Annotated in this window: 43 protein-coding genes (1 of these 43 only partly in view); 21 read left to right on the forward strand and 22 right to left on the reverse strand. The window is 69.4% G+C overall.

Annotated elements, in window-relative coordinates; genetic code table 11:
- The 6 genes from tkt to I9P22_RS02195 all read left to right on the forward strand — a co-directional run.
- On the forward strand, positions 1–1,537 hold the 3' portion of the coding sequence (gene tkt / locus I9P22_RS02170) for a transketolase (RefSeq protein ID WP_199257765.1). 467 nt of this gene lie to the left of the window's left edge; only the last 1,537 of its 2,004 coding nucleotides appear in the window; its start codon lies beyond the left edge, outside the window; the stop codon is at positions 1,535–1,537.
- A complete protein-coding gene (fba, locus tag I9P22_RS02175) occupies positions 1,537–2,616 on the forward strand; it encodes a class II fructose-bisphosphate aldolase (RefSeq protein ID WP_199257766.1) in 1,080 nt (359 codons plus the stop codon). The genes tkt and fba overlap by 1 nt, the downstream gene beginning before the upstream one ends.
- Positions 2,617–2,630: 14 nt before the next feature.
- Complete coding sequence (locus tag I9P22_RS02180) at positions 2,631–4,094, forward strand: form I ribulose bisphosphate carboxylase large subunit (RefSeq protein WP_199257767.1); 1,464 nt, start codon at positions 2,631–2,633, stop codon at positions 4,092–4,094.
- Between the two features lie 11 nt (positions 4,095–4,105).
- Positions 4,106–4,495 carry a ribulose bisphosphate carboxylase small subunit gene (locus I9P22_RS02185; RefSeq protein WP_199257768.1) on the forward strand — a complete coding sequence of 130 codons (390 nt, stop codon included), beginning with the start codon at positions 4,106–4,108 and terminating at the stop codon, positions 4,493–4,495.
- Between the two features lie 70 nt (positions 4,496–4,565).
- The gene (gene cbbX, locus I9P22_RS02190) at positions 4,566–5,480 is read left to right on the forward strand and encodes a CbbX protein (RefSeq protein WP_199257769.1); all 915 of its coding nucleotides are present in this window, start codon (positions 4,566–4,568) and stop codon (positions 5,478–5,480) included.
- 63 nt (positions 5,481–5,543) lie between these two features.
- Positions 5,544–6,662: an NAD(P)/FAD-dependent oxidoreductase gene (locus I9P22_RS02195; RefSeq protein ID WP_199257770.1), complete on the forward strand. Its 1,119-nt coding sequence runs from the start codon at positions 5,544–5,546 to the stop codon at positions 6,660–6,662.
- 3 nt (positions 6,663–6,665) lie between these two features.
- Here the strand turns inward: I9P22_RS02195 and I9P22_RS02200 are convergent, their stop codons facing one another.
- Positions 6,666–7,970, reverse strand: coding sequence for an NAD(P)/FAD-dependent oxidoreductase (locus I9P22_RS02200; RefSeq protein WP_199257771.1), 1,305 nt, complete (start codon positions 7,968–7,970; stop codon positions 6,666–6,668).
- Positions 7,970–9,319, reverse strand: coding sequence for a glutamine synthetase family protein (locus I9P22_RS02205; RefSeq protein WP_199257772.1), 1,350 nt, complete (start codon positions 9,317–9,319; stop codon positions 7,970–7,972). Before I9P22_RS02205 ends, I9P22_RS02200 begins: the two co-directional genes overlap by 1 nt.
- A 154-nt stretch (positions 9,320–9,473) precedes the next feature.
- On the opposite strand from I9P22_RS02205, the gene I9P22_RS02210 reads away from it, so the two are divergent.
- Both I9P22_RS02210 and I9P22_RS02215 read left to right on the forward strand, forming a co-directional pair.
- A complete protein-coding gene (locus I9P22_RS02210) occupies positions 9,474–10,163 on the forward strand; it encodes a GntR family transcriptional regulator (protein ID WP_199257773.1) in 690 nt (229 codons plus the stop codon).
- 122 nt (positions 10,164–10,285) lie between these two features.
- Complete coding sequence (locus I9P22_RS02215; protein WP_199257774.1) at positions 10,286–10,717, forward strand: hypothetical protein; 432 nt, start codon at positions 10,286–10,288, stop codon at positions 10,715–10,717.
- A 42-nt stretch (positions 10,718–10,759) separates the two neighbouring features.
- Here the strand turns inward: I9P22_RS02215 and I9P22_RS02220 are convergent, their stop codons facing one another.
- A complete protein-coding gene (locus I9P22_RS02220) occupies positions 10,760–11,692 on the reverse strand; it encodes a Hint domain-containing protein (protein WP_199257775.1) in 933 nt (310 codons plus the stop codon).
- A gap of 193 nt (positions 11,693–11,885) precedes the next feature.
- Positions 11,886–12,983, reverse strand: coding sequence for a redox-regulated ATPase YchF (gene ychF, locus I9P22_RS02225; protein ID WP_199257776.1), 1,098 nt, complete (start codon positions 12,981–12,983; stop codon positions 11,886–11,888).
- Positions 12,984–13,108: 125 nt separating this feature from the next.
- On the opposite strand from ychF, the gene trpA reads away from it, so the two are divergent.
- From trpA to I9P22_RS02245, 4 genes are all read left to right on the forward strand, one after another.
- The gene (gene trpA, locus I9P22_RS02230) at positions 13,109–13,906 is read left to right on the forward strand and encodes a tryptophan synthase subunit alpha (protein WP_199257777.1); all 798 of its coding nucleotides are present in this window, start codon (positions 13,109–13,111) and stop codon (positions 13,904–13,906) included.
- 113 nt (positions 13,907–14,019) lie between these two features.
- Entirely contained in the window at positions 14,020–14,637 is a 618-nt protein-coding gene (locus tag I9P22_RS02235; protein WP_199257778.1) for a glutathione S-transferase family protein, read from the forward strand.
- A 12-nt stretch (positions 14,638–14,649) separates the two neighbouring features.
- Positions 14,650–16,179: a VOC family protein gene (locus tag I9P22_RS02240; protein WP_199257779.1), complete on the forward strand. Its 1,530-nt coding sequence runs from the start codon at positions 14,650–14,652 to the stop codon at positions 16,177–16,179.
- A 242-nt stretch (positions 16,180–16,421) separates the two neighbouring features.
- Positions 16,422–17,015 (forward strand): NADPH-dependent FMN reductase, encoded by a 594-nt coding sequence (locus I9P22_RS02245; RefSeq protein ID WP_199257780.1) that lies wholly within the window; start codon positions 16,422–16,424, stop codon positions 17,013–17,015.
- A 132-nt stretch (positions 17,016–17,147) separates the two neighbouring features.
- Here I9P22_RS02245 and I9P22_RS02250 read toward each other — a convergent pair whose 3' ends face one another.
- Positions 17,148–18,092, reverse strand: coding sequence for a ring-cleaving dioxygenase (locus I9P22_RS02250; RefSeq protein ID WP_199257781.1), 945 nt, complete (start codon positions 18,090–18,092; stop codon positions 17,148–17,150).
- 120 nt (positions 18,093–18,212) lie between these two features.
- On the opposite strand from I9P22_RS02250, the gene I9P22_RS02255 reads away from it, so the two are divergent.
- The 3 genes from I9P22_RS02255 (at position 18,213) to I9P22_RS02265 (ending at position 22,080) form a co-directional block, all read left to right on the forward strand.
- Positions 18,213–19,187 carry a LysR family transcriptional regulator gene (locus I9P22_RS02255; RefSeq protein WP_199257782.1) on the forward strand — a complete coding sequence of 325 codons (975 nt, stop codon included), beginning with the start codon at positions 18,213–18,215 and terminating at the stop codon, positions 19,185–19,187.
- An 11-nt stretch (positions 19,188–19,198) separates the two neighbouring features.
- On the forward strand, positions 19,199–20,218 hold the full coding sequence (locus I9P22_RS02260; protein WP_199257808.1) for an LLM class flavin-dependent oxidoreductase: 1,020 nt from the start codon (positions 19,199–19,201) through the stop codon (positions 20,216–20,218).
- 77 nt (positions 20,219–20,295) lie between these two features.
- Complete coding sequence (locus I9P22_RS02265) at positions 20,296–22,080, forward strand: monovalent cation:proton antiporter-2 (CPA2) family protein (RefSeq protein ID WP_199257783.1); 1,785 nt, start codon at positions 20,296–20,298, stop codon at positions 22,078–22,080.
- Here I9P22_RS02265 and I9P22_RS02270 read toward each other — a convergent pair.
- From I9P22_RS02270 to I9P22_RS02280, 3 genes are read right to left on the reverse strand one after another with little or no spacing between them, the layout of a single operon-like run.
- The gene (locus I9P22_RS02270; RefSeq protein WP_199257784.1) at positions 22,077–22,652 is read right to left on the reverse strand and encodes a HutD/Ves family protein; all 576 of its coding nucleotides are present in this window, start codon (positions 22,650–22,652) and stop codon (positions 22,077–22,079) included. The two genes, I9P22_RS02265 and I9P22_RS02270, sit on opposite strands and share 4 nt — an antisense overlap.
- On the reverse strand, positions 22,649–23,353 hold the full coding sequence (locus I9P22_RS02275; protein ID WP_199257785.1) for a response regulator: 705 nt from the start codon (positions 23,351–23,353) through the stop codon (positions 22,649–22,651). The genes I9P22_RS02270 and I9P22_RS02275 overlap by 4 nt, the downstream gene beginning before the upstream one ends.
- Positions 23,350–24,954: a DUF4118 domain-containing protein gene (locus tag I9P22_RS02280; protein WP_233253148.1), complete on the reverse strand. Its 1,605-nt coding sequence runs from the start codon at positions 24,952–24,954 to the stop codon at positions 23,350–23,352. The genes I9P22_RS02275 and I9P22_RS02280 overlap by 4 nt, the downstream gene beginning before the upstream one ends.
- A 113-nt stretch (positions 24,955–25,067) precedes the next feature.
- Between I9P22_RS02280 and I9P22_RS02285 the strand changes: the two genes are divergently transcribed.
- Positions 25,068–26,969, forward strand: a complete 1,902-nt coding sequence (locus I9P22_RS02285; protein ID WP_233253149.1) for a potassium transporter Kup — start codon at positions 25,068–25,070, stop codon at positions 26,967–26,969.
- Positions 26,970–27,000: 31 nt separating this feature from the next.
- Here the strand turns inward: I9P22_RS02285 and I9P22_RS02290 are convergent, their stop codons facing one another.
- From I9P22_RS02290 to I9P22_RS02310, 5 genes are read right to left on the reverse strand one after another with little or no spacing between them, the layout of a single operon-like run.
- Positions 27,001–28,770 carry an acetyl/propionyl/methylcrotonyl-CoA carboxylase subunit alpha gene (locus I9P22_RS02290; RefSeq protein WP_233253150.1) on the reverse strand — a complete coding sequence of 590 codons (1,770 nt, stop codon included), beginning with the start codon at positions 28,768–28,770 and terminating at the stop codon, positions 27,001–27,003.
- Entirely contained in the window at positions 28,767–30,320 is a 1,554-nt protein-coding gene (locus I9P22_RS02295) for a 5-oxoprolinase subunit B/C family protein (RefSeq protein WP_199257786.1), read from the reverse strand. Before I9P22_RS02295 ends, I9P22_RS02290 begins: the two co-directional genes overlap by 4 nt.
- A gap of 2 nt (positions 30,321–30,322) precedes the next feature.
- Complete coding sequence (locus tag I9P22_RS02300; protein WP_199257787.1) at positions 30,323–31,114, reverse strand: putative hydro-lyase; 792 nt, start codon at positions 31,112–31,114, stop codon at positions 30,323–30,325.
- A complete protein-coding gene (locus I9P22_RS02305; protein WP_199257788.1) occupies positions 31,111–31,884 on the reverse strand; it encodes a LamB/YcsF family protein in 774 nt (257 codons plus the stop codon). Before I9P22_RS02305 ends, I9P22_RS02300 begins: the two co-directional genes overlap by 4 nt.
- A gap of 57 nt (positions 31,885–31,941) precedes the next feature.
- Positions 31,942–33,177 (reverse strand): NRAMP family divalent metal transporter, encoded by a 1,236-nt coding sequence (locus tag I9P22_RS02310; protein WP_199257789.1) that lies wholly within the window; start codon positions 33,175–33,177, stop codon positions 31,942–31,944.
- A 324-nt stretch (positions 33,178–33,501) separates the two neighbouring features.
- On the opposite strand from I9P22_RS02310, the gene I9P22_RS02315 reads away from it, so the two are divergent.
- From I9P22_RS02315 to I9P22_RS02330, 4 genes are all read left to right on the forward strand, one after another.
- The gene (locus tag I9P22_RS02315) at positions 33,502–34,170 is read left to right on the forward strand and encodes a GntR family transcriptional regulator (RefSeq protein WP_199257790.1); all 669 of its coding nucleotides are present in this window, start codon (positions 33,502–33,504) and stop codon (positions 34,168–34,170) included.
- 105 nt (positions 34,171–34,275) lie between these two features.
- Positions 34,276–35,460, forward strand: coding sequence for an HPP family protein (locus tag I9P22_RS02320; RefSeq protein ID WP_199257791.1), 1,185 nt, complete (start codon positions 34,276–34,278; stop codon positions 35,458–35,460).
- An 87-nt stretch (positions 35,461–35,547) separates the two neighbouring features.
- Positions 35,548–36,510 carry a glycosyltransferase family 2 protein gene (locus I9P22_RS02325; RefSeq protein WP_199257792.1) on the forward strand — a complete coding sequence of 321 codons (963 nt, stop codon included), beginning with the start codon at positions 35,548–35,550 and terminating at the stop codon, positions 36,508–36,510.
- A 9-nt stretch (positions 36,511–36,519) separates the two neighbouring features.
- On the forward strand, positions 36,520–38,604 hold the full coding sequence (locus tag I9P22_RS02330) for an NAD-dependent epimerase/dehydratase family protein (RefSeq protein ID WP_199257793.1): 2,085 nt from the start codon (positions 36,520–36,522) through the stop codon (positions 38,602–38,604).
- Here I9P22_RS02330 and I9P22_RS02335 read toward each other — a convergent pair whose 3' ends face one another.
- The 3 genes from I9P22_RS02335 to I9P22_RS02345 form a co-directional block, all read right to left on the reverse strand.
- Positions 38,605–39,117 (reverse strand): AmiS/UreI family transporter, encoded by a 513-nt coding sequence (locus I9P22_RS02335; RefSeq protein WP_199257794.1) that lies wholly within the window; start codon positions 39,115–39,117, stop codon positions 38,605–38,607.
- A 144-nt stretch (positions 39,118–39,261) separates the two neighbouring features.
- Complete coding sequence (locus I9P22_RS02340; RefSeq protein ID WP_199257795.1) at positions 39,262–40,203, reverse strand: cupin domain-containing protein; 942 nt, start codon at positions 40,201–40,203, stop codon at positions 39,262–39,264.
- A 116-nt stretch (positions 40,204–40,319) separates the two neighbouring features.
- Entirely contained in the window at positions 40,320–41,417 is a 1,098-nt protein-coding gene (locus tag I9P22_RS02345; RefSeq protein WP_199257796.1) for a DUF475 domain-containing protein, read from the reverse strand.
- A 276-nt stretch (positions 41,418–41,693) separates the two neighbouring features.
- Between I9P22_RS02345 and I9P22_RS02350 the strand changes: the two genes are divergently transcribed.
- Positions 41,694–42,710 carry a glycosyltransferase gene (locus tag I9P22_RS02350; protein ID WP_199257797.1) on the forward strand — a complete coding sequence of 339 codons (1,017 nt, stop codon included), beginning with the start codon at positions 41,694–41,696 and terminating at the stop codon, positions 42,708–42,710.
- 30 nt (positions 42,711–42,740) lie between these two features.
- Here the strand turns inward: I9P22_RS02350 and I9P22_RS02355 are convergent, their stop codons facing one another.
- The 6 genes from I9P22_RS02355 to I9P22_RS02380 all read right to left on the reverse strand — a co-directional run.
- Positions 42,741–43,628: an alpha/beta hydrolase gene (locus tag I9P22_RS02355; protein ID WP_199257798.1), complete on the reverse strand. Its 888-nt coding sequence runs from the start codon at positions 43,626–43,628 to the stop codon at positions 42,741–42,743.
- Positions 43,625–45,226, reverse strand: coding sequence for an ABC transporter ATP-binding protein (locus I9P22_RS02360; protein ID WP_199257799.1), 1,602 nt, complete (start codon positions 45,224–45,226; stop codon positions 43,625–43,627). Before I9P22_RS02360 ends, I9P22_RS02355 begins: the two co-directional genes overlap by 4 nt.
- Positions 45,227–45,229: 3 nt before the next feature.
- Complete coding sequence (locus I9P22_RS02365; protein WP_199257800.1) at positions 45,230–46,048, reverse strand: ABC transporter permease; 819 nt, start codon at positions 46,046–46,048, stop codon at positions 45,230–45,232.
- A gap of 4 nt (positions 46,049–46,052) precedes the next feature.
- Positions 46,053–47,030 (reverse strand): ABC transporter permease, encoded by a 978-nt coding sequence (locus I9P22_RS02370; protein WP_199257801.1) that lies wholly within the window; start codon positions 47,028–47,030, stop codon positions 46,053–46,055.
- The gene (locus I9P22_RS02375) at positions 47,027–48,481 is read right to left on the reverse strand and encodes a carnitine 3-dehydrogenase (RefSeq protein ID WP_199257802.1); all 1,455 of its coding nucleotides are present in this window, start codon (positions 48,479–48,481) and stop codon (positions 47,027–47,029) included. Before I9P22_RS02375 ends, I9P22_RS02370 begins: the two co-directional genes overlap by 4 nt.
- Positions 48,478–49,987 (reverse strand): ABC transporter substrate-binding protein (locus tag I9P22_RS02380; RefSeq protein WP_233253151.1); only part of this gene is annotated, 1,510 nt, incomplete at its 5' end. The genes I9P22_RS02375 and I9P22_RS02380, both read right to left, overlap by 4 nt.

The following is a 49,987-nucleotide window of genomic DNA, read 5'->3' on the forward strand; positions in this document are numbered from 1 at the left end:
TGTCATCTGCGGCGACGGCTGCCTGATGGAGGGCATCAGCCACGAGGCCATCGACTTCGCCGGCCACCAGCGGCTGGGCCGGCTGATCGTCATGTGGGACGACAACGGCATCACCATCGACGGCCATACCGACCTTTCGACCTCGATCGACCAGCCGGCACGCCTTGCCGCCGCCGGCTGGCATGTGCAGGCGGTGGACGGCCATGACCGCGAGGCGGTGGCCGCCGCCATCGCCGCCGCGCGCGCCGACGAGCGGCCGTCGCTGATCGCCTGCAGGACGGTGATCGGCTATGGCGCTCCGAACAAGCAGGGCAGCCATGACGTGCATGGCGCGCCGCTGGGCGCCGAGGAAATCGCCGCCGCCCGCGCGCATCTGGGCTGGCCGCACGACCCTTTCGACATCCCGCAAGACATCCTGGACTCCTGGCGCGCGGTCTCGGCGCGAGGAGCGGCGGCGCGGTCGGCCTGGCAGGAACGGCTTGATCTGTCCCCTCTCAAGCCGGCTTTCTCGGCCATGCTGGCCGCGCCCGATGCCGTGGCGCTACGCCATGCCATCCGCGACCATGTCGCGAAACTGGCCGTGGACCGGCCGAAGGTGGCGACCCGCAAGGCGTCGGAAATGGCGCTGGAGGTGGTGAACGCCACGCTGCCGAACACGCTGGGCGGCTCGGCCGACCTGACCGGCTCGAACAACACCCGCAGCAAGGGCATGGCGGCGGTGACGCCCGCCGACCGCGGCGGCCGCTATGTGCATTACGGCATCCGCGAACACGGCATGGCGGCGATCATGAACGGCATCGCCCTGCATGGCGGCTTCCTGCCCTACGGCGGCACCTTCCTGGCCTTTTCCGACTATTCCCGCCCCGCCATCCGGCTGGGCGCGCTGATGGGGGTGCCGGTCGTGCATGTCATGACCCATGACAGCATCGGGCTGGGCGAGGACGGCCCGACCCACCAGCCGGTCGAGCATGTCGCGGCGCTGCGGGCAATCCCGAACCTGCTGGTGTTCCGCCCCGCCGATGCGGTCGAGACCGCCGAGGCCTGGGAGATCGCGCTGACCGCGCCGACCACGCCCTCGGTCCTGTGTCTGTCGCGCCAGAACCTGCCCGCCCTGCGGCTGGAAGCCGGCGACGAGAACCTGACCCGCCAGGGCGCCTATGTCCTGCGCCAGACCGGGGGCGCGCGCGACGTGACGCTGATCGCCACCGGCTCCGAGGTCGAGATCGCGCTGGATGCGGCGGACCTGCTGGCCGCGCAGGGCGTGCGCGCCGCCGTCGTCTCGGCCCCTTGCTTCGAGCTGTTCGCCGAGCGCCCGCAGGCCGAGCGCGAAAGCGTGCTGGGCCGCGCCCCGCGCATCGGCATCGAGGCGCTGATCCGGCAGGGCTGGGACGGGCTGATCCTGCGGCCCGGCGACGGCTTCATCGGCATGGCGGGCTTTGGCGCCTCGGCCCCTGCCCCCGCGCTCTACCGGCATTTCGGCATCACCGCCGAACGCGCCGCCGACCTTGCCAACCAGCTTATCCAGGGAGGAAAGTGATGGCCCTCATCACGCTGCGACAGCTTCTGGACCACGCCGCCGAGCATGGCTATGGCGTGCCCGCCTTCAACATCAACAACATGGAACAGGGCCTCGCCATCCTGAAGGCGGCGGCCGAGGTCGATGCGCCGGTGATCCTGCAGGCCAGCCGCGGCGCCCGCTCCTATGCCGGCGACATCATGCTGCGCCGCATGGTCGAGGCCTTGGCCGAGATGAATCCGGGGATCCCGATCTGCCTGCACCAGGACCATGGCAACAACCTGGCGACCTGCATGTCGGCGATCCGCCACGGCTTCACCAGCGTGATGATGGACGGTTCTCTGCTCGAGGACATGAAGACGCCCGCCGATTACGACTACAATGTCGCGGTGACCGCCAAGGTATCCGAGGCCGCCCATGCCGTCGGCGCCTCGGTCGAGGGCGAGCTGGGCGTGCTGGGCTCGCTGGAAACCGGCGAGGCGGCGGCCGAGGACGGCTCGGGCGCCGAGGGCAAGCTGGATCACAGCCAGCTTCTGACCGACCCCGACCAGGCGGTGGATTTCGTCGCCCGCACCCGCTGCGACGCGCTGGCCATCGCCTGCGGCACCAGCCATGGTGCCTACAAGTTCAGCCGCAAGCCCGATGGCGATATCCTGGCGATGTCGGTGATCGAGGCGATCCACGAGCGCCTGCCCGGCACGCATCTGGTCATGCACGGCTCCAGTTCGGTGCCGCAATACCTGCAAGATCTCATCAACGAGGCGGGCGGCGAGATGCCGCAGACCTACGGCGTCCCGGTCGAGGAGATCGAGCGCGGCATCCGCCACGGCGTGCGCAAGGTCAACATCGACACCGATTGCCGCATGGCGATGACCGGGCAGTTCCGCAAGGTCGCCCGCGAGCGCCCCGAGGAATTCGACCCGCGGAAATTCCTGATCCCGGCGATGCAGGAACTGACCGCGCTCTGCCGCGACCGTTTCGAGCGTTTCGGCACCGCCGGCCATGCCGGCAAGATCAGGGTCATCCCGATGGACGAGATGGCCAAACGCTATGCGTCGGGGGCGCTGGACCCGGCGATCACCGGCGCGAAAGCCGCCTGAGAGGAGGAAGCCTGATGAACGAGCTGAGCAAGTCCGAGATCACCGACAAGAAGAAGCGCTATGCCGCCGGCGTGCTGAAATACGCCCAGATGGGCTATTGGGATGGCGACTACCAGCCCAAGGATACCGACATCCTGGCGCTGTTCCGCATCACCCCGCAGGACGGTGTGGACCCCGTCGAGGCGGCGGCGGCGGTAGCCGGCGAAAGCTCGACCGCGACCTGGACCGTGGTCTGGACCGACCGGCTGACCGCCTGCGACCAGTATCGCGCCAAGGCCTACAAGGTCGAGCCGGTGCCGGGCCAGCCGGGACAGTATTTCTGCTATGTCGCCTATGACCTGATCCTGTTCGAGGAAGGCTCGATCGCCAATGTTACCGCCTCGATCATCGGCAACGTGTTCAGCTTCAAGCCGCTGCTGGCCGCCCGGCTGGAGGACATGCGCTTTCCGGTCGCCTACATGAAGACCTTTGGCGGCCCGCCCACCGGCATCGTGGTCGAGCGCGAGCGGCTGGACAAGTTCGGCCGCCCGCTTCTGGGCGCCACCACCAAGCCCAAGCTGGGCCTTAGCGGCAAGAACTACGGCCGCGTGGTCTACGAGGGGCTGAAGGGCGGGCTCGACTTCATGAAGGACGACGAGAACATCAACTCACAGCCCTTCATGCATTGGCGCGACCGTTTCCTCTACTGCATGGAGGCGGTCAACAAGGCCACCGCCGCCACCGGCGAGGTCAAGGGCCATTACCTCAACATCACCGCCGGCACGATGGAGGAGATGTATCGCCGCGCCGAACTGGCCAAGGAGCTGGGTTCGGTCATTGTCATGGTGGACCTGATCGTCGGCTGGACCGCGATCCAGTCGATTTCGAACTGGTGCCGCCAGAACGACATGATCCTGCACATGCACCGCGCCGGCCACGGCACCTATACCCGGCAGAAGAATCACGGCATCAGCTTCCGCGTCATCGCCAAATGGCTGCGCATGGCGGGCGTCGATCACCTGCATTGCGGCACCGCGGTCGGCAAGCTGGAAGGCGATCCGCTGACCGTGCAGGGCTATTACAACGTCTGCCGCGAGATGGTGAACGAAGTGGACCTGCCGCGCGGCATCTTCTTCGAGCAGGACTGGGGCAACCTGAAGAAGGTGATGCCCGTCGCCTCGGGCGGCATCCATGCCGGGCAGATGCACCAGCTGCTGGACCTGTTCGGCGACGACGTGGTCCTGCAATTCGGCGGCGGCACCATCGGCCACCCGATGGGCATCCAGGCCGGCGCCACCGCGAACCGCGTGGCGCTGGAGGCCATGGTCCTGGCCCGCAACGAGGGCGTGGACATCGCAACCGAAGGCCCGGAAGTCCTGCGCCGCGCCGCCAAATGGTGCAAGCCGCTGGAGGCGGCGCTGGATACCTGGGGCAACATCACCTTCAACTATACCTCGACCGACACCTCGGACTTCGTTCCGACCGCGTCCGTCAGCTAAGGGAGGATCACATGCGTATCACTCAGGGCTGTTTTTCCTTTCTGCCCGACCTCACGGACGAGCAGATCCGCGACCAGGTCGAATATATCCTGTCGAAGGACTGGGCGGTCGGGATCGAGTTCACCGACGAGCCGCATCCCCGCAACACCTATTGGGAGATGTGGGGCAATCCGATGTTCGACCTCCGGGACGCCAAGGGCGTGATGATGGAGCTGGACGACTGCCGCAAGGCGCATGGCGACAGCTATATCCGCATCAACGCCTTCGACAGCACCCGGGGATGGGAGACGGTGATGATGTCCTTCATCGTCAACCGGCCCAAGTCGGAGCCGAGCTTCCGGACCTGGCGGATGGAGGCCGACGGCCGGCATATCCGCTATACGCATGAGCTCATCGGCTGATGGCACGGCCGCGACCGGGGGCTGTCTGCCCCCGGACCCCCGAGAGTATTTGGAAAACGGAGAAAGCCCGATGGATGGCGATGTGAGCGAGAAAACCGCCACGGTCGATCTGAAGGCCGAGTATGAATCCTCGGGCGTGCGCGAGATCCTGGACGAGCTGGACCGCGAACTGATCGGGCTGGCGCCGGTCAAGCAGAGGATCCGCGAGACCGCGGCGCTGCTGCTGGTGGACCGGGCGCGGCGCGAGCTGGGGCTGGCCTACGAGGTGCCGACCCTGCACATGAGCTTCACCGGCAATCCCGGCACCGGCAAGACGACGGTAGCCTTGAAGATGGCCGGGTTGCTGCACCGGCTGGGCTATGTGCGCAAGGGCCATCTGGTCAGCGTCACCCGCGACGACCTGGTCGGGCAATATATCGGCCATACCGCTCCCAAGACCAAGGAGGTGCTGAAGAAGGCCATGGGGGGCGTGCTGTTCATCGACGAGGCCTATTACCTCTACAAGCCCGACAACGAGCGCGACTATGGCCAGGAGGCCATCGAGATCCTGCTGCAGGTGATGGAGAACAACCGCGACGACCTGGTGGTGATCATGGCCGGCTATGCCGACCGGATGGACCGCTTTTTCTCGGCCAATCCGGGTTTCCGGTCGCGCATCGCCCATCACATCGAGTTTCCCGACTATACCGACGCGGAACTGGCGCGGATCTCGGCCTCGATGCTCGAGGGCCAGGGCTATGCCTTCGACGCCTCGGGTCGCGAGGCGATGGCGGACTATATCCGCCTGCGCCGCGAGCAGCCGCATTTCGCCAATGCGCGCTCGATCCGCAACGCCCTGGACCGGGCCCGGCTGCGGCAGGCGAACCGGCTGTTTTCCGGCGACGCCCCGGTCGATGCGCAGGCGCTTTCCACCATCACCGGCGCCGATCTGCGGGCGAGCCGGGTGTTCTCGGGCGGGCTGGACGTCGACGGCCTGCGCGGCTGAGGCGCTGGAGGCCCGCGCCGGAACCCGCTATGCCTGTCGGGCAGCGATGCGAGGGGGGCGCGGGTGGAACAGGTGGAATGCGTCGTCGCCGGGGCCGGGGTGGTCGGCCTGGCCATCGCCCGCGCCCTGGCGCTGCGCGGCATCGAGGTGCTGATCCTGGAAGCCGAGGCGGCCTTCGGCACCGCAACCTCGTCGCGCAATTCCGAGGTCATCCATGCCGGCATCCATTACCCGCCCGGCAGTCTGAAGGCCCGGCTGTGCCTGCGCGGCCGCGACCTGCTTTATGCCTATTGCGCGGAACATGCCGTGCCGCATCGGCGCTGCGGCAAGCTGATCGTCGCTACCACCCCCGACCAGCAGGCGATGCTGGAGACGATCCGCGACCGCGCCATGGCCGCCGGTGCCGGCGCGCTGCAGCTGATCCCGGGACGCGAGGCGATGGCGATGGAGCCGGCGCTGTCCTGCCATGCGGCGCTGCATTCGCCGCTGACCGGCATCGTCGACAGCCATGCGCTGATGCTGTCGCTGCTGGGCGAGGCCGAGGCGCATGGCGCGGTGCTGAGCCCGAACAGCCCGGTCGCTGCGGTCGAGGCCGGGACCGGCCGCTTCGTGGTCGAGAGCCGCGATGCGGCCAGTGGCGCGCGCTACCGGCTGGGGGCGCGGCTGTTCGTGAATGCCGCGGGGCTGGCCGCATCGGAGGTGGCACGGGCCATCCGGGGCCTGGATCCGGCATCGGTGCCGCAGACGCGCTACGCGCGCGGCAGCTATTTCGGCCTGCCGGGCCGGGCGGCCTTCTCGCACCTGATCTATCCGGTTCCCGAACCCGGCGGGCTGGGCGTCCACCTGACGCTGGACCTGGCCGGGGCGATGCGCTTCGGGCCGGATGTCGAGTGGATCCCGGACATCGACTATCGGGTCAGCGCGGCCCGGCGCGCGCATTTCGAGGCCGAGATCCGCAAATACTGGCCCGCCCTGCCCCGCGACGCCCTGGCCGCCACCTATTGCGGCATCCGGCCCAAGCTGTCGGGGCCGGGCGAGCCGCCGGCGGATTTCCGCATCGACGGCCCTGCCTTTCACGGCATTCCGGGGCTGGTCAACCTGTTCGGCATCGAGAGCCCCGGCCTGACCGCCGCGCTGGCGATCGCCGAGCATGTCGCGGCGCTTTGCACCGCCCCGGCCTGATGCTCAGATCCCCAGCCGGTCGCGCAGCCCATACCACCAGGAGCCGATCACCGAATAGGGCACGCGCAGCATCCGCCCGCCCGGAAAGGGGATCCAGGGCACGGCGGCGAAGGTGTCGAAGCGCGTGCTGTCGCCGTGGATCGCCTCGGCCAGGATGCGGCCGAAGGTATGGCTGCCGGTGACGCCATGGCCCGAATAGCCATGGGCGAAATAGGTGTTTGCGCCGATCCGGCCCATCTGCGGCACCCGGCTGAAGGACAGCGCGAAATTCCCCGACCAGGCATGGTCGATCCGCACCCCGCCAAGCTGCGGGAACACCTTGAGCATGTTGCGCCGCAGCTTGGCCTGGATGTCGCGGGGATCGGCGCCGCCATAGACCGTGCCGCCGCCGAACAGCAGCCGGTGATCCGCCGACATGCGGAAATAGTCGAGGATGTAGCGCACGTCCTCGACGCAGGCATCCGAGGGCATCAGGGCGCGGGCCCGCGCCTCGCCCAGCGGCTCGGTCGCCATGATCTGGGTCGAGACCGGCATCACCCGCCGTTCCAGCGCCGGCACGACATGGCCCAGATAGGCATTGCCGCACAGCACCAGCACCCTGGCCCGGACCTCGCCCGTGGCGGTGCGCAGGCGGGGGGCCGCGGCCTCGTGATCGACCGAGATCGCAGGCGACATCTCGAAGATGGTGCCGCCCAGGCTTTCCAGCGCCGCGGCCTCGCCCAGGGCCAGGTTCAGCGGGTGCATGTGCCCGCCCTTGTGGTCGATCATGCCGCCGACATAGCGGTCGGTGACGACATGGTCCTGCATCCGGGCGGCGTCGAGCATCTCCTGGCTGTCGATGCCGTAGCTGCGCCAGAGCGTCCAGCGGGCCTCGAGCTCGCGCATATGCGCGCCGGTCAGCGCCGCAAAGACGTTGCCGGGCTTGAGGTCGCACCGGATGTCATAGGTCGCGACGCGCTCGCGGATGATGTCGCCGCCCTCCATGACCAGCCCGGCGACGAAGCGCGCCGTGTCCTGGCCGTAGCGCCGGGCGATGGTCTGCAGGCTGGCATTCAGCCCGTTGACGATCTGCCCGCCATTGCGTCCCGAGGCGCCCCAGCCGATGCGCGCGCCCTCGATGACCGTGACCTTGTAGCCCTTTTCGGCCAGGTGCAGGGCGGTCGAAAGCCCGGTATAGCCGGCGCCGAGGACGCAGATCTCGGTCTCGTGCAGCCCGGTCAGCGCGGGGCGCAGCGGCGCGGGATTGGCCGAGGCGGCGTAATAGCTGGCGGGATAGGCGCCGCTGCCGGCATAGGACGTCGCGGGCATCAGACGGCCTCGAGATAGGAGTGGTATTCGAATTCGGTGACGTGGCGGGTGAAGCGGCGCAACTCCTGCTGCTTGCATTGCACGAACATGCGCCGCAGCCGCTTGCTGAAGATGCGCTCGACCAGCGCCCCGCGCGAAAAGGCCTCGATGGCCGAGGCCCAGTCGGGCGGCAGCGAGTCGAGATCCAGCGAATAGGCGTCGCCGGTTATGGGCGGCGGCGGCTCCCACTGGTTCTCGATGCCGAGCAGCGCGCCGCCCAGGATCGAGGCCAGCACCAGATAGGGATTGGCGTCTGCGCCGGCCACGCGATGCTCGATCCGCCGCGCCCTGGGGCTGCCGCCGGGGATGCGGATGGCGGCGGTGCGGTTCTCATAGCCCCAAGCCACGGCCGAGGGCGCATGGGCACCGGGCAGCAGCCGGCGGAAGCTGTTTTCATGCGGCGCGAAGACCAGCGCGTTTTCCTGCATGGTGCGGATCAGCCCGGCAACGGCATGGCGCAGGATCCCGGTCCCCTCCTCGCCGCCATTGTCGAAGACGTTCCGGCCCTCGGCATCGTTGAGCGAGAAATGCACGTGCATCCCCGATCCGGCCCGCTCGCCATAGGGCTTGGCCATGAAGGTGGCGGCGAAGCCGTGCTTGCGGGCGATGCCGCGCACCAGCCGCTTGAACAGCACCGCGTCGTCGGCGGCCTCCAGCGGGTCGGCGACATGCAGCAGGTTGATCTCGAACTGCCCGGCGCCGTTTTCCGAGATCGCCGCATCGGCCGGGATGCCCTGCGCGGCGCAGCAGTCATAGACCTCGTTCAGGAAGGCGTCGAAATGCTGCAACTCGTCCAGAGACAGCGCGCCGTCCGAATCCAGCCGCTTGCCGGTGATCGGGGAACGCGGCGGCTGCGGCACCGGCCCCGAGGGATCCACGACGTAGAATTCCAGCTCGGTCGCCACCACCGGGGTCAGGCCGCGCGCCTTGTAGCGCTCGACCACCGCGGCCAGCGCCCGGCGCGGGTCGCCCGGAAAGGGCGTGCCGTCTTCCTGCCGCATCCACAGCTGGGCGAAGGCGGCCGGCCGCGTGGTCCAGTCCACCGGGCTCAGCGGCCGGCCGGTGAATTCGCAGATGCCGTCCGCATCGCCGGTATCCCAGACCAGCTCGTTGCCCTCGATATCCTCGCCCCAGATATCCATGCCCAGCAGCGACAGCGGCATGCGCAGCGCGCCCGAGGTGATCTTGTCCAGCTGATCGACCGGCACGCGCTTGCCGCGCATCACGCCGTTCAGGTCGCAGATGCAGGCGAAGATCGTCTCGATCTCCGGCCGGTCGGCAAGCCAGGCCGTGGCATCCACGGTTGTCATGATCGCGCTCCTTGAAGATCACATACGAAATTTTGTGATAGCATTTCTTATGATGTGATGGATTAATGCCTTGAGTCAAGTCGGCACCTGCGTCATTCTGGCCGCCCCTGCCCCTGCCCCTGCCCCTGCCCCTGCCCCTGCCCGAGCGCCCGCCATGGTCCAGCCCCTGCTTCCCGAGATCCCGCGCGACGCGGCGATGACGACGCAGGAATATGCCTATGGCCGGCTGCGCAATGCGGTCATGGTCGGCGCGCTGCGGCCCGGCACGGCGCTGACCTTTCGCGGCCTGGCCGAGCAGATGGGGCTGAGCCCGACGCCGATCCGCGAGGCGGTGCGGCGGCTGAGCTCGGAACATGCCATCGAGGTGCTGGGCAACCGCCGGCTGCGGGTGCCCGAGATGACGCCGGGCCGGTTCGAGGAACTGGTGCAGCTGCGCATCGCGCTGGAAACCCATGCCGCCGGCCGCGCCTTCCCCTGGCTCTCGGACATCGCCATCGACCGGCTGGCCGGGATCGACGCGGCCATGGATGCCGCGCTGGCCGGCGATGATCTCGACGGGCTGACGCGGCTGAACCAGGATTTCCACAAGATGCTTTACGGGCTCAATCCCGACCAGGCGGCGATGCCGCTGATCGAGAGCGTCTGGCTGCAGCTGGGCCCCTTCCAGCGCCAGGCGATCGAGCATCTGTCCGGAATCACCGCCGCCGACCGTCACAAGGAGATGCTGGCCGCCATGCGGGCCCGCGACCTGCCGGCGCTTTGCGTGGCGATCGAGGCCGATGTGCATGACGGCTCGATCCGCGCCGGCCGGATGATGCTGGCGCAAGCCCGGACGCATCGCTGAGCCCGGGATCGGCGGCTTGTCGCGCATGGCCGCCGCCAGCCTGCAATTTCGCGGCATCGCCGCTAAACCCGCGGCTGCCTGCGCGTTATTCTCCATCAGAAGCCCTGCGATGGAGATCCAGAATGAAACGCCCCCTCCGGCTTGCCCTGATCCTTGCGCTGGCCGGCAGCCTTGCCACCCCCGCGCTGGCCGACCGGGATCGCGGCCGCGACCGGCATGACCGGCACGAGCGCCATCACCACCAGCGCCACGACGACGACCGCCGCCGCCATCACCGCCATGAGGTCCGCTGGCACTGCCCGCCGGGACTGATGAAGAAGGACCGGGCCTGCGTGCCGCCCGGCCAGGCCCGCAAGCATGCCCGCCGCTATCCGCGGGCGGGCGAATATCTGCGCGCCGGCGATTACCGGCTGATCGGCGACCCGCACCGCTATGCGCTGGAACAGCGCCGCGGCTGGGACTATTACCGCGACGATGATCGGATCTATCGCGTGGACAGCAGCACCCGCCGAATCCTGGCGGTGCTGGAACTGATCAACGCCTTCTCGAACTGAAAGACATATGCAGGGGCCGGGTGTGACCCGGCCCTCTGCGGTTCACATGACCAGCGGCCGACGGTGCTGCAGGTGCCGCATGGCCAGCTTGCGGCCCCGGCGCCCGCTGGGCAGCACGCGCGCCGCCTCGGGCCGGAAATCCTTGTCCCGCAGTTCAGGGAACAGGGCGAAGATCTCGGCGGCGGCGGCTGGTCCGACCGATTTCAGCGCCTCGGCCCCGGTATGGAGCGATTCCGTCTCGGCGCCGTTCGAGATCACCACCTCGTGCCGGTCAAACAGCATGTGGTAATACTCGACCTGGTCAAAGTTCGCGGCGATGTCGATGCCGTCCAGCACCAGCAGCTGCTTGGCCGCGACCAGCACCTCGGCCGCGCCGAACATGCGGCATGCGATCGAGGACCGCACCAGAATCCGGTGTTGCGGCGAGACCAGCAGATCACACACCGGCCGGCCTGCGCCAAGCGCGCCCGCCCGAATGCGGATCGGCCGCAGATGCGGGGCCCGCAGCAGTTGCAGGGCCGACAGCCGGGTGCTGCCGATCCAGCGCAGCACCTGCGGGCCATGGTCGCGGGTCATGACCAGGTCGCCGGCCGCCAGCGTCTCGATGGCGACGGGACCGTTCGGCGTCTCGATCAGGGTGCCGCGGCAAAAACAGGGCGCACCCTGGATGTCGTTGCTGCGGATGCTCAGCGTGCCGACCTCCTGGCCGTCGCTGTTGATGACGCGATAGGACCAGTCCTTGTAGGACGGGCTCTCGGCGTCATCCTCGGCAAGATTGTCCACCTGCAGCGACCAGCCCTCGGGCAGGTTGACGACAGTATTGTCGATTTCTTCGTCGGAAGGCTGCGAATCGACGGTGATCGCGCCGCTGAACCCCGGCCCGATATTTACCGTCACCGTGTCGTCGGTGCCGTTGTTTCCGACATTTTCATAAAACGATCCGAATCCATTCGCATTGATCGTGAAGTCCGCCATGGTCTGGCCCTTTTCCGTTGTGTTGAGACTTCTTCAGACAGCGCGTGAAGCACGCCCCCCGACCTGGGCGGCGCGGTCAACATCCTAACGGTTCCGACCGAGCGGTTCAGGCCAGATCGTGCAGAATAAAGGCCGGATCCGGCGATGCCGCAGCGTCACTCAACCTAAAGGAAAGGTTATTGAATCCAAGCAATCAGGCGTTGAACAGGAAATGCAGCACGTCGCCGTCCTGCACCACATAGGACTTGCCCTCGACGCGGAACTTGCCGGCCTCGCGTGCGCCGGCCTCGCCCTTGTAGGTGACGTAATCGTCATAGGCGACGGTCTCGGCGCGGATGAAGCCGCGCTCGAAATCGCCATGGATCACGCCCGCCGCTGCCGGGGCCAGGGTGCCCTTGTGGATGGTCCAGGCGCGCGCTTCCTTGGGGCCGACGGTGAAATAGGTCTCCAGGCCCAGAAGCTTGTAGCCCTCGCGGATCAGCCGGTCGAGGCCGGCCTCGTGCAGGCCCATCTCCTCCAGGAACATCCCGGCCTCCTCGGCGGGCAGCTGGCTGATCTCTTCCTCGATCCTGGCCGAGATCACCACATGGCCGGCGCCCTGCTCGGCCGCCATCTGCGCCACGCGCTCGGACTGGCTGTTGCCGGTGGCGGCCTTGTCTTCCTCGACATTGCAGACGAACAGGACCGGCTTGGCGGTCAGCAGCTGCAGCATGTCCCAGGCTTTCCGGTCCTCGTCCGCGACCTGCACGGTCCGGGCGGGCTTGCCGGATTCCAGCGCCGCCTGCGCGGCCTTGAGCAGCTTTTCCTGCGCCACGGCCTCCTTGTCGCCGCCCTTCAGCTTGCGGGCGATATTGGCCAGCCGGCGCTCGACCGATTCCAGGTCGGCGATCATCAGCTCGGTCTCGATGGTCTCGGCATCGGCGATGGGATCGACGCGGCCCTCGACATGGGTCACGTCGCCATCCTCGAAGCAGCGCAGAACATGGGCGATGGCGTCCACTTCGCGGATATTGGCCAGGAACTGGTTGCCCAGCCCTTCCCCTTTGCTGGCGCCCTTCACCAACCCGGCGATGTCGACGAAGGTGATGCGGGTCGGGATGATCTGCTTCGAACCGGCGATCTCGGCCAGCCTGTCCAGCCGCGGATCGGGCACCGCGACCTCGCCCACATTCGGCTCGATGGTGCAGAAGGGGAAGTTCGCGGCCTGCGCGGCGGCGGTTTTCGTCAGCGCGTTGAACAGCGTCGATTTGCCCACGTTCGGCAGGCCGACGATCCCCATGCGAAAGCCCATGATGCACCCCTTTTCCCGGATTTCCGCGCTTATTATGGGGCCACGTCGCCCGAGTCCAGTGGCGGGCCGTTGATCTTGCCCCGGGCGCGGGCTAGGGCTGGGCGGACCATGAGGGAACGGGGCGCATGAGCAGAATCGACGACACTTTCGCGCGGCTGGCCGAAACCGGCGGCAAGGCCTTCGTCGCCTACATGATGGGCTGCGACCCGGATTTCGACACCTCGCTGCAGATCATGCGCGGCCTGCCCGGCGCGGGCGTGGACATCATCGAACTGGGCATGCCCTTCACCGACCCGATGGCCGACGGCGCCACCATCCAGGCGGCGGGCCAGCGCGCGCTGGCGGCCGGCGGCAGCGTCAGCCGGGTGCTGGACATGGTGCGCGCCTTTCGCCGGGACGACGATGCCACCCCCATCGTGCTGATGGGCTATTACAACCCGATCTATGCCCGCAAGGGCGGCGTGGACCGCTTCATCGCCGAGGCGGTCGAGGCCGGCGTGGACGGGCTGATCGTCGTCGACCTGCCGCCCGAGGAGGATGCCGAACTGTGCCTGCCGGCACGCGAGGCCGGGCTGAACTTCATCCGCCTGGCGACGCCCACCACCGACGACCGCCGCCTGCCCGCCGTGGTGAAGAACACCTCGGGCTTCGTCTATTACGTCTCGGTCACCGGCATCACCGGCGGTCCCGCCGCCAATGCCGCCGAGGTCGCGCCCGAAGTGGCCCGCATCCGCGCCAGCGCGAAACTGCCGGTCGTGGTCGGCTTCGGCATCTCGACCCCCGAGGCGGCGCAGGCGGTGGCGGGCGTGGCCGATGGCTGCGTCGTGGGTTCGGCCATCGTCAAGCTGATCGGCGAGGGCCGCCCGGTGCCCGAGATCCTGTCCTTCGTCGCCGACCTGGCGCGCGGCGCGCATAGCGCCTGAACCGATCCTCCGCCCGGCGCGTTCGATGATGCAGAACGCCGCGTTCCCGCCTTTGTCGGTTGGGGAAACGCGGCGCGACGCTATCTTGGACGCATCGCAAGACGGAGGATTTCATGCCCACCCTGTTCTACCATGCCGGCGCCTGCTCGCTCGCGCCCCATATCGTGCTGGAATGGATCCAGGCGCCCTATGAGGCGGTGGCGGTCGAATTCGGCTCGGCCGAACTGCTGGCGGTGAACCCGGCCGGCGCCGTGCCGGTGCTGCGCGAGGATGACGGCTGGACCCTGACCCAGGCGGGCGCGATCCTGCACCATCTGGCGCGCAAGCATCCCGAGGCCGATCTGGCCGGCGGCGACGGCCTGCGGGCGCAGGCCGAGCTCGACCGCTGGTCCAGCTTCTTCACCGGCGACCTGCATCCGGCCTTCTTCCCGCTGTTCACGCCGCAGCGCTATACCACCAGCCGCGAGCAGGCCGACCGCGAGGCGGTGCAGGAGGCCGCGCGCAAGCTGGTCCGCAAGCGGCTGGCGCTGCTGGATGCGCATCTGGAGGGGCGCGACTGGATCCTAGGCCGCCGCTCGGTGATCGACGCCTATGCCTTTCCGATGCTGCGTTGGGCCGCGAAACTGCTGCCCGAGGAAACCCAGGGCTGGGCCGATGTGCAGGCCCTGCATGACCGCATCGCGGCCGATCCGGCCGTGCAGACCGTCCTTGCCCGCGAAGAGGGCGCCTGAGGAGAAAACGCCATGCCCACCGGCATCCATCACGTCACCGGCATTACCCGCCGGGTGCAGGCCAATGTCGATTTCTACGCCGGCTTCCTGGGTCTGCGTCTGGTCAAGCGCACGGGCGGGTTCGAGGATGCCAAGCAACTGCACCTGTTCTATGGCGACACGCTCGGCTCGCCCGGCTCGCTCGTCACCTTCCTGGTGTGGGAGGACGGGGCGCCGGGCCGGGTCGGCCATAGCCAGGTGGCCGAGATCGCGCTGGCGGTGCCGCCCGCCAGCATCGGCGACTGGCTGACCCGCGCCATGACTGCGCGCGTGCCGGTCGAGGGACCGCTGCGCGAACGGGGCGAGACCGTGCTGCGGCTGAAGGATCCCGATGGCGTGATCGTCAAGCTGGTGGGGGCGGACCTGGCCGCCGCGGCCCGCCTGCCCGACCCGATCGCGCCGACGCGGCTGCGCGGCGTCACCATCCTGACCGAGCAGCCGCAGGCGACGCGGGATTTCCTGACCCGCTTCGGCTATCGCCCCGGCGCGACCGAGGGCGCGGTGCAGCGCATGGAATCGGACACGGATGTCGTCGACATCCGCGACGCCACCGGCTTCTTTCCGGGCATTCCCGGCACCGGCATCCTGGATCACGTCGCCTTCCGGGCGCCGGACGCCGATGCGGTGCGCCGGATGCGGCTGGCGCTGAAGGATACCGACGCGACCAGCGTGCATGACCGGAAATATTTCCTGTCGCTCTATGTGCGCGAGCCGGCGGGGACGCTGCTGGAATATGCCACCGACGCCCCCGGGTTCACCGTGGACGAGGCGGCCGAGCACCTGGGCGAGACGCTGTTCGTCCCGCCCCATGACGCGGCCCGCGCCGAGGACCTGCGCGTGATCCTGCCGCAATTCGCCCTGCCGGGCGAGGAAAGGAGCCCGATGCGCGATCTGCATTTCATCCACCGCTTCCACCGCCCGGAAAACCCGGACGGCAGCACCATGCTGCTGCTGCACGGCACCGGCGGCAACGAATCCGACCTGATGCCGCTGGCCCATCGCATGGCGCCGAACGCCACGCTGCTGGGCGTCCGCGGCCGCTCGACCGAGGAAGGCATCAACCGCTGGTTCCGCCGATACGACGCGGTGACCTATGACCAGGAGGACATCCGCGCCGAGGCTGCGGCCTTTGCCGGCTTCATCGACGAGGCGGCGCGGGCCTATGGGCTGGACCCCAAGGCGCTGACCTGCCTGGGCTATTCCAACGGCGCGAACCTGCTGGGCGCGGTCATGCAGCTGCATCCCGGCCTGGTCCGCCGCGCGGTTCTGCTGCGCGCCGTGCAGGTTCTGGAGCAGCCGCCGGCGCTGGACGCACAGGCCCTGGCCGGCAGCCGGGTGCTGATGCTGACCGGCGCCCGCGACCCCTTTGCCCGCATGGCCCCGGCGCTGGAGCGCGCCTTGCAGGACGGCGGCGCGGCGCTGGAGGCGCGGACCATCGAGGCGGGGCACGAGCTTCAGCCCGAGGACCTGACGCTGGCCGCCGACTGGCTGGGCCGCGGCTGAGGTTCCGGGCCGGCGGCGCGGCGACCCTCGGCCCTGTCGCATGAGTATTCATGGAACAGAGAAGACCGACAGGCGGGTCGCGAGGCCAGCCTGTTCCTTTCCGGCGGGCTGTTTCCGATTTCCGAACGCGGCTTCCGATTCCGGTTGGCTTGCCCGAAGGCCGCGCCGCGGCCAGCTTGAGACCACGACAATCAGGCCCGCGGCCGCGACCGGCCCGCAAGACCAGCACGAAGGACCAGACCATGAGCAAGAAACCGCATATCGCCATCATCATTGGCTCGACCCGCGCCGCGCGCTTTGCCGACAAGCCGGCCGCCTGGCTGCTTGAGAATGCACAGAAGCGCAAGGACATGAGCTTCGAGCTGGTGGACCTGCGCGATTACGACCTGCCGCTGTTCGACGAGGTCGCCTCGAACCTCTGGGTGCCGTCGCAGGATCCGCGGGCGGTGAGATGGCAGCAGAAATTGGCCGAGTTCGACGGCTATGTCTTCGTGACTTCGGAATACAACCACTCGGTCAGCGGCTCGCTGAAGAACGCGCTGGACCAGGCCTACAAGGAATGGAACCGCAAGCCGGCGGCGGCCATGGGCTATGGCGGCGTCGGCGCCGCCCGCGCCATCGAGCATCTGCGCGGCATCGCCGTCGAATTGCAGATGGTGCCGCTGCGCAATGCCGTGCATCTGGGCGGCGGCGATTTCTTCAAGGTCTCGCCGCTGGGTGCCAATGGCGAGATGGCCGAGGTCGAGGCGAACCTGCTGCCGGCGCTGGAGGCCATGCTGGACGAACTGGCCTGGTGGGCCGAGGCAACCATGGCGCAGCGCGCCAAGACCGCCTGAGGCGGGCAGGTCGATCGGCATGGGGGCGGTCATTGCGACCGCCCCTTTTTCATGGGCCCACGCTGCGGGCAGGCGCGGCATGAAAAAGGCCGCCGGGGCGATCCGGCGGCCTTGCCTTTGGTTCGGCGGGGCTCAGTCCAGCGGCTTCAGCCGTGCCTCGATCTGCGCGCGCTGGCCCTCCAGGAAGGGCGGCAGCGACAGGGTTTCGCCCAGGCTCTCCAGCGGCTCGTCCACGGCGAATCCGGGCTCGTCGCTGGCGATCTCGAACAGGTTGCCGCCCGGCTCGCGGAAATAGAGCGAGCGGAAATAATAGCGCTCGACCTCGCCCGAGCTGGGCACCCGCAGTGCGGCCAGCCGCTGGGCCCAGGCGTGGATCGCCGGCTTGTCGGGCACGCGGAAGGCGACGTGATGCACCCCGCCCGCGCCCTGGCGCGCCACCGGCAGATCGGGCTGGACCGCGACATGCAGCTCGGCCGCGGGGCCGCCCCGGCCCATCTCGTAGACATGGACGGTGCCCTGCCCGTCGGGGCTGGCATAGTCGCGCACCTTGCGCAGGCCCATCACCTGGGTCAGCACCGCCTCGGTCGGCGCCAGATCGGGCACCGAAATGGTGATCGGCCCCAGCCCGTGGATCTGGTGCTGCGCCGGCACCGGGCTTTTCGCCCAGGGCGCGGGCTCGGCGTCGGGCGTGTCCGCGGTCAGGCGGAAACGCTGGCCCTCGGGATCCTCGAAATCGAGGCTGGCGCGGCCATCCAGCGCGCCGATCCGCCCAACGGTCAGGCCGCGATCCGCAAGCCTGCCGGCCCAGTAGTCGAGACTGTCGCTCGCGACCCGCAGCCCGGTGCGGCTGATCGAATGGGTGCCGCGCCGCTCGGGCGCCGCCGGCCAGTCGAAGAAGGTCAGGTCGGTGCCGGGACGGGCCAACCCGTCGGCATAGAACAGGTGATAGGCGCTGGTGTCGTCCTGGTTGACGGTCTTCTTGACCAGCCGCAGCCCCAGCGTGTCGGTATAGAACCGCTTGTTGCCGGGCGCATCGGCGGTGATCGCCGTCAGGTGGTGAATTCCGGTCAGCTCCATGATGGGCCTCCTTTCTCTTGCCTGCCAATATCGGCCATGGCAGCCGTTTCCGCCACGGCGGCGGCCGCGAACATCGCGTTCTGCGATTGCGAACGGCGCGGCAGCGGCTAGACTGCCGCCATGCGCTATGACCTGAACGATCTGGAAACCTTCCTGACGGTGATGGAGCTGGGCACGGTCACCGCCGCCGCCGCGCGGCTGAACCTGTCGAAATCCGTGGTCAGCAAGCGCATCACCGACCTGGAGGCCACGCTGGGCGCGGCACTGTTTCGCCGCAATGCCGGCCGCATCACCCCCACCGAGGCGGCGCTGCGCCTGGCCGAGCGGCTGCGCCCGGCGCTGGCCGAGCTGGTCGCGGCCGCCGAAAGCACCGCCTGGGACATGGACGGGCTGGCGCCGCTGCGCGGCAGCCTGTCCATCGCCGCGCCGATGAGCTTCGGCGTGCTGCATCTGGGGCCCATCATCGCCCGCTTCGCCGCCCGGAACCCCGAGCTGGAGATCACCGTCGATTACGACGACCGCACCCGCGACCTGGCGCGCGAGGGCTTCGACATAGGCATCCGCATCGGCAAGATGCGCGACAAGGCGCTGATGCAGCGCAAGCTGTGCGAGGATGAAAGCGTCGCCTGCGCCAGCCCCGCCTATCTGGACCGCAGGGGCCGCCCGCAGACTCTGGCCGACCTGCGCGAGCATGAGGTGATCGGCTACAGCCACCTGCCGAACAGCCAGCTCTGGCAGTTCCAGGATCGCGACCGCTTCGTCTCGCCCTGGGTCGCGGGGCGGCTGTCGATGAACAATGGCGAGGCGATCCGCGACATGGCCATCGAGGGGCTGGGCCTCGCCATGCTGCCCGGCTTCGTCGTCGCCCCGGCGCTGGCGGACGGGCGGCTGGAACGGGTGCTGACCGGCTTCGGCACCAGGCCGCTGCCCATCGTCGCGGTCTGGCCGCCGGTCCAGCCCATGCCGGCCAAGCTGCGCCGCTTCATCGACCATGTGGCGTCGGAACTGCGCCTGCCCTCGTGGCAGGCGGGCTGGGGCACCGGCCGCCGCGACGCCATGTCCCCGGAACTCTCAGCATCAAAGGTCGCCCCGTGAACCAGGATGGCGTGAAGAAGATCGGTTTCCTGTCCTTCGGCCATTGGTCGGACGAGCCCGCCTCGCAGACCCGCAGCGCCCAGGACGTGCTGCTGCAATCCATCGACCTGGCCCAGGGCGCCGAGGGGCTGGGCGCGGACGGCGCCTATTTCCGCGTGCATCATTTCGCCCGCCAGCTTGCCTCGCCCTTCCCGCTGCTGGCGGCGGTCGGCGCGCGCACGAAACGCATCGAGATCGGCACCGCCGTCATCGACATGCGCTACGAGAACCCCTTCTACATGACCGAGGATGCGGGCGCCGCCGACCTGATCGCGGGCGGGCGGCTGCAGCTCGGCATCTCGCGTGGCTCGCCCGAACAGGTGATCGAGGGCTGGCGCTATTTCGGCTATCGCCCGGCCGAGGGGGAAAGCGATGCCGACATGGCCCGCCGCCATGCCGAGGTCCTGCTGCAGCTTCTCGAGGGACAGGGCTTCGCGCCGCCGAACCCGCGGCCGATGTTCCCGAACCCGCCGGGCCTCTTGCGGCTCGAGCCGCATTCGCCCGGCCTGCGCGACCGCATCTGGTGGGGCGCGGCCTCGAACGCCACGGCGCAATGGGCGGCGCGGCTGGGCATGAACCTGCAAAGCTCGACGCTGAAGGATGACGAGAACGGCAAGCCCTTCCACGTCCAGCAGGCCGAGCAGATCCGCGCATATCGCGAAGCCTGGGCGGCGGCCGGGCACAAGCGCACGCCCCGCGTCTCGGTCAGCCGCTCGATCTTCGCGCTGATGGACGACCGCGACCGGATGTATTTCGGCCGCGGCGGCAAGGAAAGCGACCAGATCGGCTTCATCGAGGAGACCCGCGCGATCTTCGGCCGCGGCTATGCGGCCGAGCCCGAGCGGCTGATCGAGGAGCTGCGCGGCGACGAGGGCATCGCCGAGGCCGACACCTTGCTGCTGACGGTGCCGAACCAGCTGGGCGTGGACTACAACCTGCATGTGATCGAGGCGATCCTGAAACATGTCGCCCCGGCCCTGGGCTGGCGCTGAATGCCGGTGCGGCAGGGCCTTGTCCCCCTCCGGCACCAAGCTAGGCTGGAACCTGAAACCGGCGGACGGGGGAACCGATGGCAGGAGAGATGACGGCCGCCGCGGCGGCGGCAAGCGAGGCGGCGGGCCATGGCGGCGGCCCCGACATTCTCGGCGTGGTGGTGTTGCTGGCGGCCGCGGTGATCGCGGTGCCGATCTTTCGCAAGCTGGGATTGGGCGCGGTGCTGGGCTACCTGGCCGCCGGGCTGGCCATCGGCCCCTACGGGCTGGGGTTCTTCCACGATCCGCAGTCGATCATCCATGTCGCCGAGCTTGGCGTGGTGCTGTTCCTGTTTGTGATCGGGCTGGAGATGCAGCCCTCGCGGCTCTGGACGATGCGGGGCGAGATCTTCGTGCTGGGCTTTGCGCAGGTGCTTCTGGCCATCGCCGTGCTGACCTGCGTCGGGCTGGCGCTCGGCTTTCCGGTCGCGGCCAGCTTCGTCTCGGGCACCGGCTTCGTGCTGACCTCGACCGCCATCGTCATGCAGATGCTGGCCGAGCGCAATGAAATGGCCCTGCCCAAGGGTCGCCGCATCATCGCCATCCTGCTGTTCGAGGACCTGGCCATCGTGCCGCTGCTGGCGCTGGTCGCCTTCCTTGCCCCGGGAGGCGAGGAGGTCACCCTGCCCGCCCGGATGATCGCTATTGCCATCGGGCTGGGCTGCATCGGCGCGCTGGTGCTGGCGGGCCGCTACCTGCTGAACCCGATGTTCGGCCTGCTGGCGCGGTTCGGCGGGCGCGAGGTGATGGCGGCGGCGGCGCTGCTGGTGGTGCTGGGCGCAGCGCTGCTGATGCAATGGGGCGGGCTGTCGATGGCGATGGGCGCCTTCCTGGCCGGGGTGCTGCTGTCCGAATCCAGCTTCCGCCACCAGCTCGAGGCGGATGTCGAGCCGTTCCGCGGCCTGCTGTTGGGGCTGTTCTTCCTGGGCGTCGGCATGGCGCTGGACCTGCGGATCATCGCCCAGAACTGGGGGCTGATCGCCCTCTGCGTGCCGGCCTACATGGTCCTGAAGATGCTGGTGATCTACGGCACCGGCCGGGTGCTGGGTGCCGGCCGGTCCGAGGCGCTGGAGCGCGCCGTCCTGATGGCGCAGGGCGGCGAATTCGCCTTCGTGCTGTATTCCAGCGCCATGCAGGCCGGGATCATCAGCGGCCAGGACAACGCGGTGCTGACCGCCATCGTGATCGTCTCGATGGCGCTGACGCCGCTGCTGGTCATCCTGCACGACCGGCTGGCGCCGAAGCCCGCCCCGTCGCTGGAGGGCGTCGAGGCCGCGCAGGGGCTGGAAGCGCGGGTGCTGATGATCGGTTTCGGCCGCATGGGCCAGATCATCAGCCAGCCGCTGATCGCGCGCGGCCATTCCATCTCGATCATCGAAAGCAATCCGCAGACCATTCGCGACGCCGACGAATTCGGCTTCAAGGTCTGGTATGGCGACGGCTCGCGGCTGGACGTGCTGCATGCCGCCGGCGCCGCCGAGGCCAAGCTGATCGTCGCCGTGGCCGGCGACAGGCGGGCCGTGACCCGGATCGTCGAACTGGCCAAGCACGAATTTCCGCTGGTCCCGGTCATCGCCCGCGCCTTCGACCGCGAGCACGCGCTGGAACTGGTCGAGGCCGGGGCCGACTACCAGCTGCGCGAGACGCTGGAAAGCGCCTTCGCCATGGGCCGCGAGGCGCTGCTGCGGCTGGGCGACGATCCCGAGGCGGTCGAGGAGGTCATGGAGGACATCCGCGGTCGCGACATGGAGCGGTTCGAGATGGAATGCCTGGGCGGCATCTTCGCCGGCCGCGACCTGCTGCTCGGCAATCGCAAGAGCTAGGCGCACGCGATCTCGATCAGCCACAGATCCGCGGCCGGGGGCAAGGGCAGCGCCGCCTCGGCCCCCTCGCAGAACAGCGCGTCGCGCGGCTGCAGCGCCACGGCCTCGCCCGCGTATTCCAGCGCGACCGGCGCAATGGCCAGCAGCAGCCGCCATTCCGGCACGGTGTCCCAGGGATCGGCGGCCGCTCCGGCCAGCCGTGCCAGCCGGTGGGTGAAGGCGCCGCGCCGGGTCATGACGTTCAGGTCGCTGATGGGTCCCGCCAGCAGCCGGGCCGAGGTCGGCACATCCGCCGGAAAGCCCAGCGGCGCCGAGTCCGGAGTCAGCCGCTGCACCGGCCGGCCCTGCACCTGCAGCTCGATCCCCTCGCCGGTCAGCACTGCCAGCGTGCGGTCGATCTGCGGGAAGAGCGAGAAATCGCCGTCCTCGGTCACCCCGGCCATGCTGACGCGCCAGCCGAATTCGGCCAGCCCGGCGTCCTGGGGATGGACGGCGATCTCGACCGTCTCGCCGCGGCCGTTCTTCCAGGGCATGCGGCGATGATCGGCGGCGCGCAGGATGCGGCAGGTCATGGGGGCTGTCCTCCTTCGGCGGCGGGGGCCCAGCGATAGCCGATGCCGGGCTCGGTCAGGATCAGTTCGGGCCTTGCCGGGTCGCGTTCCAGCTTCTGGCGCAGCTGCCCGATGAAAACGCGCAGATAGGGCACGTCATCGACATGCGCCGGCCCCCAGACCAGTTGCAGCAGCCGGTGATGCGTCATCACCCGGCCGGCATTGCCGGCCAGCGCCGCCAGCAGGTCGAATTCCTTGGGCGTCAGCCGCAGCGGCTCGCCGTCACGGCTGACCTGATGCGCGGCCAGGTCGATCACCAGCCCGCCCTGGCGGATCTGTTCCGCCCGCGCGGCGCGGCGCGGCCGCAGGCTGGCGCGCAGCCGGGCCAGCAACTCGCCGATGCCGAAGGGCTTGGCGACGAAATCGTCGGCGCCGAGGTCAAGCGCCATGATCTTCTCCATCTCCTGGTCATGGGCCGAAAGCACGATCACCGGCAGGTCCGAGCGCAGCCGCAACCGCTCGATCACCTCCTTGCCGTTCATGTCCGGCAGGCCGAGATCGAGGATCATCAGGTCCGGCTCCTGCGCCGCGACCTGGGCCAGCGCCTCGATGCCGGTGGCGGCAAGGCAGGTGTCGTAACCGGCCGCGACCAGCGCATGGCCCAGGAACCGCTGGATCTGCGGCTCGTCGTCGACAACCAGGATCAGGCGCCTTTCCCTCATGCCGCGGCCTGGCCGTCCGGATTGCCCGGATCATCTGCCGGCAGTGGCAGGCGGATCGCCAGCAGGGCGCCGCCCGAGACGCTGCGCGCCGCAGTCATGCGCCCGCCAAGCGCCCGGGCGATGCCCTTGCAGATCGGCAGGCCCAGCCCGGCACCGGGCGGCGCGCCCACCGCCTCGTCCGAGGCCAGCCATTCGGCGATGGCGGGTGGCAGGCCGCGGCCGCTGTCCGAGACCGCCAGCACCAGTTCCCGCCCCTCCGCGCGCCCCTCGACCGCGCCGGTCACGCGGATGGGGCCGGGCGTGTATTTCACTGCGTTCTCGACCAGATTGAACAGCGCCTGTTCCAGGAGCCCCGCCTCGGCCCGGATCATCGGCAGCGGCGCCAGCTCTGCCGCGATCTGCGCCCGCGGCCAGCTGCGCCGCGCCCGCGTCACCGCCGCCTGGACGGCGTCGCCCGCATCGACCCAGGCCATCTGTGCCGCGATCCCGGCCTGCAGCCGGGTCAGTTGCAGCAGCTTCTCGACATAGCGGGCCAGGCGCTCGGATTCCTCCTCGATCGCTGCCAGCAGGTCGGTCTGCGAGGCCGGGGGCAATGTCGCGCCCAGCTCGCGCAGCGTCGTCACCGCGCCCAGGATCGTGGCCAGCGGCGTGCGCAAGTCATGCGACAGCGAGGAGAGCAGCGCCGCCCGCGTCTCCTCGGTGACGGCGCGGCGGCGCTCGGCCTCGGCCGCCTCGGCCAGGGCCAGGCGCTGCAGCGCCTGCTCGGACTGCCGCAGCACCACCTCGATGGTCTTCTCGCGCCAGTCCCTGTCGCTGCGATCCGGGTCCAGCCGGGCATGGCCCAGCACGATGCCGCGCTGGCCGCCCATGCCGTCGCTGACGCTCAGCGGATAGAAGCTCAGCCGCGAACCGCTCCAGCCGCGGGCGGCGGCCAGCTCGGCCCGGCCGCGGCGAAAGGCGATGTCGGCGGCGTCCAGGTCGCTGGCCTCGGGCAGGTGGTCGGCGGGCTCGGCGGCCAGAAGCTGCAGCTGCCCGCCCTCGGCCCGCAGCGCCACTGCCGGGCCCTGCGACAGGCCGTGCAGGTGGCGCAGCGCGATGCGCGCCACGTCCTCGGTGCTCTTGGCCCCGGCCAGGTCGCCGCTGACGCGCGACACCACCTCGAGCGCCGCCGCCCGGCCCTTGGCCGCGTCCACCTGTTCGCGCAGGCGCCCGGCCAGGATGCCGGCCAGGCCCGCCGACAGCAGGAAGACGGCCAGAGTGATCAGGTCCTGCGGCCGGGCGATGTGCAGGGTGAAATGCGGCTCGACGAACAGGTAGTTGAAGGCGGCGATGGCGCCGAGCGCGCTGGCCAGTCCGACCCAGAAGCCGAAGGCGGCGGCGCTGACCAGCACCGCGGTCAGGAACAGCAGGATCGAGACGTTCTCGGGCAGCAATTCATGCAGCCGGTCCGCCGCCAGCGTCACCGCCGCCAGCAGCGCCGCCGCGCCCAGGAACCCGACCGGCCGCGGCGCTGTCATCCAGCGACGGTCGTCGGGCGGCAAGGGGGGCGGGTCGAACTTGTCCATGAGCGGATCTGGCGCGAGGACGGGGCCCTTGTCCATGGTCTTTACGATTTCCTTACATCCTTTCCGGGAATCCCTGTCGATCCCTTACGCGGCGCCGCCACATGCTGCGCCTTCTGCCGGAGGTGATTCCGGCGCTTGGGAATGAACGCATGGCAAGTCTGGATACCCACATGCCCGATGAGGCGCCGCGCCGCGCCGGGCTGTTGTCGCTGTCGCTGGCTGCGGTCGGGGTCGTCTATGGCGACATCGGCACCTCGCCGCTCTACGCCTTCCGCGAGGCGATGCATGCCGCCGGCGCCAGCCATGGCGGCGTCTCGCGCGCGGACGTGCTGGGCGTGCTGTCGCTGATCGTCTGGGCGCTGGCGCTGGTGGTGACGGTGAAATACATCCTGATCCTGCTGCGCGCCGACAACCAGGGCGAGGGCGGCACGCTGTCGCTGCTGGCGCTGGCGCAGCGCGCCATGGGGCGGCAGCACCGGCTGGTGCTGGCCCTGGGCCTGATCGGCGCGGCGCTGTTCTATGGCGATGCGGCGATCACCCCGGCGATCTCGGTCCTGTCGGCCATCGAGGGGCTGAAGCTGGTCACGCCCGGCGTGGACCCGTTCATCGAGCCCATCGCCATCGCCATCATCATCGCCCTGTTCCTGGTGCAGAACCACGGCACCGAGGCGGTGGCGCGGTTCTTCGGGCCGGTGATGCTGGTCTGGTTCATGGTCATGGCCGCCGGCGGTATCCACTGGATGGTCCAGGATCCCGAGGTGCTGGCGGCGCTGAACCCGGCTCATGCCCTGCGCTTCCTGCTGCAGAACGGCCGGCTGGGCCTTGTCGTGCTGGGCGCGGTGTTCCTGGCGGTGACCGGGGCCGAGGCGCTTTATGCCGACATGGGCCATTTCGGCCGCAAGCCGATCCAGGTGGCCTGGCTGGTAGTGGCTTTCCCGGCCCTGCTGCTGACCTATTTCGGCCAGGGCGCGCTGCTGCTGTCGCGTCCCGAGGCCATGGCCAACCCCTTCTTCCACCTGTTCCCGTCCTGGGCATTGCTGCCGGTGGTGATTCTGGCGACGCTGGCCACGATCATCGCCAGCCAGGCCGTCATCACCGGCGCCTATTCGCTGACCCAGCAGGCGGTGCAGCTGCGCATGCTGCCGCGGATGAAGATCCGCCACACTTCGGACGAACACCAGGGCCAGATCTACATGCCCGGCGTCAACCGCTGGCTGATGCTGGCGGTGCTGGCGCTGGTGCTGCTGTTCGGCTCGTCCTCAAGCCTCGCCTCGGCCTACGGCATCAGCGTGACCGGGACCATGGTGGTGACGGCGCTGCTGGCGACCATCGTGATCTGGAAGCACTGGAAGCTGCCGCTGTGGCTGGCGACGGCGATCATGCTGCCCTTTCTGGTGCTGGACCTGACCTTCCTGGGCGCCAACCTGATCAAGATCGGCGAGGGCGGCTATGTGCCGCTGGGCATCGCCGCCGCGGTGCTGATCACCATGACCAGCTGGATGCGCGGCACCGCCATCGTGCTGGCCAAGGACCGCGAGGCCGAACTGCCGCTGGGCGCGCTGCTGGCGCAGATCGAGAAATCCGATTCCATCGCCACGGTTCCGGGCACGGCGGTGTTCCTGACCTCGACGCCGGATCTGGCGCCCTCGGCGCTGCTGCACAGCCTCAAGCATTTCAAGTCGCTGCACGAGCAGAACGTGATCCTGACCATCACCACCGCCGAGGTGCCGCATGTCCCCCCGGCCGAGCGGGTGCGGATCGAAGACCTCGACGAACGCTTCCGCCGCGTCACCCTGGTCTATGGCTATGCCGAGGAACCCGACGTGCCGGAGGCGCTGCTGCAATGCCGCCGGCAGGGCTGGAAATTCGACATCATGGCGACCTCGTTCATCCTGTCGCGGCGGCGGCTGCGGATCTCGACCCGCTCGCGGGTGCCAAGCTGGCAGGGCAAGCTGTTCATCGCCCTGTCGCGCAATGCCGCCGCCGCCTCGGACTATTTCCGCATCCCGGCCGGCCGGGTGGTCGAGATCGGGGCGCAGATGAACATCTGAGACGGAGCCCGACGGGCAGGCGTGGCGCGGTTCAGTCGATCCGCGCCAGCGCCGCGCCGAAGCCCAGCACCTCGCCCTGCGCGGCGATGCGGGTCAGCCTGCCCGGTCGATGCGCCTCGATGCGGGTCTCCATCTTCATCGCCTCGATGACGGCGACGACCTGGCCCGGCTCGACCTCGGCCCCGTCCTCGACCTGCCACAGGGTCAGCGTGCCGGGGACCGGGGCGGTCAGCAGGGCCGCATCCGCCTCGGCCTCCGCCTGTGGGACGGCAGCGCCGCCGCCCGCGGGCAGCGCCGCCAGCAGGTTCGCGGGCAGGCCCAGCTCGTGGCGCCTGCCGTCGATCTCGATGGCGAGGCGCATGAGCGGCTCCTGCGCAGCCGGCGCGACGCGGGCATGGGGCGCGACCGCCTCGGCCAGCGCCTCGGCGAAATCGGTCTCGATCCAGCGGGTATGGACGCGGAAATCCCCGTCCTCGGCGCAGAAATCCGGCTGGGCCAGCACCGCGCGGGCAAAGGGCAGCACCGAGGCCACACCCTCGATGCGGAATTCGCGCAGCGCCCGTTCGGCGCGCTGCAAGGCCTCCTGCCGGGTGGCGCCGGTGACGATCAGCTTGGCCATCAGCGAATCGAAGCTGCCCGGCACCACCGAGCCTGAAGCGACGCCGCTGTCCACGCGGATGCCCGGCCCCGAGGGCGCATCGAAGACCTCGACCGGCCCGGGAGTGGGGAGGAACCCCCGGGCCGGGTCTTCCGCATTGATGCGGAACTCGATGGCATGGCCGCGCGGCTCGGGCACCGTCTCGTCGGCCAGCCTTGCGCCTTGCGCCACGCGGATCATGGCGCGCACCAGGTCGATGCCGGTGGTTTCCTCGGTCACCGGATGCTCGACCTGAAGCCGCGTGTTCACCTCGAGGAAGGAAATCGTGCCATTGGCCGAAAGCAGGTATTCCACCGTCCCGGCGCCCGAATAGCCGGCATGGGCGCAGATGGCGCGGGCGGATTCGTGGATGCGGGTGCGCTGCTCGTCGGTCAGGAACGGGGCCGGCGCCTCCTCGACCAGCTTCTGGTTGCGGCGTTGCAGGGAACAGTCGCGGGTGCCGATCACCTTGACGGTGCCGTGCTTGTCGGCCAATACCTGCGCCTCGACATGGCGCGGGCGATCGAGGAACTGCTCGATGAAGCATTCGCCGCGGCCGAAGGCGGTCAGCGCCTCGCGGGTGGCGGATTCGAACAGCTCCTCGACCTCCTCCAGCCGCCAGGCGACCTTCATGCCGCGCCCGCCGCCGCCGAAAGCGGCCTTGATGGCGATGGGCAGGCCGTGTTCCTTCGCGAAAGCCAGCGCCTCGGCAGCGCTTTCGACCGGGCCGGGGGTGCCGGCGACCAGCGGCGCGCCCACGGCTTCGGCGATGCGGCGGGCCTCGATCTTGTCGCCCAAAGCCTCGATCACCTTCGGGTCGGGGCCGATCCAGATCAGCCCGGCATCCTGCACGGCCTGCGCGAATTCGGCACGCTCGGACAGGAAGCCATAGCCGGGATGGATGGCATCGGCCCCCGCCGCCTGGGCGATGGCGATGATCTTGCCGGCATCCAGATAGGTCTCGGCGGGCCTGTCGCCCCCCAGCGCATGGGCCTGATCGGCCATGCGCACGAAGATCGCGTCGCGGTCGGCATCGGCGTAGACGGCAACGCTTTCGATGCCCTCGTCGCGGCAGGCGCGGATCACGCGGACGGCGATCTCGCCCCGGTTGGCGATCAGCAGGCGGCGGATGGGGCGGCTGGGGCCGGTGGCAAAGATGGTCATGCGGGCCTCTCTGGCGTGATGGGGGCGAAATCGGCGCTGGCGGTAAAGCGGATGCGGGCGCCGGGCGGGATCTGCCCGGCCAGGTCCAGCGCCTGCGGCACCAGCGTGGCGATGACCGGATAGCCGCCGGTCAGCGGATGGTCGGCCAGGAACAGCACCGGCTGGCCGGAATGCGGGATCTGGATGGCGCCGGTCTCGGTCCCTTCCGAGGGCAGTTCCGCGCTGTCCTCGCGTGTCAGCGCCTCGCCCTGCAACCGGATGCCGACGCGCGAGCTTTGCGGCGTAACTAGCCATTCCTGCTTGAGAAAATTCCGAACCATGTCCGGGGTGAACCAGTCTGTGCGCGGGCCGAGGGTCACCGGCAATTCCACCAGATCGCCGGGTTTCGGCAGCGCGGGCTCGGGTTCCGGCGCGGCGGCGGCAAGGGCGGGACGGTGCGCGGGGGCCAGCACCGCGCCCGCCGTGACCGGATCGGGGCCGACATGGGCCAGCGTATCGGTGGCGGCCGAGCCCAGCACCGGCGCGACCTTGAACCCGCCGCGCAGCGCCAGATAGCTGCGCATGCCCGCGCCGGGCGGGTCGATGACGATCTCGTCGCCCGCATCCACGGCGAAAGCCGCGCCGCGCGGAACGGCGTGGCCGGCAATGCTGGCCTGTGCCGCGCCGGTCAAGGCCAGAGTTAGCGGCTGGTCGGCCTGCAGCCGCACCGGACCCAGCGTAATCTCCAGCACCGGCGCGTCCGAGGGATTGCCGACGGCGCGATTGGCCCGGCGCGCCGCGCCCAGGTCCAGCGCACCCGAGGCCGAGACTCCCTGCCCGCCCTGACCCGGCCGCCCCTCGTCCTGAAAGACGATGGGGAAGGCGGTGGACAGGACGCGCAAGCCGCTTTCGGGCTGCGGCTGCGGGACGGCGGCCGAGGCGTGGACCTCGGCCTTGCGCGCCACGAAGCGGCAGCGCATGCCGGGGCGCAGCAGTGCCGGCGGATCGCGGGTCAGGTCCCACATCGGCACCTCGGTGCGGCCGATCAGTTGCCAGCCGCCGGGGGTCTCCTGCGGATAGACGCCGCAGAAGCGCCCGGCCAGCGCCACCGAGCCCGCCGGGATGCGGGTGCGCGGCGCCGGGCGGCGCGGCAGCTCAAAGCGCGGGTCGCCGCAGGTCATGTAGGCGAAGCCGGGCGCGAAGCCGCAAAAGGCCACCTGCCAGGTGGTTTCCTGATGGGCGGCGATCACCTCGGCCTCGGTCAGGCCCATATGGGCGGCGACATCGGCCAGATCCTCGCCGTCATAGGTCACGGGCAACTCGACCGTTTCGCTGGCGCGCGCATTGGGCGGCGTGCCGGGGGCGGGCTGGCGGGCCAGGACCGCGCCGGCCAGCCGGCCGTCGGCGACGACACCGGGCGCGGTGCGGATCATCAACGTGCGCGCGGCCGGGACGATCTCGGCCACGCCCGGCACCGGGTCGGCCAGCAGCGCGTCGAACAGTGCCAGCGTCTGGTCCAGGTCGTCCAGTTCCGCCAGCAGCGTCCTGGGTCCGATGGGCAGGAAGCGCATGGTCACACCTGCCAATGCGTGTCGGGCACGTCGGTGATGAACATGTAGCCCGGCGCATGGGTGATGGCGAAGGGCGGTTTCGACGCCATCAGCGCCGCCTGCGGGGTCACGCCGCAGGCCCAGAACACCGGCACCTCGCCCGGACGGATTTCCACGGCATCGCCGAAATCGGGACGGGACAGATCGGCGATGCCCAGGGCCTCGGGGGCGCCGATATGGACGGGGGCGCCGTGGACCGCCGGCGTGCGGCCCGAGATCATCGCCGCCTCGGCCACCCTTCCGGCCGGGATCGGGCGCATGGAGACGACCATCTTGCCATGCAGCCGCCCCGCCGGCCGGCAGTCGCGGTCGGTCAGGAACATCGGCACGTTGCAGCCTTGGGCGATGTGGCGCATCTCGATCCCCGCCTGCTGCAAGGGCGTCTCGAAGGTGAAGGAGCAGCCGATCAGGAAGGTCACCAGATCGGGATGCTCGGCCCAGGCGGCGGTGGCATCAGGGGTCTCCTCGGCCAGCACGCCGTCGCGCCAGATGCGATAGAGCGGAATGTCGGTCCGCAGGTCGGCATCCGGCGCAAGCGCGGTGCGGTGGCTGCCGGGGTCGGTCACGTCCAGCACCGGGCAGGGCTTGGGGTTGCGCTGCGCGTAAAGCAGGAAATCCCAGGCCCAGTCCCTGGGCAGCGAGATCATATTGCATTGCGTGAAGCCCGGCGCCATGCCGGCGGTGGGATGCGGGACGCCTTCGCGGCAGGTCAGGCGGGCGGCGCGGGCGGATGCGGGATCGGGCAGCAGGGTCATGCCGCGCCCCCCATGGCCGGGGCGATGGCGACACCGCCTGCCAGCAGCATCTCGCGGATGCGGGCGGCCATGGCGACCGCGCCGGGGCTGTCGCCATGCACGCAGATGCTGTCGGCCTGCAGGCGCAGGGTCGAGCCATCGGCCGCCTCGATCTCGCCCTCGGTGGCCAGGCGCAGCATGCGGGCGGCGACGGCCTCGGGATCGTGCAGCACCGCCCCGGCCTCGCGGCGCGAGACCAGCTGGCCGTCGGGACGATAGGCGCGGTCGGCGAAGGCCTCGGCGATGGTGGGCAGGCCGGCTTCGGCCGCTTGCCGCAGGATCTGCGTCCCGGCCAGGCCCATCATCGCCAGCCCCGGATCGACCGCCTTGATGCCCTCGATCACCGCCGCGCCCTGCCTAGGGTCGACGGCGATGGTGTTGTAAAGCGCGCCATGCGGCTTGACATAGCGGATGCGGGTGCCGGCGCTGGCGCAGATGCCTTGCAGCGCGCCGATCTGGTAGATCACGTCCGCGACCAGCTCGGCATGGGTCACGTCCATCGGCCGGCGGCCGAAGCCCACCCGGTCGGGATAGGAGACATGCGCGCCCACCGCCACGCCCCGCGCCGCCGCCTCGCGCACGGTGGCCAGGATGGTCAGCGGGTCGCCGGCATGGAAGCCGCAGGCGACGTTGGCCGAACTGACGATGCCCAGCATGGTGGCGTCGTCGCCCATCCTCCAGGCGCCGTAGCCCTCGCCCAGGTCGCTGTTCAGGTCGATGTTGCGGGTCATGTATTTCTCCGGGACGTTGGGGCGGCAGGCCCGCGGGGGGCCTGCCGCGATCATGGCTCAGGCGCTCAGGAAGGCAAAGATCGGGCCGATGGACATGAAGCCCATATACCAGGTCAGCGCGCAGACCGCGGCGCTGGCGATCAGCAGCGGCCGGCTGTAGACATGGCCGCCCATCAGGTCGGCCCGTGCGAGGCCGACATAGGTGAAGATGGTCAGGCCGATGGGCAGGATCAGCCCGTTGAAGCCGCCGACGAAGACAAGGATGGCGGCCGGCGCGGTGCCCAGCGACAGATAGACCGCCAGCGAGATGGCGATGAAGATCACCGTGGCGATGTTGCGGTCGCGGTCGCCCATGGTGCGAAAGGCGACCAGGAAGCTGACCGAGGTATAGGCCGCGCCGATGACCGAGGTGATGGCGGCGGCCCAGAAGATCAGGCCAAAGATGCGCATGCCCCATTCGCCCAGCACCACGGCAAAGGCCTGCGCGGCGGGGTTCGCGGCCTGGCCGGACAGGTCCAGTGTCACGCCCGAGGCGACGACGCCCAGAATGGCCAGGAACAGGATGAAGCGCATGACGCCGGTGACCGCGATCCCGGTCAGCGAGGCGCGGGTGACGGCGGCAAGGTTCTGCTCGCCCACCAGCCCCTTGTCCAGCAGCCGGTGCGCGCCGGAATAGGTGATGTAGCCGCCCACGGTGCCGCCGACGATGGTGGTGATGGTGGCGAAATCGACGATCTCGGGCAGCACCATCTGCCGCACCGCCTCGCCCACCGGCGGGTTCGAGACCAGCGCGACGATCACCGTCATGGCGATCATCAGCAGGCCCAACCCGATCAGCGAACGGTCGAGCAGCAGCCCGGCCCGGCGCGACAGGAAGATGCCGATGGCCAGGGCCGCCGACAGCGCGCCGCCGATCTTGGGCTCCAGCCCGAACATGGCATTGAGACCCAGCCCCGCGCCGGCGATGTTGCCGATGTTGAAGGCCAGCCCGCCGACCAGCACCAGAATCGCCAGCAGATAGCCCGCGCCAGGAATGGCGGCGTTCGCGGTGTCCGAGGCGTTGCGCTTGGTCAGCGCGGTGATGCGCCAGATGTTGAGCTGCACCACGAAGTCGATCACGATCGAGGCGAGGATGGCAAAGGCGAAGGCGGCGCCCAGCTTTGCCGTGAAGGTCGCGGTCTGGGTGATGAAGCCCGGCCCGATGGCCGAGGTCGCCATCAGGAAGATCGCCGCCATGAAACCGCCGCGCGCGGCAGCCGAGGCGGCAGAGGGGGAGGTGACGGATTCGGCCATCGGTCTGCTCCTGCTGCAAGGGTGGAGTGCGTCTTGGGAATGGCTCGACTGTGAATTCAACAAGACAATCCGTCAACGATAATTTGACATGCATGATTATATTGTTGAACAAAGCATGATAAAAGCAGGGATAATCTGCGCGGATGATGGGCAGCCCGGCGGCTTCCTGCCCGCTCATGCGGCAGCGATGGTCCCTGCAAGGCGCCGGAAAAGCCGGCGAATCGGCGCGGCATGCCTTGCCTGCCCCGGGCCTCTCGGCCAAGATCGCCCGACCCCTGACGTTCGAGCCATGATCCCCGCCCCATGACCAAGGAACCTGCCGCGATGGCGGACCCCCGCGAACCCGCCCCCAGTCCCGCCGCCAGCCTTGCCGAAGGCATCGCCGCCCGGCTGCGCGACCAGGTCACCGGCGGCGCGCTGGTGCCCGGCCAGCGCCTGTCCGAGGCCCGGCTGGCGGCCGAGCTGGACATCTCGCGCAATACCCTGCGCGAGGTGTTCCGCCTGCTCACGCGCGAGGGTATCCTGCGGCACGAGCCGAACCGGGGCGTCTTCGTCGCCGTGCCCTCGATGGCCTCGATCCTCGACATCTACCGGGTGCGCCGGCTGATCGAGGTGCCGGCCCTGGCCCAGGCCTGGCCCGGCCATGCCGCCGTCGCGCGGATGCGCGCCGCCGTGGCGCGGGCCACGGAATTGCAGCGCATCCCCGACTGGCGCGGCGTCGGCAGCGCCAACATGGAATTCCACGCCGCCATCGTGGCGCTGACCGACAGCCCGCGGCTGATCCAGTTCTTTACCCAGATCATTGCCGAGCTGCGGCTGGCCTTCGGCCTGCTCGACAGCCCCGAGCTGCTGCACCGCCCCTATATTCCCCGCAATGCCGAGATCCTGGCCAGGCTCGAGGCCGGCGATCCGGCCGGCGCCGCCCGCCTGCTCGAGGATTATCTGAACCAGTCCGAGCGCGCCGTGCTGGAGGCCTTCGCCCGGCTGGGTTGACGGCGCGGCCTCTCAGCCTTTGCGCGGGCTTGCAACCTGCCCGTTCCTGCGACAATTAAGCGCATCGGAAGCCCGTTTTCCGGGCAGGCGCGAAGGAAAGACCAGATGACCAGACCGGCAGGCGCCGTGCTGCACCAGATCGCGCAGGCGCTTGGCCCGGCGATTGCGCCCGGCTCGCCGCGCGAGGCGCTGAGGGCGGGGGTCGGCGCGCTGGTCGGGCTGGGCGTCTCGGGCCTGTTCCTGCTGTCGCCCTCGGCCGACCTGCGGCTGGGGCTTTCCATGATCGCCCCCTTCGGCGCCACCTCGGTGCTGGTCTTCGCGGTGCCGAACAGCCCGCTGGCGCAGCCCTGGTCGGCGGTGGTCGGCAATTGTGTCGCCGCTGCGGTCGGCGTGCTGGCCTGCATGGCCGCCCTGGACCCGGCGCTTTGCGTGGCGCTGGCGGTTGCCGTCACCATCGCCGCGATGATCCTGCTGCGCGCCGTGCATCCGCCGGCCGGCGCCGTCGCCATGACCGCGGCGCTGAACCCCGACGCGATCCGCGCGCTTGGCTTTCATTTCGTCCTGGCGCCGGTGCTGGCCGGCACGCTGGCCCTGGTCGGCTTCGCGATGATCTATGCCCGGCTGACCGGGCGGCGCTATCCCTTCCGCCAGTTCGACGAGCCGGGCCCGCACGGCACCGCCGACCATCCGGCGATGGAGCGGCTGGGCCTGTCCCGGGACGAGTTGACCGAGATCCTGCAGCGCTATCGCCAGTCGCTGAACCTGGGGGTCGAGGACCTGGCCCGGCTGATCGGCGCCGCGGAATTGCAGGCCGCCACCCATCGCACCGGGCCGCTGACCGCGGCCGACGTGATGTCGCGCGACCTGGTCACCGTCGGCCCGCAGACCCGGCTGGTGCGCGTCGCCGACATCTTCCGCAAGCACGGCTTCACCTCGTTGCCGGTGGTCGAGAACGGCGACCAGTTCCTGGGCGTGATCTTCCAGCTGCACCTGATCCGCCGCGCCCGCGACGACGCCTTCCGCCACGACCGCCGGTTTTCCGTCGCCATGTCGGACCTGCTGTACTCCAGGCGCGGCATGCCGACCCGGGCGCGCGAGATCATGCAGACCGACCCGCCGCATGTCGCGCCCGACACCCCCATCGGGGCGCTGCTGCCGATGCTGGCCTCGGGCGAATGCGACGCGGTGCCGGTGCTGGACGGGCCGCGCATCGTCGGCATCGTTACCCAGACCGACCTGATCTCGGCCCTGGCCCGGCAAAGCCTGCGGCAGGATCTGCCGGCGCATTGAACATGCCGATAACGACAGGCCGCGCCGCATTGCAGAATGCGCGGGGCCGGGGCTAGGCTCGGCCAACGGAACAATCCCGGGGGAATCATGACCCGTCCCACGCTCGGCGCCGTGGCGATCGGCCGCAACGAGGGCGAGCGGCTGAAGGCCTGCCTGCGCTCGCTGGTGCCGCTTTGCGAACGGGTGGTCTATGTGGACAGCGGCTCGCGCGATGCCAGCGTCGCCTTTGCCCGCGGCCTGGGTGTCACCGTGGTCGAGTTGGACGCTTCGGTCCCCTTCACCGCCGCCCGCGCCCGCAATGCCGGGTTCGAGGCGCTGCTGGCCGGCGGCGAACTGGATCTGGTGCAGTTCGTCGATGGCGATTGCCGGGTCGAGCCCGGCTGGCCGGAGGCCGGCATCGCGGCCATGCAGGCCGATCCCGGGCTGGGCCTCGTCACCGGCTGGCGCGCCGAGATCCACCCCACCGCCACCGTCTACAACCAGATGTGCGAGGTGGACTGGCACCGCCCCGCCGGCCCGATCGTGGCCTGCGGCGGCGACATGATGGTGCGCGTCGCGGCCTTCCGCGAGATCGGCGGCTTCGACCCCGCGGTGATCGCGGCCGAGGACGACGAATTTTGCCTGCGCCTCGGCAAGGCCGGCTGGAAGCTGCTGCGCCTGCCGGCGCAGATGACCTGGCACGATGCCGACATGACCCGCTTTTCCCAATGGTGGCAGCGCAGCATCCGCAACGGCCACGGCTTCGCGCAGGTGGGCGCCATGCACCCGCCGCATTTCAAGCGCGAGCAGATGCGGGTCTGGCTCTATGGGCTGGCGCTGCCGCTGCTGTTCCTGCTGGGGCTGCTCACCAGCCTGTGGATTTCCCTTGCAGTTCTGGTTGGTTACGCGCTGTCCTTTATCAAGACTCTCATGGGCCTGAAGGGCCAGCCGATGGCGGCGAGGCAGGCCGCGCTGCTGACCCTCGCCAAGATCCCCAACCTTCTGGGAATGTTGACTTACCACCGGCGCCGCCGCAAGGGCGCCGCCATGCGTATTATCGAGTACAAATAGGAGTTTCCCATGACCTCGGACCTGCGCGTCGGCATTGTCGGGGCCGGCTACATCGCCTCGTGGCACGCCGATGCGATCAAGGCCGCCCCGGGCGCGCGGCTGGTCGCGGTCTGCGATCCCGCCGTCGACGCGGCCGAGGCGCTGGCCGCCAGCCATGGCGTCGCGGCCTTTGCCGACCCGGACCAGATGATCGCCGCCGGGGTCTGCGACGTGGTGCATGTCCTGACGCCGCCGAACCTGCACCGCGACCTGGCGGTGAAATGCCTGGGTGCCGGCCTGCATGTGCTGGTCGAGAAGCCGGTGGCCCTGTCGGTGGCCGAGATCGACGAGATGGAGGCGGCCGCGCTGGCCGCCGGCCGCCAGCTGGGTGCCTGCCACAACTTCCTGGGCCTGCCCGGCTACGGCCGGCTGAAGCAGGCGGTGCAGGCGGGCGATCTGGGCCTGGTCTCGGCCGCGCAGATCAACTGGGCGCTGCCCTTGGTGCCCTTGCGCTCGGGGCCTTACGGGCTGTGGATGCTGCGGCAGACGCAGAACCTGCTCTTGGAGCTCGGTGCGCATCCCTTTTCCTTCGCGGTGGACCTGTTCGGCCCGCTGGAGGTCGAGCATGTCAGCCTGGGCCAATGGATCGCCCTGCCCGGCGGCGAGCAGCGGCCGCAAAGCTGGCGCATCCTCGCCCGCGCCGGCAAGGTGGACGTGACCATCGCCCTGTCTCTGGTCGAGACCTTCGACGACCGTTCGGTCGGCTTGCGCGGCTCCTCCGGCATGGCGCGGCTGGATTATGCGGCAGATGTGCTGGTGATCACGCGCGACAATACTGCCGATCTGGTGCTGAACCCGCTGGTCAAGGAACTGTCCCGCGCCGGGGCGCATCTGCGCGAGGGGCTGCGCAACGCCTGCCGCCAGGCCGCCTCGCTGAACCAGAAAAGCCCCTATGGGCTAAGCTTCCGCACCACCGTCGCTGCCTTCTATGACGGTATCCGCGCCGGGCAATCCGACCCGCGCTTTGCGCCCGCCGCGGCCCGGGCAGTGATGCAGGGCATCGAGGATGCGCTGGCCCGCCTGCCCGCCCTGCCGCCGGTCCCGGCCCGGCCCGTGGGCACGCCGCGGCCGCGCGTCATGGTGATCGGCGGCACCGGCTTCATCGGCCGCAACCTGACCCGGCGGCTGGTCGAGCGCGGCCACGACGTGCGGGTGCTGTCGCGCGGCCGGAACGGCCCCTTTCCCGACATCGCCGACCATGTCGAGACGCTGGGCGTATCCCTGCGCGACGAGGACGGGCTGGCCGGGGCCATGCAGGGCATGGATTGCGTCTTCAACCTGGCGAAATCCACCGACAAGAGCTGGCAGGCGGCGCTGGAAAACGACGTGGCCACGACCGAGCGCATCGGCCGCGCCGCGATCCGCGCCGGTATCGGGCGGCTGGTCCATACCGGCACCATCGCCTCCTACGACATGTCCGACCCGGCCCGGACCATCACCGAGGCCAGCGATTTCGGCCAGATGCACAGCCGCAACATCTATGCCCGGTCCAAGGCCGAGGGTGAGCGGCGGCTGATCGCCCTGCAGGCGCAGGGGCTGCGGCTGGTCATCGCCCGGCCCGGGATCGTGCTGGGCGACGGCGGGCCGCTGCAGCATTGGGGCATCGGCCGCTGGCACGGCGCCGGCGCGGTGCGGCTGTGGGGCAATGGCCGCAACATCCTGCCCTGCGTGCTGGCCGACGACGTCTCGGACGGGCTGATTGCGATGATGGAGCGGGACGAGGCGCTTGGCGAAAGCTTCAACCTGATCGGCGAGCCGATGTTTTCCGGCCGCGACTATTTCGACGCCATCCACCGCCGCACCGGGGCGCGGCTGAAGGTCAGCGGTTCGAACCTGACCGCGCTCTGGGCGGTCGATGCGGTCAAGCAGGGGCTGAAGCGCCATGCCCTGCGCCGCAAGGGGGCCGCGCCCGCCTCGCTGGCGGACTGGAAGTCGCGCGGGCACCTGTCGCGTTTCGACAATGCCAAGCCCAAGCGCCTGCTGGGCTGGGCGCCCGAATCCGACCGCGACGCCTTCTGGCGCCGCGCCATCGACGAGGCGCATCTGTTCCGGTGATCAGATCAGCCCGTCGAGCAGCAGGAAGCCCGGCAGCCAGCCGGTGAAGATCCCGGCCAGCAGCGTGACCCAGGCGGTCTGCCGCTGGATCGGGCGGCCAAGCGCCAGCAGCAGGAAATACATGAACCACAGCACGCCCCAGACGGCCCAGTTCGCCGCCAGCCAAAGCTCGGTCGCCGAACCTGCCGCCGCCAGCGCGCGCAGGAACACCGGCACCGTCGTCACCGCCACGAACAGGCTGAACCAGCCCAGCCCGCGCCCGTCCGCGCCGCTGAGCCGGTTATAGGCGACCCACAGATAGGTGGTGCAGAACAAGAGGCTTAGCGCACCGTTGCGGATGCTGGCGGCGCCGGCCCCGGCGCCGAAGGCGTCGTGCAGCACCGCCGCGCCCGAAACCAGCGCGGTGACGACGTTGATGACGACGATCTCGCGATCGGCGATCCGGCCCATCAGCCAGAGGCCGTTGAGGAACAGCACGGCGCCGACATAGAACAGCACGAACCCGATGAGCATTGCACCTCCTGAGCAAGCCTGACCGCACCCTGGGCAGTTGCCCGGAATGCGGTCAGCCATGCCTGCCAAGAAGGCAGAATCGCCGCCGGATCAACGGCAATGTTTTCAACGATCCGTAAAATCAGAATTCGGATTCCGTGCGGGTCAGAGCCCGGTCAGCGGTTCGGCGCTGACCACCTCCCAGACCAGTTCCTGCATGCGCCGCGCCAGTTCGGGCGAGGGCGCCTCGGCCGGGGTGCCGTCGGCGCGCAGCAGCGCATGCGGCAGGCCGACCGGGCTTTGGCCGTAAAGCACCGCGTAATGCGTCAGCGCCACCAGATAGACGCCCAGGTCGTTCGGGTGGATGGTGTCCAACGAGCCGTCGGGATTGCGCGCGAACAGGTCCTCGCGCGATTTCAACTCGGCGATGCCGCCCTTGGCCTCGGCCTCGACCACCAGCCGGGCCATGACCTGCCCGGCCGGGATCAGCCAGACCGGCTTGCCGGCGGCGCGGGCGGCGGGCCAGAGCAGGTCCGGCTTCCACAGCCTTTCCAGATCGTCGGGCAGGCGCGCCAGCCAGTCCGGCTGATCGTCCAGCGCGTGCCAGCTTTCGTAAAGGAAGATCTGCCCATCGGGATTGCCCGCCGCCGCCTCGGCCGCCCATTTTCCGGCATGGAGGCGGCTTTCCTTGTAGCGGATCGCGTCCTGCAGCCGCACCATCTCGGTCATCACGAAGGCGTCGTAATCGCCGCTGGCCAGCGCCTCATGCGCCTCGCGGTGGCGTGGGGTGGCGTTTTCCTGCGCGAAGCCGTTGACCGCCTGGGGGCCCTGGAAATGCTCGCGCAGCGCCGCGCCCCAGCCCAGCTGCAGCGCGTGATCGTGCCCCTGCCCGGCCAGCTGCGCCAGCATCGCCGGCATGTCGCGCCCGACCAGGCTGTGGCCCAGGTGATAGACCCGCAGCGGTCCCCCAGGCAGCACACGTTCCGCCTGATAGAGTGCCTGCACATCGGCGCCGGCATCCTGCGCGGCGCCGGCCCTGTGCGCATGGCGCCAGTAAAGCAGCGCCGCGACGGCGGCGATCGCCAGCAGGGCAAGCAGGTAGCGCATGACATCCCTCGTTCCCGACCATGGGACCAGAGATAGCAAAAAGGCCGCCGCCCCGAAAGGCGGCGACCGGAAGGCGATGGTCGAAAGGCGGTGGCCGGAAGGCGTTCAGGTCGCGCTTACGCCTCGGCCTCGTGGTTCTTGCGGTTCCAGCGGATCGAGGACCAGAACGAGATGCCGATCAGCGTCGCGCCGCCCAGGCCGGTGATGACCTCGGGGATATGCACCAGCGGCTGCACGAACATGATCACCGACAGCGCGATGATGGCATAGAAGGCGCCATGCTCCAGGAAGCGGTATTCGGCCAGCGTGCCGCGCTCGACCAGCATGATGGTCATCGAGCGCACATACATGGCGCCGATGCCCAGGCCGATGGCGATGACGAACAGGTTGTGGGTCAGCGCGAAGGCGCCGATCACCCCGTCAAAGCTGAAGGAGGCGTCCAGCACCTCGAGATAGAGGAAGGCGCCCAGGCCGCCCTTGGCCCCGGCCTGCAGCGTCTGCTGGCTGCTGTCCAGAAGCCCGCCCAGCACCTCGACCAGCAGGAAGGTCAGAAGGCCCCAGATCGCCGAGCTGAAGAAGACCTGCGATTCCGCCCCCTCCAGGAAGCGCGAGAAGATCAGCACCGTGACCAGCACCACCGCCACCTCGATGCCGCGGATGGTGGCATAGCGCTGCATGCGGTCTTCCAGCCACTTGACCCAGTGCACGTCCTTTTCATGGTCGAAGAAGAAGCTGAGGCCGACCATCATCAGGAAGGTGCCGCCGAAGGCCGCGATGGGCAGATGCGCCTCGTGCATGATGCGCGAATATTCGTCGGGCTGGGTCGCCGCCAGCACCATCGCCTGCCACGGGCCGATATTGGCGGCGATGACCACGATCAGCAGCGGGAAGACGATCCGCATGCCGAAGACGGCGATGATGATGCCCCAGGTCAGGAAGCGCCGCTGCCACTTGGGCGTCATGTCCTTGAGCTTGTTGGCGTTCACGATGGCGTTGTCGAAGCTCAGCGAGATCTCCAGCACCGCCAGCACGGCGCAGATGAAGAAGACCGACAGCGTGCCGCCCAAGGTGCCGGTCGACTGCCAGCCCAGCACGCCGCCAAGGGCGAGGCCGAGCACGGTGACGATGAAGGCCCAGGTGAAATATTGCAGGGTCGAACGCCGGGCGCCGTCGCCGAGGCCACCTCCGGGAAGGGGACTGTTTCCTTGCGTCATGTGAATAATTGTTCCAGGCGGCTGGCCAAGTATCGATGCCGACATCACGAACGCGCCGCCACGTCCGCCAGAGGGGCCCGGCCATCAAACTGTGTTCACGATCCCCGTGAACGCCGGAAAGATGAAGAATGTCGCACGAAATTGCAAGGGATTCGTGAAAGGCCCGGCGAATCGCGGCCCTGCCCGCTTGTTCACGGGGTCGCGATCCGCTAGTCAGGCGGCGCGCTGCCGTCAGGCCGGGGCCGCGGCGGGCGCATTCCTGAGCAGAGAACGGACATGCGCTCGAGCCAAGACCCGCAACAGTCGCAGCCCCGCCCCTGCCCCGCCCCTGCCCGCCCGCGCATCGCCGCCCTGGTCGTGACCCACAACCGGCTGGAAAAGCTGCGGGTGACCGTCGGCCGGCTGCTGGCCGAGGATCTGGACCATGTGGTGGTGTTCGACAATGCCTCGGGCGACGGCACCCGCGACTATCTGGACGCGATCCAGGATCCCCGGCTGCTGGCGCTGCGCAGCCTGGAAAACCTGGGCGGGGCCGGCGGTTTCGCGCATGGCATGCGCCACCTGGTCGAGGCGCTGGACCCGGACTGGGTCGTGGTCATGGACGATGACGGCCGACCCTTTCCCGGCACCATCGCGCAGTTCCGGGCGCTGGACCTGACCGGCTGGGACGCGCTGGGGGCGGCGGTGCTGACCCCCTCGGGCGAGGTCTGCGAGATGAACCGCCCCTATCGCAACCCGTTCTGGCGGCTGCCGGAATTCCTGCGTACCCTGGCCGGCGCCGGCCGGCGCGGATTTCACCTGGATGATGCGACCTATACCGGCAAGGCCGACCCGATCGAGATCGACATGACCTCCTTCGTCGGGCTGTTCCTGTCGCGCGCCAGCATCGCTCGCGCCGGCTATCCCGACGAACGGCTGTTCATCTATGGCGATGACCAGATCTACACGCTCGAGATGCGGCGCAAGGGGCTGCGCATCGGCTTCCTGCCCGAGATCCGGTTCGAGCACGACACCGTCTCGATCCAGCCCGGCGGGCACTTGGTGCTGCGGCCGATGTGGAAGGTCTATTACATGTATCGCAACGCCCTGCTGGCCTATCGCGTCGCGGCCGGGCCGTGGTTCTGGCCGCTGCTGCCGGTTCTGGCGCTGCGCTGGCGCGGCAAGGCCCGGCATTACGGCCCGGATGCGGCGCGTTTCCGCAAGATCCTGCGCCGCGCCGCCCGAGACGGGTTGCGCCGCCGGCTCGACCGCTCGCATGCCGAGATCGTCGCCCTGTCCGAAAAGCGCGACTAGGCCCGATTCCTGACTACGCCCGATCCTTGACTAGGCCCGGTCCGCGAATTGCCGGATCGCGACCAGGATCGCCTGGAAGCTGCGCCGTGCCCGGTCGCTGTCGCGGCGGGCGCGCAGGTAGCCGTGCGGCAGCTCGGGCTCGTTGCGCCAATGCGCCGCGACGCCCTCGACCCGCAACCGCCGCGCATAGTCGCGCCCGTCGTCGCGCAGCGGATCGACATCGGCGGTGACGACGAAGGCCGGCGCCAGCCCGGCCAGGCTTTCGGCCTGCAAGGGCCGCGCCAGCGGATCGACCGGCCCCTCGCCCAGTCCCTCGCCATGCAGCGCGGCGTGATAGCCGGCCAGATCCTCAGTGCGCAGCAGGGGCGCCTCGGCATTCTCGCGATAGGAGGGTGCACTGCCATCGCCGCCCAGGCCGGGATAGACCAGCACCTGCCCCAAGGGCTGCCGTGCGCCGCGCCGCGACAGGCAAAGCGCCGCTGAGAGCCACCCGCCGGCGCTGTCCCCCGCGATGACGGCGGGACGGTCCAGCGCGTCCCAGACCGCCTGCACATCCGCGATCTGCGCCGGCCAGCGATGCTCGGGCGCCAGCCGGTAATCCACCGCGACGACCTGCAAGCCGGTGGCATCGGCGATCTCGGCGCAGATATCGTCATGGCTGTCGAGCCCGCCGACCACGAAGCCGCCGCCATGCACATAGACCACGGCCACCGAGGTCTCCGCGCCATAGACCCGGCAGGGCACGCCGCCGATGCGGCGATCCCGAACCGGCAGGCCGGGCGGGCGCGGGGCGCGAAAGACGGCGCACATGGCATCGTAGAAGCGCCGGTTCTCGGCGGCGCTGGCCCCGTTCGCCTCGGGCGGATAGGCGGCCTCGGTCCGGGCGATGAAATCCAGCACCTGCGGGTCGGCGATCATGCCGCGCCCTCGGCGATGCGTCGCGTCAGCCAATCCGGGTCCATCTGCGGCACCGAGGCCAGCAATTCGCGCGTATAGGCATGGCGCGGCGGGTCCAGCACCTCGGCCTTCAGGCCCTTGTCCATGACCCGGCCGCCCTTCATCACCACCACCTCGTCGGCGATGGCGCGGACGGTGGCGATGTCATGGGTGATGAACATGTAGCTGACGCCGGTTTCGTCCTGCACCTTGCTGAGCAGCCGCAGGATGCCCTCGGCCACCAGCTGGTCCAGCGCGCTGGTCACCTCGTCGCAGATGATGAATTCTGGATCGGCGGCCAGCGCCCGGGCGATGCCGACGCGCTGCTTCTGCCCGCCCGACAGCTCGCCCGGCAGGCGGTCGAGGAAGCGCGCCGGCTCCAGCTCGATCTGCTCCATCAGCTGGTTGAGCCGCGCCTCGCGCGCCCGGCCGGTCAGGCCCAGGTAGAACTGCAAGGGCCTCGACAGGATCTGGCGGATGGTCTGGCGCGGGTTCAGCGCCGTGTCGGCCATCTGGTAGATCATCTGCACCGCCCGCTTCTGTTCCAGCGTGCGCTGCGCCAGGCGCGGCGGCAGGGGCGTGCCGTTCAGCGCGATCCTGCCGGCGCGCGGCGGCAGAAGCCCGGTGATCGCCCGCGCCGTGGTGGACTTGCCCGAACCGGATTCGCCCACCACCGCCACGGTGGCGCCGCGCGGGATGTCGAAGCTGACCTCGCTGAGCACGTCCAGCGACGAATAGCCCGCCGTCACCTCGCGAATGCCGATCGTCGGCGCGCTGGCCTGCGGCAGGGCGCGCGGCGGCCGGCGGAACGCGCGCACCGCCCAGAGCGAGCGGGTGTAGTCCTGCGCCGGCGCCTCGATCATCCGGCGGGTTGGCGCATCCTCGACCTCGCGGCCGTGGCGCATGACCTTGATGCGGTCGGCCATCTGCGCGACCACGGCCAGGTCGTGGGTGATGTAGATCGCCGCCGTGCCCGTGGTCTCGACCGCCTGCCGGATCGCCGCCAGCACGCCGATCTGCGTGGTCACGTCCAGCGCCGTCGTCGGCTCGTCGAAGACGATCAGGTCGGGCTTGCAGGCCATGGCCATGGCCACCATCGCCCGCTGCAACTGCCCGCCCGAGACCTGATGCGGAAAGCGCAGCCCGAAATTCTCCGGGTCGGGCAGGTGCATGGCGGCATAGAGCTGGCGCGCGAAGGCTTCGGATTCGGCGCGGCCCGCCGTGTGGTGGATCGCCGGCCCCTCGCAGAACTGGTCCAGAAGCCGCCATGCCGGGTTGAAGCTTGCCGCCGCCGATTGCGCGACATAGGCGACCCGGCGGCCGCGAAAGGCGCGGCGCCGGCGTTCGGGCAGTTGCAGCAGGTCGGTGCCGTCGAAGATCACCCGCCCGCCGGCGAAGCGCAGGCCGCCCTGCGCGAAACCCAGCGCCGCAAGGCCCAGCGTGGATTTTCCGGCCCCGGATTCGCCGATCAGCCCGACGACCTCGCCCTTGGCCACTTGCAGGTCCACGCCGTGCAGGATCGGGGTCCAGCCTTCGTCGCCCCGCGCCTCGACCTTCAGCTTCTCGATGTTCAGCAGCATGGTTCAGTCCTTCAGACCCGAGGCGCGGTGCAGCATCCAGTCCACCACGAAATTGACCGAGACCGTCAGCACCGCGATGCAGGCGGCGGGCAGAAGCGGCGTGACATCGCCGAAGGTGATCAGCGCCGCATTGTCGCGCACCATCGCGCCCCAGTCCGCCATCGGCGGCGGCAGGCCGAGGCCCAGGAAGCTGAGCGCCGAGATGGTCAGGAACACGAAGCAGAAGCGCAGCCCGAACTCGGCGATCAGCGGCGCCGAGATGTTCGGCAGCACCTCGCGGCTGATGATCCACCATGTTCCCTCGCCGCGCAGCTGCGCCGCCTCGACATAGTCCATCACCATGACGTTCATCGCCGTGGCGCGGGCCAGGCGAAAGACCCGCGTGGAATCGAGGATCGCCACCACGACGACCAGGTTCGCCACCCCCGGCCCCAGCGCCGACAAGGCCAGCAGCGTCAGGATCAGCGCCGGCACCGCCATCAGCACATCGACCAGCCGCGACAGCGCCAGATCGGCCCAGCCGCCAAGCGCCGCGGCCAGCAGCCCGGCGATGGCGCCGATGCCGAAGGCCAGGGCCGTGGTGACCAGCGCCACGCCCACGGTGTTGCGCGCGCCCCAGATCAGCCGCGACAGCATGTCCCGGCCCAGCGTGTCGGTGCCAAGGGGATAGGTCGCGCTCCACGGCTCGAACTGGGCGCCGACGATCTGCGCCTCGGCATGGGGGGCCAGCAGCGGCGCGAACAGCGCGATCACCGCATAGGCGGCGATGACCAGAACCCCCAGGATCGCGGTCGGCGGCATGGTTTTCAGCATCCGGATCATGGGCCTACCTCGGATGCAGCAGGCGCGGGTTCGTGGCGATCGCCAGAACGTCGGCCAGCAGGTTCAGCAGGATATAGACCGCGGCGAAGATCAGCGCGCAGGCCTGCACCACCGGGATGTCGCGATTGGTCACGCTGTCCACCATCAGCTGGCCGAGGCCGGGATAGACGAAGACCACCTCGACGATGACGACGCCGGTGATCAGCCAGGCCACGTTCAGCGCCACCACGTTGACGATGGGCGCCAGGGCGTTCGGCAGGGCGTGGCGGGTGACGACGCGCCAGCGCGACACGCCCTTCAGCCGCGCCATCGTGACATAGGGCGCGCCCAGCACGTTGACCACCGCCGCCCGGGTCATCCGCATCATGTGGGCAGTCACCACCAGCACCAGGGTGATCGCGGGCAGGAAGGCGCGGCCCAGCATCTCGGCCAGCCGCGGCGAGGCACCGGGATCGGCAATCGAGGGGAACCAGCCCATCCTGACCGACAGCCAGAACATCAGGATATAGGCGATGAAGAACTCGGGGAAGGAAATCGCCGAAAGCGTCGCCACATTGGCGATGCGGTCGAACCAGCTGCCGCGCCAGAGCGCGGCGAGCAGCCCCAGCCCCACCGCCAGGGGCACCGCGATCACCGCGGCATAGGCGGCCAGGAACATGGTATTGCCCAGCCGCGCCGCCAGCAGCTCCGCCACCGGCCGGCCATTGGCCAGCGAGCGGCCGAAATCGCCCGACAGCACGCCGCCGACCCAGTCGAGATAGCGCCAGGCCAGGGGCTGATCGAGCCCGAGCTCGCGCCGGAAGGCGGCGACGGTCTCGGGCGTGGCGGACTGGCCCAGCACCTGCTGGGCGATGTCGCCGGGCAGCAGGCTGACGGCCAGGAAGATCAGCACCGAGATGACGAAGAGCGTAAAGACCCCGATGCCCAGCCGGCCCGCGATCATCCGCAGGATGGGCCGCCGCCGGGTCTCGGCGACGCTCATGCGGTGGTCTCCTTCTGGCGGATCGGGCGGATGCCGGCGCCGGCATGGTCGGGATGCGGCGCGCGGTCCTGCGCCGCCACCCGGTCCAGCGCCTCCAGCAGCGCCGGCGGCATCGGGATGGCGCGGCCCTCGCCGGTATCGACATGCAGCAGCATATGCTCGCCGGTCGCGGCCTCGCTGCCGTCCTCGCGCAGGATGACGTGGTGCAGGCGGAAGCGTTTCGCGTCATGGCCCAGCAGCCGGGTCTCGACGGTCAGCAATTCGCCCGCCTTCACCTCGGCCAGGTGGCGGATATGCGTCTCGACCGTATAGGCCGAGCGGCCCTGCGCCCGGTAATCGGCATCCAGCCCGATATGGATCAGGAAGGCGTCCGTCGCATCGCCCAGCACCTGGAGATAGCGGAACTCGGTCATGTGGCCGTTGTAATCGACCCAGCCGCCGGTCACGCGGGCCTGATGGATGCGCAGCGGGTAGCCCGTCGCAGGCGCAGGCGCGCGGGCATAGAAGCCGTCCTCCTGCGCGCGCACGGTCTGGCCGACGCCCCAGTCGTTGGCCTTCAGCGCCTGGAAGATGCCGACCAGGTTGTCGTCGCGGATCCGCTCCAGCTCGCGGATCGAGTGCCGGCCCGACTGCGCGTCGGACTGGCCGGCGATGCGGTCGATCAGCGCCCCGTCCAGCTCGGGCACGTCCATCAGCTTGGTCCAGGGCCATTTCAGCGCCGGGCCGAACTGGCCCAGGAAATGCCGCATCCCGGCCTCGCCGCCGGCGATGCGATAGGTCTCGAACAGGCCCATCTGCGCCCAACGCAGGCCGAAGCCGAAGCGGATGATATCGTCGATCTCCTCGGTGGTGGCGATGCCGTCATGCACCAGCCACAGCGCCTCGCGCCAGACGGCTTCCAGCAGGCGGTCGCCGATATGGGCGTCGATCTCGCGCGCGATCCGGACCGACTTCATGCCGATTCCGGTCAGGATCTCGCAGGCGCGATCCGCCGCCTCGCCACCGCCCACGACCTCGACCACCGGCAAAAGGTAGACCGGGTTGAAGGGATGGGCGACGAGGATGCGGGCGGGATGTTTCGCCCCCTGCCGCAGCTCGGAGGGCTTGAAGCCCGAGGTCGAGGAGCCGATCAGCGCCATCTCGGGCGCGGCGGCCTCGATCTCGGCGATGATCCGGTGCTTCAGCTCCAGCCGCTCGGGCACGCTTTCCTGGATATAGTCGGCGTCCCGGACCGCCTCGGCGACCGAGCCGGCCCAGAGGATGCGCCCCGGCCGGGGCAGCGGCGCCTGGAACAGTTTTTCCCAGGCGCGGGTGGCATTCGCCAGCACCTCGCCGACGATGCGCTGCGCCTCGGGATGCGGGTCGTAGACCGCCACGTCATGCCCCGAGAGGATGAAGCGGGCGATCCAGCCGCCGCCGATGACCCCGCCGCCGATTGCCGCGATCTTCATGCCTGCCACCACCGTTCCACGATCTTCCAGCCGTCGAGGAAGCGGTTCGACGCCACCTCGCCATGCGCCACCTTGTCATTGGCCACGTCGATATAGTTCACGAAGATCGGGATGATGGTGCCGCCGTCCTCGGAAACCAGCCCCTGCATCTCGCGATACATCTCGGCGCGCAGGCTGTCGTCCAGCTCGGCCCGCGCCTTCAGCAGCAACTCGTTGAAGCGCTCGTTGTCCCAGTGGCTCTCGTTCCACTCGGCGCCCCGGGCATAGACCAGGCTGAACATGTCGTCCTCGGTCGGGCGGCCGTTCCAGTAACTGACGCAGAAGGGCTTCTTCAGCCAGACATTGGACCAATAGCCGTCGTCCGGCTCGCGCTTGACGGCCAGCTCGATCCCGGCCGCCTTGGCCGATTGCTGGAACAGCTGCACCATGTCGAGCGCCCCGACCGAGGCCGCGTCCGAGGCGGAAATCTCGACCTTCAGCCCCTCCATGCCGGCCTGTTTCAGGTAATGTTTCGCCTTGTCAGGGTCATAGGCCCGCTGCGGCAGGTCGGCGGCAAAGAAGCGGTTCGCCGGCGCGATCGGGCTGTCATTGGCGATCTGGCCATGGCCGCGCAGCACCTTGTCCAGCACCTCCTGCCGGTCGATGGCGTATTTCAGCGCCAGCCGCAGGTTCGGATCGGTAAAGGGCGCCTGGTCGCAGAACATCGGCATGGTGTAATGCGCGGTCCCCGTCACCTCGACCAGTTGCAGGCCGGGCCGGCGCTGCAACAGGTGCAGCGTGGCCAGGTCGGGCGAGTTGATGACATCGACCTCGCCGGTCATCAGCGCGTTCTGCCGGGCGGTGGCGTCGTTGATGGTCAGCAGCACCGCCTCGTCGAACCAGGCGCGGTCGGGCTTCCAGTAATCGTCGCGGCGCTTCAGGGTGATGCGCACGCCGGGCTCGAAATTCTCCAGCACATAGCCGCCGGTGCCCAGGCCCGACTGCCAGTCCAGCGTGCCGTCCTCGTCCGCCGGCATGATGACGAAGTGATAATCCGAGGTCAGATAGGCGAAATCGGCATTGCCCGAGGTCAGCTCGAAGACCACGACATTGTCGCCATCGGTGCGGATCTCCTTGACCTGTTCCAGCGAGCCCTTGGCGCCGGACTTGGTATCGGCACCGCGATGGTGGTCGAAGGACGCGATCACGTCCCGCGCCGTGACCTTGCGCCCGTCCGAGAAGGTGACGCCGTCCTTCAGCCGGAAGGTCCAGATGCGGGCCTCGGCATCGGGCTCGAACTCGGCCAGTTCGGGCACGGCCTGGCCCTTGGCGTCAATCTCGACCAGGTTGTTGCAGACCGCCAGCATCGCCGTCACCACCGGCCCCGCGGCATAGGTCGCCGGGTCCAGCGTGTCCGAGGTCGCGCCGCCCAGATGGCCGATGCGCAGCGTGCCGCCGCGCTTCGCCTCCTGCGCCCGCGCGCCGCGCGGCAGGATCAGCCCCGCCGCCGCCGCGCCCGCCGCGCCG

This window comes from Paracoccus binzhouensis, assembly GCF_016446475.1.
Lineage (GTDB): Bacteria > Pseudomonadota > Alphaproteobacteria > Rhodobacterales > Rhodobacteraceae > Paracoccus > Paracoccus binzhouensis.

Coding starts and splice junctions, on each gene's coding strand:
- I9P22_RS02360 (WP_199257799.1), bottom strand. CDS start 45,226: ATGCTGCTGAACATCGAGAAGCTGAAGGTCGAGGCGCGGGGCGACGAA.
- I9P22_RS02340 (WP_199257795.1), bottom strand. CDS start 40,203: ATGCGCTACCTGCTTGCCCTGCTGGCGATCGCCGCCGTCGCGGCGCTG.
- I9P22_RS02370 (WP_199257801.1), bottom strand. CDS start 47,030: ATGAGCGTCGCCGAGACCCGGCGGCGGCCCATCCTGCGGATGATCGCG.
- I9P22_RS02275 (WP_199257785.1), bottom strand. CDS start 23,353: ATGAGGGAAAGGCGCCTGATCCTGGTTGTCGACGACGAGCCGCAGATC.
- I9P22_RS02305 (WP_199257788.1), bottom strand. CDS start 31,884: ATGACCCGCAACATCGACCTGAACAGCGACCTGGGCGAGGGCTACGGC.
- I9P22_RS02240 (WP_199257779.1), top strand. CDS start 14,650: ATGCCCACCGGCATCCATCACGTCACCGGCATTACCCGCCGGGTGCAG.
- I9P22_RS02310 (WP_199257789.1), bottom strand. CDS start 33,177: ATGGCCGAATCCGTCACCTCCCCCTCTGCCGCCTCGGCTGCCGCGCGC.
- I9P22_RS02300 (WP_199257787.1), bottom strand. CDS start 31,114: ATGACCCTGCTGCCCGATCCCGCATCCGCCCGCGCCGCCCGCCTGACC.
- I9P22_RS02285 (WP_233253149.1), top strand. CDS start 25,068: ATGGCAAGTCTGGATACCCACATGCCCGATGAGGCGCCGCGCCGCGCC.
- I9P22_RS02200 (WP_199257771.1), bottom strand. CDS start 7,970: ATGCCCGCGACGTCCTATGCCGGCAGCGGCGCCTATCCCGCCAGCTAT.
- I9P22_RS02235 (WP_199257778.1), top strand. CDS start 14,020: ATGCCCACCCTGTTCTACCATGCCGGCGCCTGCTCGCTCGCGCCCCAT.
- I9P22_RS02220 (WP_199257775.1), bottom strand. CDS start 11,692: ATGGCGGACTTCACGATCAATGCGAATGGATTCGGATCGTTTTATGAA.
- I9P22_RS02210 (WP_199257773.1), top strand. CDS start 9,474: ATGGTCCAGCCCCTGCTTCCCGAGATCCCGCGCGACGCGGCGATGACG.
- I9P22_RS02250 (WP_199257781.1), bottom strand. CDS start 18,092: ATGGAGCTGACCGGAATTCACCACCTGACGGCGATCACCGCCGATGCG.
- I9P22_RS02290 (WP_233253150.1), bottom strand. CDS start 28,770: ATGACCATCTTTGCCACCGGCCCCAGCCGCCCCATCCGCCGCCTGCTG.
- I9P22_RS02330 (WP_199257793.1), top strand. CDS start 36,520: ATGACCTCGGACCTGCGCGTCGGCATTGTCGGGGCCGGCTACATCGCC.
- I9P22_RS02350 (WP_199257797.1), top strand. CDS start 41,694: ATGCGCTCGAGCCAAGACCCGCAACAGTCGCAGCCCCGCCCCTGCCCC.
- I9P22_RS02215 (WP_199257774.1), top strand. CDS start 10,286: ATGAAACGCCCCCTCCGGCTTGCCCTGATCCTTGCGCTGGCCGGCAGC.
- trpA (WP_199257777.1), top strand. CDS start 13,109: ATGAGCAGAATCGACGACACTTTCGCGCGGCTGGCCGAAACCGGCGGC.
- I9P22_RS02345 (WP_199257796.1), bottom strand. CDS start 41,417: ATGACGCAAGGAAACAGTCCCCTTCCCGGAGGTGGCCTCGGCGACGGC.
- I9P22_RS02365 (WP_199257800.1), bottom strand. CDS start 46,048: ATGATCCGGATGCTGAAAACCATGCCGCCGACCGCGATCCTGGGGGTT.
- I9P22_RS02325 (WP_199257792.1), top strand. CDS start 35,548: ATGACCCGTCCCACGCTCGGCGCCGTGGCGATCGGCCGCAACGAGGGC.
- I9P22_RS02185 (WP_199257768.1), top strand. CDS start 4,106: ATGCGTATCACTCAGGGCTGTTTTTCCTTTCTGCCCGACCTCACGGAC.
- I9P22_RS02245 (WP_199257780.1), top strand. CDS start 16,422: ATGAGCAAGAAACCGCATATCGCCATCATCATTGGCTCGACCCGCGCC.
- I9P22_RS02375 (WP_199257802.1), bottom strand. CDS start 48,481: ATGAAGATCGCGGCAATCGGCGGCGGGGTCATCGGCGGCGGCTGGATC.
- I9P22_RS02270 (WP_199257784.1), bottom strand. CDS start 22,652: ATGACCTGCCGCATCCTGCGCGCCGCCGATCATCGCCGCATGCCCTGG.
- I9P22_RS02180 (WP_199257767.1), top strand. CDS start 2,631: ATGAACGAGCTGAGCAAGTCCGAGATCACCGACAAGAAGAAGCGCTAT.
- I9P22_RS02265 (WP_199257783.1), top strand. CDS start 20,296: ATGGCAGGAGAGATGACGGCCGCCGCGGCGGCGGCAAGCGAGGCGGCG.
- I9P22_RS02335 (WP_199257794.1), bottom strand. CDS start 39,117: ATGCTCATCGGGTTCGTGCTGTTCTATGTCGGCGCCGTGCTGTTCCTC.
- I9P22_RS02320 (WP_199257791.1), top strand. CDS start 34,276: ATGACCAGACCGGCAGGCGCCGTGCTGCACCAGATCGCGCAGGCGCTT.
- I9P22_RS02295 (WP_199257786.1), bottom strand. CDS start 30,320: ATGCGCTTCCTGCCCATCGGACCCAGGACGCTGCTGGCGGAACTGGAC.
- I9P22_RS02280 (WP_233253148.1), bottom strand. CDS start 24,954: ATGGACAAGGGCCCCGTCCTCGCGCCAGATCCGCTCATGGACAAGTTC.
- cbbX (WP_199257769.1), top strand. CDS start 4,566: ATGGATGGCGATGTGAGCGAGAAAACCGCCACGGTCGATCTGAAGGCC.
- I9P22_RS02205 (WP_199257772.1), bottom strand. CDS start 9,319: ATGACAACCGTGGATGCCACGGCCTGGCTTGCCGACCGGCCGGAGATC.
- I9P22_RS02355 (WP_199257798.1), bottom strand. CDS start 43,628: ATGATCGCCGACCCGCAGGTGCTGGATTTCATCGCCCGGACCGAGGCC.
- ychF (WP_199257776.1), bottom strand. CDS start 12,983: ATGGGCTTTCGCATGGGGATCGTCGGCCTGCCGAACGTGGGCAAATCG.
- I9P22_RS02255 (WP_199257782.1), top strand. CDS start 18,213: ATGCGCTATGACCTGAACGATCTGGAAACCTTCCTGACGGTGATGGAG.
- I9P22_RS02315 (WP_199257790.1), top strand. CDS start 33,502: ATGGCGGACCCCCGCGAACCCGCCCCCAGTCCCGCCGCCAGCCTTGCC.
- fba (WP_199257766.1), top strand. CDS start 1,537: ATGGCCCTCATCACGCTGCGACAGCTTCTGGACCACGCCGCCGAGCAT.